Genomic DNA, 57,671 nt, shown 5'->3' on the forward strand with positions numbered 1-57,671 from the left:
GGTTAGAGCGACGGACTGTTAATCCGCAGGTCCCCCGTTCGAGTCGGGGAGGGGGAGCCAACTTAAAGAATCAATTAGACTTTCCTAAACAATTCCACTACTCTACTACAATCAAAATATTTCTTTTTAATACACATTTAATAAGTGTAAAATAATTTGATTAATCAAGGATCTGATTCCTTCCCTTTGATCTACTAAAAAGAATAAGACATGGCTGGTTTCAAAAAACTCATATTTATTCAATTAATATCTTGGCTGTTGTTTGCAAGTATTGGTGGCTATTTTGTTGCGTCAGCGTTTGATAACGCAGTAAGCGATGCGCAGTACAAAACGCAATCAGTGGTGAATAATTATATTAGCAAGCATTCTATTGCTGAAATAGCACCAGATAAACTTCAGCAAGTGCTTGCTGATGGTAATACTTTTTCTTCATTTATTTTGCGTGATCAGCAAGGTAAAGAACTCATAAATATTACATCCCCTACTTCATTACCAGCCATTGCACAATTAGTAGATTCTAGCTTTAACTCTATTCGCCCGCAGTTTGCTGTTAATCAAGCGTCTGATATTAAAGTTGAATTTACTATTAACGCTACTAATCTTGGGTTGATACTCCAACAAGCGTTATTTGTTGTTATTTTAGTGTCAGGTTTAATGGCAATTATCCCCATTGTGTTTATGAAAACCATGTTTAGTAAGTTAAATAGAAATATAAGCATGACAGTGGCTGAAGTAATTGATGTTTATATCAATCAAAATCAAGTCAACAACGGTCTTGAAACAGCAATTAATAGCAGCAAAATAAAACAACTGGGCGTTGACCTAGTGCCTAGCTTTAATCGCCTGTCGCACTTTTTACAAAGTAAGCATGATGATATTCAAAATGCCGCACATTCTATCAAGCAAGAAGCTTATAAAGATGTAGTCACTGAACTTGGCAACCGTAATATGTTTGTTGAATATTATGAGAAGTACATTGAAAGCAGTGAAAAAAGCACCTTTGGCTCTTTGGCAATGGTTCGTTGTAGTGAATTACAAGCAATCAACCAGACTCGTGGTTACCAAAAAGGTGACGAGTATGTCAAAGCTGTGGCTGATATTATTAAACATATCAGCGGCACATATACAGGCAGTAAAGTTTTTCGTTTGAATAGCTCAGATTTCGCGATTGTGCTGCCTAACACTCCTCTAAAGGAATCTGAACGTTTTGGTGATAACTTACAATCTCGATTTACTCAATATCAGCAAAACCAAGAATTAAGCTCAGTAGCAAATACTGGGATCGTCGCTTATGAAAAAGGCAAACCCTTAGGTGAGCTACTTTCGATAGTAGACAATGCTATGAGCATGGCCCAATCAAAACAAGCTAACGCCTGGCATATACAACGCGAAACTGATTTAGTTAATAATGTAAGTGCAGGATTTGGCAATCAAAACTGGCGTAAAGTGATTAATGAAGTCATTGAAGCTGAGCGTGTACATTTGGTAATGCAAAACATTATGCCAATTGGTAAAAGCATGAAGGCCTACGCTGAAATTCAAGTACGCTTTAAAACAACAGAAAACCAAGTATTGCCAACCGCTTCATTTTTAGCCATGGCTGAAAAGCTTGATATGGCGATGGAAATTGATCAGTTAATCATTAATTCATCACTGGAAAAAATTAAGAGCCGTAATTTCTCTGAAAAATTCTTTGGTTTGAATGTTACCGCATCAAGCGCACACAATGATCAGTTCGTAATTTGGCTAGAGCGACGTTTATTAAAAGACACAAATATTGCCTCAAAACTGGTATTCGAAGTGAGTGAATTTGGCTTACAGCAAAATATTAAAGCCAGTAAACGCTTTATAGATATGATCCACCGTGTTGGTGCTCGGATCACGGTAGAACGATTTGGTGTTGGTTTAACCTCGTTTAAGTTTTTCCGCGATTTAAAACCTGACTTTATCAAAATGGATGCAAGCTATACTCGCGGCCTTGAAGAAGATAAAAATAACCAATACTTTATGCGTTTAATGGTCGACCTCGCGCATCGAATTGGTGTTAGTGTTTTTGCTGAGGGTGTTGAAAGCCAAGAAGAAAAACACATTATTGAAACTTTATGTCTTGATGGTGTGCAAGGTTATTACATCGAAAAGCCAAAAGATATTTAATCAATCTAAAAGGTGCTTTGAGCACCTTTTTAGTTTTCTAGTAGTTTATTTCCCCCTCCCCTGATCTGCTTTATCATTCCAAATGTCAGTAACTAGGTTAATGAACAGTTAATCTTTATTTATCATGCTATAAATTTCTAAATGCAATTCACTATCATTATTAAATGAGCCGTTTATTTACCTTCTACGTGTTGTTAAACAGCCAATAAAAAAGGATAATGTCGGCGTTTATTATAGCTTGAGGCGAACATGACAGAATATGTATTGCTGTTGATCGGCACAGTACTGGTTAATAACTTTGTGTTAGTACAATTTTTAGGTCTATGCCCGTTTATGGGTGTATCTGGCAAACTGGATACAGCTATAGGCATGTCACTTGCGACCACTTTTGTGTTAACACTTGCCTCTGTAACAAGCTATCTAGTTAATCAATATATTTTGATCCCACTTGATATCACGTATTTACGTACTCTAAGCTTTATTTTAGTGATTGCGGTGGTGGTTCAGTTTACCGAAATGGTAGTCAGAAAAACCAGCCCAACGCTGTATCGCTTACTCGGTATATTTTTACCTTTGATCACCACAAACTGTGCGGTCTTAGGTGTTGCGTTACTAAATGTCAAAGAGGATCATACGTTTTTACAATCTGCAGTATATGGCTTTGGCGCTGCTGTTGGTTTTTCTATGGTACTGGTTTTATTTGCAGCTCTTCGTGAACGCTTAACCGCTGCTGACGTACCTACCCCCTTTAAAGGCGCATCGATTGCGATGATCACCGCAGGCTTAATGTCGATGGCCTTTATGGGCTTTACAGGATTAGTGAAGTTTTAACATGACCTTGTTTTATGCCTTGATTGCGCTGGGAACCCTAGCACTCATTTTTGGTTTGATCTTAGGATTTGCTGCTGTGCGCTATCGAGTGCAAAGTAATCCGATTGTTGAACAGATCGATACTATATTACCGCAAACACAGTGCGGCCAGTGTGGCTATCCGGGTTGTCGCCCTTATGCAGAAGCCATCGCCAATGGCGATGAAATTAATAAATGCCCACCAGGTGGCGATGCGACAGTAAAAAAATTAGCTGACTTAATGGGTGTTGAAGCTAAACCCCTTGCCGGTGGCGAACAAGCTGAACCGATAAAAACCGTTGCCTATATACGTGAAGATGAATGTATTGGTTGTACCAAATGTATTCAAGCTTGTCCTGTCGATGCCATTGTTGGTGCCACGCGCCAAATGCATACTGTTTTAATTGATGAATGTACGGGTTGTGACTTATGTGTTGAACCTTGTCCTGTTGACTGTATTGATATGCTGCCTGTAGAAACCACTAAGCAAACGTGGAAATGGCAACTAGATGCAATCCCAGTAACACAGATTGATTAAGGGCTCCCTATGGAAAAGCTAATCGCACAGATAAAACAAGGTAAAGTGTGGCCGTTTCCAGGTGGCATTCATCCACCGGGACAAAAAACAATTTCCAACAGTCAAGCAATCGCCCGTTTACCTTTGCCCGACAAACTCGTTGTGCCATTAAAACAACATATTGGTGCTAACGGTCAACTGATCGTCGAAAAAGGCCAACAGGTACTTAAAGGGCAAGCACTTACAAAGCCTGTTGCAAATTGGTCGGTGCCAATACACGCCCCCACTTCTGGTACTATTACTGATATTTGCCAAATGCCGTCTGCGCATCCATCGGCATTGCCTGAATTGTGTGTAATTATTGAGCCCGATGGCCAAGATAGCTGGTGTGCGTTAGCACCGGTGACAACACCAAGCCAGCTTTCTCACGAGCAACTTATCGATATTATTCATGACCGCGGTATTGCCGGTATGGGCGGTGCAGGATTCCCAACTTACATTAAAGCAGATAGTCGCAAAGCAATTGAGTATTTTATTGTTAATGCAGTGGAATGTGAGCCCTATATTACTGCTGATGATGTACTAATGCGTGAGCATGCTGCAGGCATTATTGCTGGCATAGAGATCATGCAGCAATTGCTTACACCAACACTCACTATCGTTGGCATTGAAGATAACAAACCAGAGGCCATCGCAGCCATGCAGGCAGCGGCTGAGTATAATGACAAAATAATCATTCAAACAGTTCCTACTGTTTATCCTTCTGGTGGTGAAAAGCAATTAATTAAGCTACTGACCAATAAAGAAGTCCCTAGTGGGGGAATTCCAGCAGATATCGGTGTGTTAGTACAAAACGTCGGCACTTTATTTGCTGTTCATCAAGCTGTCTATGAAGGTAAGCCACTAATTGAACGTGTTATTACGGTAACAGGTAATACAATTCATAATCCGGGTAATGTATGGGCTTTATTAGGCACTGAAATAAAACATCTACTTGATTGCCAAGGCTTTTCACCAGTGCCACAGCAACGCGTTGTAATGGGCGGCCCTATGATGGGCTTTACTTTGCCAACGGTGCGTATCGGCGTGGTAAAAACCACTAACTGTATTTTAGCCCCAGATCATGATGAGCTGGCAGAGCCCGGCCCTGAAAAAGCCTGTATTCGTTGTAGTGCTTGTGCTGATGCCTGCCCTGCTTCACTGTTGCCTCAGCAATTACAATGGTTTGCTAAATCAAAAGAATACGACAAACTGAAAGAGCATAACCTGTTTGATTGTATTGAATGCGGTGCTTGCGCGTATGTGTGCCCAAGTGAAATTCCGCTGGTGCAGTATTACCGTGTGGCTAAAGTTGAAATAAAAGAACAGCAAGCTGAGCAAGTTAAAGCTGAACGTGCGAAAGAGCGCTTTGAACTTCGAAAACAACGCCTAGAGCGGGAGCAAGAAGCACGACAAAATCGCCATAAACGCAAACCAGCTGCTGAAAAATCGGCTGATGAAAAACAAAAAATTGCCGATGCTCTAGCACGCGTTAAAAACAAACCAGCAAAAGATGACGACAAATCAGCTGTGGCCGCTGCAATTGCTCGCGCCAAAGCTAAAAAACAAAATCAAGAAGCAACGCTTGAACCAGATAACAGTGACGTAGCATTAGAGCGCGCAGCGCGCAAAGAGCAAGCTCGCAAATACAAAGAGCAAAAAGCCGCAAGCAATACAGCCGCTGATCCGGATGATAAAAAGTCAGCCGTGGCCGCTGCAATTGCCCGCGCTAAAGCGAAAAAAGCGGCGGCATCAGAAGATGAAAGCGATAACACGACGGCTGCACCTACTGATGATAAAAAAGCCGCTGTCGCTGCTGCTATTGCTCGTGCAAAAGCGAAAAAGGCAGCACAAGCAGCAAGCGTAGAAAAAGACAACTCTGAAAGTGAAGTCGCTACAGCCTCACCTGCCGATGATAAAAAAGCAGCTGTCGCTGCTGCTATTGCTCGTGCTAAAGCAAAAAAGGCAGCACAGGCTGAACCAGCAACAAGCGTAGAAAACGACAACTCTGAAAGTGAAGTCACTACAGCCTCACCTGCCGATAATAAAAAAGCCGCTGTCGCTGCTGCTATTGCTCGTGCAAAAGCGAAAAAGGCAGCACAAGCAGCAAGCGTAGAAAACGACAATTCTGAAAGTGAAGTCGCTACAGCCTCACCTGCCGATGATAAAAAAGCCGCTGTCGCTGCCGCCATTGCCCGCGCTAAAGCGAAAAAGGCTGCACAAGCGGCTAGCGTAGAAAACGACAACTCTGAAAGTGAAATCACTACAGCCTTACCTGCCGATGATAAAAAAGCCGCTGTCGCTGCCGCCATTGCCCGCGCTAAAGCGAAAAAGGCTGCAAAAGCTGAACAAGCAGCAAGCGTAGAAAACGACGATGCTGAAAATGAAACTTCGGCTACAGCGATAAACGAAGCTGAAATCGCTGAAGATAAACCAGAACAGACCGCACAAGATAAGAAAAAGGCCGCTGTTGCCGCAGCGATTGCCCGTGCAAAGGCTAAAAAATTACAACAAGAAGGAAGTGATAAGTAATGAAGCTAACTATGGCCAGTTCGCCGCATAGCCACAGTCATAAATCACTTAGCAGGTTGATGCAAACAGTGATCTTAGCCTGTATTCCTGGACTTATCGCACAACTGTATTTTTTTGGTACGGGTGTATTGATCCAGCTAATTTTAGCGTTAGTCACGGTTAGTATCAGTGAAGCCATTATTATGCTTATTCGCAAGCGCCCTGTATGGCCTGCGCTTGGAGATGGCAGTGCATGGCTTACTGCGGTCTTATTAGCATTAAGTATTCCGCCACTCGCCCCATGGTGGGTTATTGTGATCGGTAGCTTTTTTGCCATCGTCATTGTTAAACAGCTCTATGGTGGCCTTGGTTTCAATTTATTTAACCCTGCCATGGCTGCATACGTGTTATTGCTTATTTCGTTCCCTGTGCAAATGACCACTTGGATGCCAGTTAGTGACTTACTGGCAAACCCAATTAGTCTTACTCAACAGCTTAGCGTTATTTTTAATGGCTTTACCAGTGCAGGTTTTAGTGTTGATCAACTTAGAGTTGGGGTTGATGGCGTAACAATGGCCACACCTTTGGATACCATCAAGACTGATATCGCTCATGGTTTAACCGTATCTGAAAGCATGCAAGCCGCTATTTTTAATAGTTGGTTAGGACAAGGTTGGGGCTGGGTAAATCTTGGCTTTTTAATCGGTGGCTTATACCTTATTAAAGCCAAAGTTATAAATTGGCATATCCCAGTTGGTGTAATTGCATCAATTGCTGTGTGCAGCGCAATTGGTTATATCGCAGCACCTGGTACTGAGCCTGGTATGGTATTTCATTTATTTAGTGGCGCAACCATGTTAGGGGCCTTTTTCATAGCCACGGATCCGGTTTCGGCAGCTACCACTAATCGCGGCCGGTTAATTTACGGCGCATTGATTGGTTTATTAGTTTATTTGATCCGTACTTTTGGCGGTTACCCAGATGCCATGGCGTTTGCTGTGTTACTACTCAATATGGCCGTGCCACTGATAGACTATTACACTCAACCACGTACTTATGGCCATGGGGTGAATAAATGATTATTTCATCAATGACAAAAAATGGCGCTATTTTAGCCCTGTTTGCCCTGCTCACTACCGGCGCTGTTGGTATTATCCATAACCTCACGGCTGACAGTATTGCAGAGCAAGAGCGCAAACAACTTTCATTACAGCTGCAAGATGTACTCGCCCCTAATTTTTACGATAATACTCTTTATCAAGATTGTGCCATCATTGATGATCCACTACTTGGTAATAAACCACAAACCGTTTATCGTGCTCGCAAGGGTGGCCAACCTGTTGCTTTAGTAATGCGCCACGTGACGCCAAAAGGTTATAGCGGCGATATAAGTTTATTAACTGCCGTATTTGCAAACGGGGACGTTGCCGGAGTACGTGTTACTAAACACGAAGAAACGCCTGGTCTTGGTGATAAAGTAGAAATGAAAAAATCTCTTTGGATCACTTCATTTAAAGATAAAACTGTACTTGATGACGACGATACTCGCTGGGCAGTAAAAAAAGATGGCGGAGACTTTGATCAATTCACTGGCGCTACCATTACACCACGTGCCGTGGTTGGCTCAGTAAAACACGCTGTGTTATTCTCAAAAAACAATTTCGATGCGGTATTTAGTGCTGATAACGCATGCCAAGTAGGTGAGCCATGAGCCAATTAAAAGAACTATTTAACGAAGGAATGTGGAAAAACAACCCTGCCCTCGTGCAATTACTCGGTTTGTGCCCACTACTGGCCGTAACATCAACGATAACCAATGCGATGGGCCTCGGTTTAGCCACTCTGCTGGTATTAGTTGGCTCGAACGTCACAATTTCTGCGGTGCGTAATTTTGTGCCAAAAGATATCCGTATTCCTGTATTTGTGATGTTTATCGCAGGCTTTGTAACCATAGTGCAGCTATTAATGAATGCCTATACGTTTGGCTTATATCAATCGCTGGGAATATTTATTCCACTGATAGTTACTAACTGCGCTATTATCGGCCGCGCTGAAGCGTATGCCTCTAAGAACCCGATTCATTTATCAGCGTTTGACGGTTTAATGATGGGCTCTGGCTTTATGGTAGTACTGGTTGTGCTTGGCGCAATGCGTGAGCTTATTGGCCAAGGTACCTTATTTGATGGCGCCGATTTACTACTGGGCCCATGGGCATCGGTTTTACGCATTGAAGTATTTAGTTTTGATAATCAATTTTTGCTCGCTATTTTACCACCCGGTGCATTTTTAGGTTTGGGCTTACTGATTGCTGCTAAAAATGTCATTGATGCGCAAATAAAAGCAAAACAAGTAGCACCACCAGTGGCCGAAAAAGGCCCACGAGCAAGGGTCACCAGTTTAACTTAAGGGGAAGCGCACAGTATTTACTGTGCGTTTAAGTTGCATGAATAAAGAAAAACGATACGAAATACTCTCTCGCTTGCGCGAGCAAAACCCACATCCAGAAACCGAGCTTGAATATTCAAGCCCGTTTGAACTGTTAGTTGCGGTAACGCTATCAGCACAAGCAACTGACGTTGGGGTAAATAAAGCCACCCGTAAGCTATTTCCCGTCGCCAATACGCCGCAAGCTATTTTAGATTTAGGTCACGATAAACTTCGCGATTACATTAAAACCATCGGTTTGTTTAATTCTAAAGCAGCCAATGTATACAAAATGTGCCAAATTTTAGTTGATAAGCACAACAGCGAAGTGCCTGAGAATCGTGAAGCCCTAGAAGCCCTACCCGGCGTTGGCCGTAAAACTGCCAATGTGGTACTCAACACCGCCTTCGGCTGGCCGACAATCGCGGTAGATACCCACATAGACCGCGTATCAAACCGCACTAAATTTGCTATGGGTAAGAACGTTGTTGAAGTAGAAAAAAAGCTATTAAAAGTTGTACCAGCAGAGTTTAAAGTAGATGTACATCACTGGCTCATTTTACATGGTCGCTATACCTGCGTAGCGCGTAAACCAAAGTGTGGCAGCTGTATAATTGAAGATTTATGTGAGTTTAAAGAAAAGACTGAGTAACTAATTTTTAATTGAAATATTAAGATAATCATACGATATGTGCCCTACGTATGATTATCTTAATTTGAAAACCTCAAATAAACGCTTAACCTTTAAACATTACCGGACATAAACTCTATACTCCCAAGGCGCCAACTTAAGGCTTGCGTCTTCAGTAAGCGTTGCCTTTTGTTTGCTAAATAGCTCTGTATATACTCCAGCTGTTTGTGGACCCATAAATTGAATATCTTGCTCTTTATCAGAAAAATTAATCACAACAAACACTTTATCTTTGGTATTTTCGCGGATAAAACTAAACACCTCTGTCGGATTAGTATTATAAATACGCTCCATTGTCGCGCCATATTTACCATGCCACAACGCACTATTTTGTTTCTGCAAAGCTAAGAGCTTCTGAATCAATGGCTTAAATTTATGTTCTTTCCATTCGATAGGATCTTTTTCAAAAAACTCAAGCCGCTTAATATTCCCAGCTTCAAGTCCATTATAAATTAATGGCATACCTTCACCGACAATAGACAATACGATTGCTGTCGCTACTTTTTCTTCGCTACCATAACGCTCAAACACGGTTCCTTCCCATGAATTAGCATCGTGATTTGAAACATACGTCATCCGATAGCTATTTTTCGGATACGCTCCCTCATTCCATGAATAGTATACAAACAATCTATTTAAATCAGCGTGACCACTTAAAATATCATGAATAGCTTCCTGCCAAGACCATGCATAAGTAGCATCAAAAGCTTTAGCATGTAAATCACGCATTTCCCATTCAGCTAACATAAAAACGGGCTTGATCGCGTCTAGCTCCGCCCTAACGTTTTCCCAAAAATCGAGAGGAACAAAACCAGCTACATCACATCGATAACCATCAATATTTACTTCTTTGACCCAATACTTCATTGCATCAGTCATGTATTCACGCATTTCTGGTACGTTATAATCAAAGTCGATTATGTCTGACCAATCCCACCACGGCGTAGGTTGAAAATTACCTTGCGAATTTTTTGTATACCAATTTGGATGCTTATGTCTTAATTCATTATCCCAAGCACTATGATTTGCTACCCAATCTAGAATAACGTACATACCTAATTCGTGAGCAGCGTTAACAAAGCTTTTTAAGTCATCTAAGGTACCAAACTCAGGATTAACACCGTAGTAATCTTTTACTGAATAAGGGCTACCCAGCGACCCTTTTCTGTTTTCTTCGCCAATCGGATGAATCGGCATTAACCAAAGAATATCGACGCCAAGTTCTTTTAATCGTGGTAGTTGATGCTCAGCGGCTGCAAATGTTCCTTCAGGTGTGAACTGTCGCGTATTAATTTGATAAAAACTTGCGTTCTTACTCCACTGAGGATGCGTTAACTTCACATATTCTTGTGGAACATAATTAGAGGAAATATTTGTTGTCTTAGTTTTTTTACTTATATTAGTGCAGGCACACAGCCCTAAAAATAGTAATATTATTGAAAGGTTTTTCATTTATAAAGCCCCTTAAACGATTAAGTTTTAACAATATGCGATGTAGTGAAATTATTTTCAACAAACTATTAACATGAATACGTATGTAAGTCTTAATGCCTATCTACGATAATTATCATTCGGTTGGCCTACCATCGCTGTAGATACGCATATATTCCGTGTATCAAACCGTACTAAGCTTGCCATGGATAAAGACGTGGTAGCCGTTGAGCAAAAACTCGAAAAAGTGATCCCCAAAGAATTTAAAGTAGACGTACAACATTGGCTCATACTGCACGGGCGTTATACCTGTGTTGCCCGTAAACCAAAATGTGGCAGTTGTATTATTGAAGATTTATGTGAGTTTAAAGACAAGACTGAATAATGTTTATTCTTTTTTGAGCCAATAAGTAAACTTTAAGTTTTTATCTTTGCTGCTGTTTGCATGCATTATTTAACTGCTAACGACTAACTAATTACATTAAAATGACGGTATTCTTATTCAATTTTTAGTACTTCGATTTTAAGTAAAGAAAACAATAAATTTCCTAAAAAATGCTTGTACATAGCTTCTATTTCTTCTTGAGATATAGTTCCACCACGTATAAGGACTTCTTGCCGCTCAGCTGGCTCTTTTATGATAAACCCGGTAGAACTGAACCCATTTTTTTCATAAAACGCTTTGCGCTTAACTCTTTGTTGATAGTTTTCTGTCTTTTCATCAAGCTCCTCAATAGTGAGTACTATTCTTTTATTTGAATGCTTTTCATTCATAGCATCCATTACTTTGCTTCCGTAACCTGTTGAGCGGAGCAATTCAGATATAGCAAAAAACTTTACACAGATAATTTGTTTATATTCTTTAGTGTAGAGAAAACCAACCCATTTATTATGATCATAAATAACATCAAAGCCATTTTTTCCATTCCTCATTCTGTATTTAACAAGCCATTCTGGTAGTCTGTGAACTTTTGGAAAAGCTTCGAAAAAAAGGTCTATAACTTTTGAATAGTTAAAATCATGTTTGTTAAGTGGGCGAAAAGTGATCATCATATTAACCCTGCAAGCCAATCAACAGTTAAGATAGTAGTAAAAACCTTTAATCCAATCAAACCGAAAAATATGAATATAAATGTAACTTTAATTTTTTTACTTTTTATATTATTCCAAGATAGAAGTTTTGCTTGAAATTCACTTTTTAGCTCATCAATATCCTCTTTCATACATAATTCCCTATCTCGTGCTGTAATTATATCAACTACAACACAGTTAATATGAGTTACCAAATTAACTTTGTAACTAAAAGTTCCGATGATGCCTAATGCAAACACATGATCTTTGCTCTTTAGGATTTCAACTACCAGCATTTTGAAAGCTAGTTACATCTTCCTTCCTTATATTTAAGTTGGCCAACCATTGCTGTAGATACGCATATATTCCGTGTATCAAACCGTACTAAGCTTGCCATGGGTAAAGGTGTTGTTGCGGTTGAACAAAAACTTTTTAAAGTTGTACCAACAGAGTTTAAAGTTGATGTACATCACTGGCTTATTTTACATGGTCGTTATATTTGTACAGCCCGCAAACCAAAATGTGGCAGTTGTATTATTGAAGACTTGTGTGAGTTTAAAGATAAAACTGAGTAGATATAGACCCAAACCTGTAGATAAAACACCTTCATTTTAAACGATTATTAATTTTAAACCTCAATTATCAGGCTTATAAGAATAAGCTCAGTGATTAATTCGCATTCCCGTCTTTTTTCTGTTTATTAAAGTAGGTGCCTAACTTTGGCACCTTTCATTTTCCATACCTTGTAAATCAATTTAAATAAAATCTGTTTATTCGTGATTTGGCGTAATTATTAGAATATTTTCAAAGTATTAATTTCACAAGCGTCAATCCTTTAGTTATGCTGTTGAGCATTATGAAATTTTATTGCGAGAATTCCTATGTTACCTATACTTCGTATCTTGTTAATTGAGCAAGACCCCGCCACCTTGCAAGAGCTTTCTACTAATCTGTCGAAAACCATCCCAAATTTTGAGCGAGATGATATTCATATCGATATTATTGAGCGTCTTGAGCTAAAACAAGCATTGGACATTGTAGAGGAAGATGGCGATATTCAGGCCGTAGTGCTTAGCTGGGATTTGCAAAATAAGGTTGGCGAGCGAACTTATAGTCGCTTTATCGAGCAGTTAAAGGGGATCCGCCTTGAGTTGCCCGTTTATGTTATTGGCGATGATACGAAAGGACTAGAAATCGTTAATGAGTCGGAGGAGATTGAGTCTTTTTTCTTTAAAGATGAGGTAATTTCTGATCCTGAAGCAATTTTAGGCTATATGATTAATGATTTCGATGACCGCTCAGAAACCCCATTTTGGACGGCGTATCGCCGTTATGTTGGCGAAGCGAACGACTCTTGGCATACACCAGGACACAGTGGCGGCTCTAGCTTTAGAAATTCCCCTTATATCAAAGATTTTTATCAGTTTTATGGTCGTAATGTGTTCGTTGGCGACCTGTCGGTTTCAGTGGACTCGTTAGGTTCATTGTCAGATAGCACTAATACCATTGGCCGTGCGCAAGAGTCAGCAGCGGCGACGTTTGAGGTTAAGCATACCTATTTCGTTACCAATGGGTCGTCTACCTCAAATAAAATCATCTTGCAGACATTGCTGCGCAAGGGCGATAAAGTGATTATCGACCGCAATTGCCATAAGTCTGTGCACTATGGCATTTTACAATCAGCTAGTTTACCTGTTTATTTGTCGAGTATTTTAAATCCAAAATATGGCATCTTCGCGCCGCCGTCGTTGGCCGACATTAAACAGGCGATAGAACAAAATACCGATGCGAAATTGCTAGTCCTCACGGGTTGTACTTACGATGGCCTACTGAGCGATCTGAAACAGGTGGTAGAGTTTGCCCATCAACATGGTATTAAAGTATTTATTGACGAAGCGTGGTTTGCTTACTCCCTGTTTCATCCAAGCCTACGATACTATTCCGCCATTCATGCTGGCGCTGACTACGTCACCCATTCAGCACATAAAGTGGTATCGGCGTTTTCTCAGGCGTCTTATATTCATGTTAACGATCCCGATTTCGATGCTGATTTCTTTCGCGAGATTTACAGTATTTACGCCAGTACATCGCCAAAATATCAGCTTATCGCATCGCTTGACGTGTGCCAAAAGCAGTTAGAGATGGAAGGCTATAAGTTACTCAATGCTTTGTTGAACCATGTGGAAGAATTTAAACAACAGATGGCTTCACTCAAGCAAATTAAAGTGCTAGGTAAACAAGACTTTATGGAAATATTTCCGCACTTTAGTGGTGATAACATGGGTCACGATCCGCTAAAAATTCTCATCGATATTAGCGAATTACCTTATTCATTAAAGGATATTCATAAATACCTGCTGGATGAAATTGGCCTAGAAATAGAGAAGTACACTCACAGCACCATCTTAGTATTACTGACGCTTGGCGGCACACGCTCAAAAATAATTCGTCTTTACAATGCGCTCAAAAAACTCGACAGCGGTAAAGTGAAGTTGTCAAAATCGACGCGACGATCTCGCTTGCCTGAGAATCTACCAGCCATAGACTTAGCGTGTATTCCAAGCGATGCCTTTTATGGCGAGCGCGAATCTGTGCCTATCGGTAAAAGTAACAACCGTATTTGTGCCGGTTTAGTCACCCCCTATCCGCCAGGCATTCCTCTTTTGGTGCCGGGACAGCATATTACAGAGGAACATATAGAGTACCTTAAAGAGTTAGCAGGACAAGGTTTGACGATTCAAGGGAGTTTTGATGGTGAAATCTATGTTCTTAAGGGCAAAGTTAAACAGTAAAGGCTGTCGTTTAACCCCCAGTTTAGAGTTTAAAAAAGCCGCGATCATTCTATGAATGTCCGCGGCTTATATTTAGACTAATTTAAGGTATTAATTACGCAGTTCAAAGCGACTCAAACGATCTTTCAAGCCATGTGCTAAGTTGCTAATTTCACTACATGCTATTGCTGTTTGAGAAGTCCCCTCTGCCATTTCTGTTGATGAGTTATTAATATGTTCAACACTGCGGTTCAAGTCTTCTGATACCGCAGTTTGCTCACTACAAGCCGTGGCTATTTGCGTGCTCATATCAGCAATTTGATTAACTGATTCTTCGATTTCGTCAATTTGTGTGCCGGCATTTTTTGCTTGCTCAACACATGAAACAATTCCTTCGTGGCATTGTCTACTTGATACTTCCATCGCTTTTGACTTTTTCTGTAATTGCTCAACAATATCAACAATTTCTCTTGTTGAGTCTTGTGTTCTTTTTGCAAGTGAACGCACTTCGTCAGCGACAACGGCAAACCCTCTGCCTTGCTCCCCCGCCCTAGCAGCTTCAATTGCAGCATTAAGGGCTAGCAAATTCGTTTGTTCTGCGATTGCGCCAATTACATCTACAACAACATTAATATTATTTGAGCTGGTTTCTAAATCGTTTGCTAGGCGCCCTGATTCATCAATGGTGACTGATACTTTTGATATTTCAGTCACCATTTGCTCTAGTAATAAGCTGCCATTTTTAGCCATATTTGCAGAATCGTTAGCTGAGCCTGCGGCTTGTTCTGTGTTTTGTGCAACTTCTGATACAGCGGCTTGCATTTGTGTCATGGCTGAAGCAACAGAATGCAGTTCAAGTTGTTGGTTTTGCATTCCTGATGCTGTCTGAGACGAAATTGCGCTCACCTCTTCAACCGCAGATGTCAGCTGAATTGTTGCATCGAATACTTCAGTAACAAGGTCATTCAAATTATCTTGCATTAAATTAATTTGCAACAACAAGTTGCCTAGCTCGTCTTTGCTAAGATTTTTTTCATCTAGCACATTATTAAGCTTACCCTTAGCAATTGCCGAAGCTAATGTAAGCGCATGCTGAACGGGTTTACGTACCGATTTAATAAGCCAGATAGAAGCTGCGATTATTACGGCAATAACACACAAGGCTCCAACAATAGAGACCCATAAGGTAAAATCTAATCGTTCTTGGACAGTCTGAGATATTCTATCTACGTTTTGTTCATTTATTTTTACAGCTACATCTAGGCTAGTGATAGCATTTTTATAAGCGTCGAAACTGTCTAGCACAACCTTATTAGCTTTTTCTAATTGTCCTGTAGAAAGAAACTGACCATATCCTTGCGTTTCATCACTATAATCACTCCAAGCACCTTTAAACTGGTTTAGAGCAGCCACTTCTTCAGATGAAAGAGAAAGCGCTTCGTATTTTCTTAACGTCTCATTTAATAACTCACGTTTTTGATCAAGCTCACCAAGCCAAGTAGATAATTTAGGATTATTTGCATTAGGTATTAAAGAAAACTCATCTTTACGGATATCAGTTAAAATAACTTGAATTGATTTTAATTCGCTGATTGATGGCAGGCTATCTTGAATTATCGTATCAACATTATCATCGAGTTCAGATAAGCTTTTATTCATGATAAGGCTTAGAATGAAAAAGATAATAAATACCAGAGCAAAGCTCCCCCAAATTTTCTTTCCTACACTTAAATCTTTCAGTTTCATATATTTTCTCAATATTCAAATAGTCAACATGAACTATATAATCAATGGGGTAGCCAAAATTTATTAATCTTAGTTGGATTCTCTTCCACTCATAATCATAGATGTTATCGACCGTTTTACGAAAAAGTTTATAAAAAGTTTTGCCTATGTATTTGTATAAAATTAGCAATCTAACGAAGATTTTTTTACACCAAAGAGTGATAGAATGAATCCCTGCACTATTTTCATATCATCTAAAAATTAAGGGTGATTTTACTTGCCATGAGGACTATAAATGCGTTTATTACACACCATGTTACGGGTTACTGATCTAGAAAAGTCGATTGAGTTTTACACCCAAGTACTCGGTATGAAAGAGTTACGCCGTGCTGATAACGAAGAGTACCGCTATACCCTAGCCTTCGTAGGCTATGGCGATGAAAAAGACACAGCAGTACTAGAGCTGACCTATAACTGGGATACCGACAGCTATGATTTAGGCAATGCCTATGGTCATATCGCGATTGAGTTTGATGATATCTATAAAGCCTGTGCTGATATCAAGGCCGCTGGCGGCAATGTTAGCCGTGAGCCAGGACCTGTTAAAGGCGGCACAACAGAAATTGCTTTTGTAAAAGATCCAGATGGCTACTCAATTGAATTAATTCAGAAAAAATAAAATATGAGTAAATTTTAGCAAATATATGTAATAGGTTTGCTAATCCGTTTTTTATTTAAGCTCAACTCTGATACGATAAAAAAGGTGCTGTATGCACCTTTTTTTATCGTAATTGACTGTCTTTACTGCCACGTCGGTTAAACCCTTTAGAAAGCGTGCCTTTACCTTCTAGTTCAGCTTGGCAGCTTACACAATACTTAACACCAGGTAACGCAAGTCTTCGTGCTTGTAGTATTGGTTCATCACATTCTTCACATAGCTCGGCACTAGCTCCAGAAACTAAATTACTTCTAGCATATTGCACAGCATCATTAACGCTGGCATCAATTTGATCTTGAATTGCACCATCTCGTGCCCATCCACTTGCCATATAACCTCCTATTCATTTGGACGTTTATATGTACGCTAACATAGGTGAAGTTTATTTAAGCTGAATATAAGGAAAGAAAAGAAACTAATAAAATTTAGGAGTTATTATATAAAATATTTAATATTGATATTTTAACTTCAATGAATAATTCTGAATTAATGATAGAAATGGAGGTAAATTGATTTTAGATACTTTTTATTAAAAGCTATCTTACTAATAAATAGTAAGTAGCGTCCCCAAGAGATTAGTATTCTTGTTAACGTTGTGTATAGAGAGTGCAGTGTCACACTGCTTTATACATTACTTAAAATAAGCAAGTGGCGTCCCCAAGGGGATTCGAACCCCTGTTACCGCCGTGAAAGGGCGGTGTCCTAGGCCTCTAGACGATGGGGACGCAGAAATTAGTTTGCAAATCACTGATTTGCTATTTCTGCGTAAGATGAGCCGAGCCTGCGAGGCGAATGGCATTATCTTCTCAGAAACATTTTCTGTGTCACTAGGACAACTGAATGGTTTAACTCGTTTCAGGCGAGCTGCTTAATAACACTGCACTGACTATGAAAATAGTAAGTGGCGTCCCCAAGGGGATTCGAACCCCTGTTACCGCCGTGAAAGGGCGGTGTCCTAGGCCTCTAGACGATGGGGACACAGAATATGTGTCACTAGGACAACTGAATGGTTTAACTCGTTTCAGGCGAGCTGTTCATAACACTGCACTGACTATGAAAATAGCAAGTGGCGTCCCCAAGGGGATTCGAACCCCTGTTACCGCCGTGAAAGGGCGGTGTCCTAGGCCTCTAGACGATGGGGACACAGAATATGTGTCACTAGGACAACTGAATGGTTTGACTCGTTTCAGGCGAGCTGCTTAATAACACTGCACTTCCTTATTTAACATAAGTAAGTGGCGTCCCCAAGAGATTAGTACTCTTGTTAACGTCGTGCATAGAGAGTGCGGTGTCACACTGCTTTATACATTACTTAAAATAAGTAAGTGGCGTCCCCAAGGGGATTCGAACCCCTGTTACCGCCGTGAAAGGGCGGTGTCCTAGGCCTCTAGACGATGGGGACACATAAATGTGTCACTAGGACAACTGAATGGTTAAACTCGTTTCAGACGAGCTGTTTAATAACACTACACTTCCTTATTTAACATAAGTAAGTGTCGCCTCCAAGAGATTAGCACTCTTGTTAACGTCGTGCATAGAGAGTGCGGTGTCACACTGCTTTATACATTACTTAAAATAAGTAAGTGGCGTCCCCAAGGGGATTCGAACCCCTGTTACCGCCGTGAAAGGGCGGTGTCCTAGGCCTCTAGACGATGGGGACACATAAATGTATCACTAGGACAATTGATTAGTTATGCTCACATCCTGAGCTGATTAAGGTAATTGCGATTAAGTACAAATTAAGACTCGAGCTTAACTTGTTCGCTATTTTCTCGGCTTACCCGCCCTTAACTAACTAAAGTTAAGTGGCGTCCCCAAGGGGATTCGAACCCCTGTTACCGCCGTGAAAGGGCGGTGTCCTAGGCCTCTAGACGATGGGGACACAGAAAACTGTTACCCTAGGACAAACACTTTAATAAATTGGTGGAGCTATGCGGGATCGAACCGCAGACCTCTTCACTGCCAGCGAAGCGCTCTCCCAGCTGAGCTATAGCCCCAACTTATTTTGCTAAACACTTGCGCAGTTAAACCGTGCTGTGTATCGCTGAGTGCGGGGCGCATTCTATGCAGCCACCAAAATAATGTCAACATTTTTTTCAGTAACTTTCTTTAAACGGTTTAATTTTCAACAAACTGAATAATGAATAAACCGTGACGCTCAAAATACATGCAAGGGAGCTGTTTCAAAACAAAAATTAGGATTGAGAGGCGCACAATATAGATTAACTAAGGTGAAATATACTCTAAAACATCAAAACAATAAGGTATACATTTATATGCAAAATAAAGTCGGAGTGTTTTCTTGTTTTTCATAACAACGTTTTCATCACCAAGTAAAACGAATTTAAGATGAACATACGAGCAATTAACTGTAACGCCCCCACTCTATTGTCAGTTATTTATATGATCACAGAGGCTCCATTAGTTAGAGTCGGTGTTTTATATCAATCGTATTTAACTAGCGGTATTTGGATTTTGCAATGCGATTGACTGTAACCTCCTCCTTCATGATTAAAAAACAAATCCGCTTTTGACTAACAGGCACCACTAGCTATTGAAGTGTTGCATTAAACAATGAGTAAATTGATTGCACATATAGATTGAATGTAAGTAAATTGGCTATAAAACAATCTCAATCTTACTGCATTGATTATAAAACCTGCATCTAAAACATTTTTCCTCATTCAAGTGTTGACACATTTACAACTCTATCTATAATAGCGCCCCACAACAACGCAGCAATGAGTTGTTGTTTAGATGTGAGTGATTAGCTCAGTTCTAAGAAAAGAGAGCATCACCGCTATTTACAAGTAACGGCGAGGTTCACTGGTTAAAGTCCAGTACTATTTATTTTAATAGTAGCGTTTTAATTTATATGTGGGTGATTAGCTCAGTTGGGAGAGCATCGCCCTTACAAGGCGAGGGTCACTGGTTCAAGTCCAGTATCACCCACCACATATAAAACCTGTTATTATATTAATAGTCATTTGTATTAAAATTGTAATATGGGTCGTTAGCTCAGTTACAAGAAAAGAGAGCATCACCGCTATTTACAACTAACGGCGAGGTTCACTGGTTAAAGTCCAGTACTATTTATTTTAATAGTAGCGTTTTAATTTATATGTGGGTGATTAGCTCAGTTGGGAGAGCATCGCCCTTACAAGGCGAGGGTCACTGGTTCAAGTCCAGTATCACCCACCACATATAAAACCTGTTATTATATTAGTAGTTGCATGTTTTAAATTTGTAATATGGGTCACAAGCTCAGTTACAAGAAAAGAGAGCATCACCGCTATTTACAACTAACGGCGAGGTTCACTGGTTAAAATCCAGTACTATTTATTTTAATAGTAGCGTTTTAAATTTGTAATATGGGTCGTTAGCTCAGTTGGGAGAGCATCGCCCTTACAAGGCGAGGGTCACTGGTTCAAGTCCAGTACGACCCACCATTCTTAGAATGGTGCATATTACATGATATCTAAATGGGTGATTAGCTCAGTTGGGAGAGCATCGCCCTTACAAGGCGAGGGTCACTGGTTCAAGTCCAGTATCACCCACCATTTAGATATAAAACTTTACGGGTCGTTAGCTCAGTTGGGAGAGCATCGCCCTTACAAGGCGAGGGTCACTGGTTCAAGTCCAGTACGACCCACCATTTATAAAATGGTTATCGTAAAGTTTAGTAATTGATTATTTGGGGTCGTTAGCTCAGTTGGGAGAGCATCGCCCTTACAAGGCGAGGGTCACTGGTTCAAGTCCAGTACGACCCACCATTTAATCAAAATTATATGTGGGTGATTAGCTCAGTTGGGAGAGCATCGCCCTTACAAGGCGAGGGTCACTGGTTCAAGTCCAGTATCACCCACCACATATAAAACCTCACATTAAATCGATAATTAGCTCAGCTGAAAAGAAAGAGCATCGCCACCCTTCACAAATAATGGCGAGGGTCACTGGTACAAGTCCAGTATCACCCACCACATATAAAACCTCTTAATACCCTCAATCAAACCTTACGTTATATTCTTTAATCGATAATTAGCTCAGTTGAAAAAAAAGAGCATCGCCACCCTTTACAAATAATGGCGAGGGTCACTGGTTCAAGTCCAGTATCACCCACCACATATAAAACCTCACGTTAAATCGATAATTAGCTCAGCTGAAAAGAAAGAGCATCGCCACCCTTCACAAATAATGGCGAGGGTCACAGGTTCAAGTCCAGTATCACCCACCACATATAAAACCTCACGTTAAATCGATAATTATCTCAGTTGAAAAAAGAAGCATCGCCCCCCTTCACAAATAATGGCGAGGATCACTGGTTCAAGTCCAGTATCACCCACCACATATAAAATCTTTTAATACCCTCAATCAAACCTTACGTTATATTCTTTAATCGATAATTAGCTCAGCTGAAAAGAAAGAGCATCGCCACCCTTCACAAATAATGGCGAGGATCACTGGTTCAAGTCCAGTATCACCCACCACATATAAAACCTCTTAGTAATTCTGTTAAAAATAAAATTCAAAAAGCCTCTAAATACGCTAATTCTTTTCCAAACCTGAAACTCTTTTAATACCAATCGACTTAAATATTTAACCATTCTAACGATCTAAATAAAGCGCTAACTGCGTTATAAATTTTTCATGTAGAACAACTACATGTCAAAATTTATGCCTTGTTATCACTCCATTTATCTGTCGCTATAAATGGTCAGTAACTTAACACGATTGGTATAATATGTTCCTTGATGGATAATCAAGCTGCTTAAAAACTCATAACTGATCAAATAAACGAAGTCTGCGGTATTAAATTTTAAATTCCCTTGTCAGCGACTAGACTGTTTATTATAGTCTCTGATACGTTCATGTGGTCACAAGTCTAATGCCAGCAAAGATTTTTTCTAATGCAAAAATACTTATAGTTGAAGAGCAACCTCTTGCTCAAAGCTATATGAAACAGTCGCTCGAAAAACTTGGCTTTCGACAGCTGCGCTTTGCTGAACATGCAAATTCGGCTAAAGAGCAGTGCACCAGTGAACAGTTTGATCTGATTGTTTGCTCTTTTAATTTAAGTAAGCAGCAAGACGGCTATCAGCTATATGAAGAGTTACGCGTTAAGCGTTTAATAAAAAACTCTACTGGGTTCATTTTTATTTCAGCTGAAACCAGTGGTTCTTTGGTACACAGCGTGCTTGAACTGCAACCCGATGACTTTTTAGTCAAGCCATTCACCATATATGATCTTAAAACACGTATAGAACGAATTTTGCTGCGTAAAAATCATTTACAAGCAATATATAATTTCATTGACGATGGGAATGACTCTAAAGCGCTAAAAGCAATCAATACTGCGCTTGATGAAAAAGGCAATGCTTATAGTGCAATATTATTGCGTTTAAAAGGTGACGCCCTACTTCGCTTAAAACGAGCAGATACCGCAAAAGCTTTCTTTAAATCAGTTCTTGATATTCAAAAATTTACATGGGCAAAGGTAGGTTTAGTTGAAGCATTAATTGCGAATAACGAGCATATTCTTGCGCAAAGAATGCTAAAAACGATGCTGCTCCGTCATGAAACACGATTAGTCGCACTCGATTTACTTGGTAAGCTGGAGATTAAATTAAACCAATTTGAATTAGCGCAAGATTTTTTAAGCCAAGCCGTTGATATAGCTCCACGCAATATCGAGCGCCAAAAATCACTTAGCCATGTATCGCTGGTAAATCATGATTATGAAAAGAATTACCTTACACAAAAAGACATCGCCAACTTTGCCAAACATTCGATTCACGATCACCCTGACGTATATTTAAATGCAGCACGGGCGGGTATTGATTTTGCATTAACAACAGATCAAAGCGATCAAATTCAACGTATTTCAAGACAAACCAATAAATACTTAGCTGATTTAAAAAGCCAATTTCCAAATAGTCACAATCAGGCGCAAATAGATGTTTTAAATGCCCGTTTACACTATTTGAAAGATGAGCATCAAAAAGCGAAAATGTTGATTGAACAGCTCGACGATGACGATAGCCACATTCGCTCTGTAGACGGCGCACTTGATAAAGCAAAGGCATTTCATGAACTGGGTTTTCACCACAAAGCACAGTCATTATTTAACCAAATTATTAGTCATTGTGAACGTCATCCAACAGTGAGTGATGCTGTTTATTTACGTTATATTCAACAACAACAAAGTGAACGCCGTGATATAAAAATGGGCCCTAAAGAGCTGAATAACCATGCAGTTACACAGTTTAACCGTGGTCAATTAAATACCGCTCTTGAAGCATTCACACAAGCATTTAGAGTAATGCCTCGTAATCCAAGTATTGCTTTAAATTTATTGCAGTGTCTATTTGATAGTTCCAAGCAAAATGGCCAAACGTTAAACCTAATGATGGCAAAAAAATGCTATGCGTTACTCAATACGACACCATTAGACAACGAGCAGCAACAACGCTTTAATAAAATAGTACAACAAGCAACGAGTATGGGGTTAACACTTGCTAATCTAGAAGAGCCAGGCAAAACCAAATAGAATAATAAATAGTTTAGATAAGGTGTTGTTTATAAGAATGAGGAATTCAAAATATCGCTGATAAGCGGTGATATGACTTTTAAAATCCAGCCTTACTGGAATCGGATCATGTAAATTCAGTAAGGCATTGGTTATTGTCAATTACGAGCTAATAAATTACACCTTCTTCAATGAGACCGCATTTATACAATAACGCAGACCACTTGGCATTGGTCCATCTGGGAATACATGACCTAAGTGCGCATCACATACATTACATACAGTTTCTATTCTTTGCATACCATGGGTCTTGTCACCATTGTAAGCAATCGAGTTTAGTTGCGCGGGTTGAGTAAATGATGGCCAGCCAGTGCCGCTATCAAATTTTTCATCACCATCAAATAATAAGTTATCACAACATACACAGGCGTACTTACCAGGTTCAAACAAGGTGCAGCTATCTGAGCTGTGTGGGCGCTCTGTGCCTTTATTACGAGTCACATAAAAGGCTTCTTCGGTTAATTGTTCACGCCATTGCTGCTCGGTTTTTACTACTTTACGGCTCGGCTCTGGATTGCCTTTATTGGCAAAGTTTAGAATATCATTCCAATTCAACATAACTGACCTCATTGAGTAAGATGGGTTAATTTACTGCTATCCACATTATCATGGTATCGCGCTAATAACATTGTCAGCTTGGATTTATCCGCACTGCACAAAATGGTTTTGTAGGGGGTGAAAAATAATCATTTTGATACTGGCTACGGGAATGTTTAAACTCACTAGCTACGTTTATCTGCACTGTTAAACCAGCCATCTCAATAGACTCAACGCCTATTAGTGAGCTAAATAGCTTCAGTACACCAATGACAGCTTCTTACTAAGCCTATTTGCTGTTACATACTATATATACCCTGTTGATCACTATTTAGTTTCATACAATGGTAATTAATTTTTTTTCATTTTCAGTCAATAGTGTATTAAAGTATTGTGTTAGCTCTGCTTTAGTTGCCGGTAAGCCTATTGAGCATTGACGCTGTTCGCTGGAGAGAATTAAGAATTGGTCATCATGGCACTGTATTTCCTTGATACTATCAATAAGCAGCCATTGTGGGCCGTGAGTACGGTCAAAAAAACCTGAAAGGGTAAAGACCAAAAGGTGCTGTTGTTCGCGTCGAATAAACTTATCTAGGCTATTACGTGCTTTAAATAGTGGTGTTAGCCGATAACAGCATGAGCTAAATACAAATAGCCATACAGCTATTAACAATACAAACCACGCTTGCTGAAATAACATGGTAAATACACTCAACAATAATAACACGATACCGAAACAGCCGACGATCAGCGCCAGTAATTGATTAATTTTACGCATCAAAGACTCCTTGCAACGTTAACCTAAATTACTTACTTGCACTTTTTTCATCGGTTTCAGGATCGGGCCAATCATTAAAAAACACCGTTAAATAACGACTTTTTGCTAAATATAATAATACCCACAATACCGTCACCATTTGCAGCGCTAAAAACATCGAAAACTGATAATAACTATGAGCGGCTTGAATAATCAGCCAGCTTAAATCTATCGCTGCACATGCTAATAATGGCCACCGCATAAAACGCCACACTCGCGCTAACCATGCTGCACTGTCTGCGCTTTTTTGTGGCCTGCGCAAACAAAAAATTACGGCAGGAATAATGGCTATTGCACCAATAGCCAATGCACTGAAAAAGTCAGCTTTAGATCTAAACACTAATGACATTAAATCAAGCTCAGGACGCCTGCTCAGTGCCGCAATGATCCAAATAAAGTAGGCACGAAGTAATACCAGTAAACTCAAATGAAACGCGATTGGAGTGCGATAGGTGCCATATTTGTCCCAATACTCTGGTCCATAACGCTTCATAACTGGTTTTTCCTCTCGGCTACTACGCCAAGTAATATGAATGCTGCCACGGCTGTAACACCTAACCAGCGCACACCAAAGAACATCAGTAACTGGCTTAGTAATGGAGTGACAAATACTACTAACAAGCCAAAACCAAACCCGGTTACCAGTACAAATGCACATACTCTGAGTATAAAGTGGCGCCTTGCTACAAAGCGTTTCGTGGTTTTGATAATCTCATTTGCATACAAAGACACCAAACACACCACCAGTAACAATGCGATATTATATAAGTAAGGCTTTAGCCACTGACCAAAGGTCAGTGCTAAATCCTGAAAAAGCGTAATAATGCTATCCATTATGTTGCGCCAGTAATGCAATTAAATCATCTTCGGTCAGTATTTCAATGCCTAAATCTTGTGCTTTCGTGAGCTTAGAACCGGCTTTTTCACCCGCTATTAACGCATCGGTTTTAGCTGATACACTACCTGAAACTTTCGCCCCTAACTGCTGCAAGCGTGCTTTTGCATCATTTCGATTAAGCTCGTTCAAAGTACCCGTTAACACATAGGTTAAGCCTGCTAACGGTTGTGAGTCTTCACTTGGCGGCGTGAGTTCTGGCCAATGAATACCCTGCTCCAGCAAGGCAGTTACGACATCTAAATTATGTTGCTCAGCAAAAAAACCACGCACATGCTTGGCTACAATTTCCCCAACATCACTAACTTCGACTAACGCTTCAGTTGTTGCCGCAGTTACTTTATCTAGCGTTAAAAAGTGATTAGCTAAATTTTGCGCCGTCGCTTCACCGACTTCACGAATACCTAATGAGTATAAAAACTTAGCCAACGTCGTTTGTTTTGCATCATCAAGTGCTGCTACTAGGTTTTTCGCCGATTTTGGCCCCATGCGCTCAAGCGATTCAAAATGTCCTTGTTTAAGTATGAATAAGTCTGCTGGCGTTTTAATGAGCTCTCTGTCCACCAGCTGTTCAACAATTTTATCGCCAAGGCCATCGATATCGAGTGCTTTGCGTGAAGCAAAGTGTTTGATCGCTTCTTTACGCTGTGCTTGGCACACCAGGCCTCCTGTACAGCGCGCTACGGCTTCGCCTTCAATGCGTTCAACATGGGAGTCACAAATTGGACAAGTAGCCGGAAACTCAATCTCTTTGGCATCTGTTGGACGGCGCTCTAATACCACTTGAGTAATTTGTGGGATCACATCACCAGCACGGCGAATGATCACAGTATCGCCAATTTTTACACCCAAACGCTCTATTTCATCACGATTGTGTAACGTTGCATTTGAAACCGTGACACCACCAACAAATACCGGCTCTAAACGAGCCACAGGGGTAATTGCGCCAGTGCGCCCTACCTGAAATTCAACATCCAGTAGCTGAGTGATTTCTTCTTGCGCAGGAAACTTATACGCAATCGCCCAACGCGGAGCTCGCGCTACAAAACCTAACCGCTCTTGTAGTGCTTTGTTATTTATTTTGATCACCACACCATCAATTTCATACTTTAAGCTGCTGCGGCGCTCAAGTATATCTTGATAGTAATCCAAAGCAGCTTGCTGGCCTTCGACTAATTTTGTTTCCGGGCAAAGTGGTAACCCCCAGTCAGTTAGCTTAGCCAATTGCTGGTAATGATCACTTGGTAATTCACCATTTGTTACTACGCCAATACTGTAGGCATAAAACATCAAAGGTCGCTTGGCGGTGATCTTTGAATCGAGTTGACGCAAGCTGCCTGCGGCTGCATTACGTGGATTAACAAATACTTTGTCGCCACGCTTTTCGGCTTCAGCATTAAGTTTGTCAAATCCGGCGCTATCCATGAACACTTCACCACGAATTTCAATTTCCTCGGGAAAGTCATCACCACGTAATTTTAGCGGTACATTACGAATCGTTTTAACGTTAGTGGTAATATTTTCGCCGGTGTGCCCGTCGCCACGCGTTGCCGCCTGCACTAACACACCATTACGGTATAAAATCGACACCGCTAAACCGTCAAGTTTTGGTTCACAGCAAAAGGTCAGCTCATTGTTATCCATCAAACGTTCTTTAATGCGGCGATTAAAAGCGCTGAACTCTTCTTCACTAAAAGCGTTATCAAGTGACAACATCGGCACTTGATGAGTGACTTGCTCAAACTTAGCAAGCGCCGCACCGCCTACTTTCTGGGTCGGTGAATCAGTACTCAAGTACTCAGGATTTGCTACCTCAAGCGCACTTAATTGTTGTAATAAACGATCATACTCTGCATCAGGAATACTTGGGTTATCAAGTACATAATAATTATGATTGTGATCTTCTAACTGCTGACGAAGTTGCGTTATTTGCGCTAACACTAAAGTGGACATACTGACCTCAAAAAACATAAAAAAGCCACTTAAACGAGTTATCGCCAAGTGGCTTATAAAATTCTTAATTAATTAACTGTATATTGCAGGTGATTAAGCTGAAAAGCGTCTCACTTTTTCAACATAATTGCGCACACTATCAACGGTCATTTCTTCTCGTTGTGAGTCTAAAATAACGGCGCCAAATTCATCTGCTAACTTTTTAGCCGCACTGTGCAACATATTAAATGCAGCAAGCCCGTCACCATCACACGGTAAGGTCATAAACAAGCTAATTCCAGCGGTGCTAAATTGTTCCATATTATCTATATCAAAAGTACCAGGGTTGTACATGTTCACTAACCGAAACAGCACTGGACCATGACCAGCAGGATCTAAATGGCGATTAAAAAAGCCTTCTTCAGAGTACTTAAAGCCAAGTGTGTTTACTGCTGGCAATAGTTTGCTGCCTTCCATACTCAAGCCTTCAGGCATTTGAATATGCACAATGATAAAATCACTTGCAGCTGGTTGCTCAGCTTCATCCTCTACGCTTGCATCTGTTGCAGTAGTCACATCATCAACCTCAGCGGCAGGTTCGTCATCTGACGCTGCAAAAGAGTGTGGTTGCTTTTCATCAGCACTGAAACTTAAATCCCCAAACTGCGGTTCATCACGCTCAGTATGAGATGCTGGCTCAGCTACGCTTTGACGCTCAGTAGGCGCTTGATCTGCAGGCTCAACCCGCTCATCATTAGTCGCAACGGGTGCATCTTTTTTACGAACTGACCATAGGCCATGTATTAATAATCCACCAATGACAATTACACTGATAATGATTAAAACCCATCTTAATTGTTCGGCCATCCCCTCACCTTTTATTATTTATCTACTCAAATATTAATATTTATGCATGTGCCATTTGCACCGCTTGTTCAATATCTACAGCGACCACACGCGAAACGCCCGGTTCAGCCATTGTTACACCCGTCAACCTGCCAGCCATTTCCATGGCAATTTTATTATGACTGATATAAATAAATTGCACCGATTGTGACATTTCTTCCACTAATCGGCAAAATCGCCCAACATTCGCATCATCCAATGGTGCATCAACTTCATCCAGCATACAGAACGGAGCTGGATTGAGCCTGAATATTGAAAATACCAATGATAATGCGGTCAGCGCTTTTTCTCCACCACTTAAAAGGTGAATTGTTGAATTTTTCTTGCCCGGTGGGCGTGCCATTATACTAACACCACTTTCCAGTAAGTCATCACTGGTTAATTCAAGATATGCACTGCCGCCGCCAAATACTTTAGGAAATAACTGACCAAAATCGTGATTTACTTGATCAAAAGTCATTTTAAAACGCGTTTTGGTTTCGCGATCAATTTTTCCAATTGCACCTTCAAGTGTCGTCAATGCTTTGCTTAAATCCTCGACTTGACGATCTAAATACTGGCTACGCTGCTGCGCTTGTTCAAACTCATCAATCGCCGCTAAGTTCACCGCGCCCAAGTCACTTAAACTTTGTCCTACTTTATTAAGCTGTCCTTGATAAGTGTTTATATTGGCGTTTTCAGGGAGCTGTGCCAATACTTCTTTCAAGTTTTGCTGTAACTCACCCAGTGGTTCAAGAGCTGCCTGTGCTTTAATTAATAAGCTCTGCTCTTCGAGGGCAAGTTGTTGTAATTGTTCTTGTAAAAGTACCAGCTCCCCCTGCGACGCTTTAAGCGTTGTTTGTTTATCTACAAGAGCTGTTTTAGCTTGCGTCAATGCACTTTGCAAATTTTTGAGTTCAATGTCACTTTGTTGATGTTGCTCCAACAATAATAATATTTGCTCTGCGACCTCTTCTATTGGGATCACCAACTCTTCAATTTGCGCGGTTAACTCACTGACAGCTTCACTGGCGGTTTCGCTGGCGGTCGTTGCATGCTGTAATTTAGTGTCACTGAGTTGGCATTCACTGCGCGCTTTTTGCTCACTTAGCGTCGCCTGATGGGCAAGCGTTTTATAGTGTTCAAGCTGAGCGTTTGCCTGTTTATATTGCTCATCAGTGTGTTGCTGCTGCACTTGAGCATCATTAAGCGCAACACTTATTTCATCACGCTGTTTTGCCACACTTGCTATATGTTGCTGTTGTTCAGCCACTTTATTCTCTATGCTCGTGTGTTCAACGTTTAACTGCTGTAGCTTTGCTTGTAATTTATGTTGTTGATTCTGAAACTGCTGTAATTGCTCTTTGAGCATATCGCGACGAGTGCTTCCTGAGGCCACTTGTTGAGCAAGCTGATGTACCGCTGCTTTTAACTCTTCGCTTTGTGCCTTCAATTGCTCACAGACTTGCTGTTGTTCTGTAAGCTTCTTGCTTTGTATAGCTAGTTCGTCAATGAGTTGAGATGCTAACTGCGTTGCTTCGGCCAACTGTTTATGTTTGATCAGCAACGAATTTTCCGCACTTTTACTGGCTTGTTGATACCAATTGCGGCCCTGAATATTACCTTGGCGATCAATCACTGCAAGCCAATACTCATCCGCTAAATCATTATATTCAAAATCATTTTTATATTTAATGCGATGTAATAAATCAGGGTAAACCCCTTGCTCTATAAACACCGCTAATGAGCTTTGCGGTGCGGTGTCGGTAGTTGGCCATACTCCGTTAGATGTTGCTATAGATGTCACATTCAATTGTTCAAGCCCTTGTAATGCTTGTTCAACCACATGTTCAAATCCAGTACGTACAACTAACTGTGCCAAAACATCGCCACTACCTTGCGCTGGAGTATCTGCGAGTATTGTATTCAAGCCTGCTATTTTGGCTTTATTCTCGTTTTGTTGTTGTGCTAGTGTTTGATGTGCATCTTGGCAGGTGCGTAACACGCTTTGAGCTTGTTGATGATTACTATTTACTTTGTTTAAGGCTGTTTGTTTTGCTGCTAACTCTTGCGTTAGTGACTGCATTAACTGCTGCTGCTGCACTACTTGTTCAGCAATTGGGTTTTCTGCCAGCTCTATTAATTCGCTTTCTAATGCCGTTTGCTGGTTTTTAATATAGTGCAAATTTTGCAGCTGTTGATCGGCTATATTTTGTTGCTTGCTATATTGCGTATTAATAGCCTGAAACTGTTCATTAACTCGTTGCCAATCAGTAGCACTGCGCTGCTTGGCATTTTGCAACTGTGCCACCGCGTCGGCCATCTCAGTGACTTGCTCTGTACATATTAAAGTATGTTCAATTGCCTCTTGTAACGCATTTTGTAGCTCATCAGTATGGTCTTTTTGTTGTTGTTGCAGCTGCTGATTTTGTAACTGCAACTGTTGCTGTTTGATCAGATTGTGACTAAACGCTTGTTGTTGTTGTTTTAAGTTTATTTGCTGTTGCTCAGCACGAGTCAATTCAGTGTGCGTTTGGTGCTGGGCTTGCTGCGCATCATTGAGTTTTTCAAGTTGCAATTGCACTTGGTTTTCAAGGCTTGCTAGTACATCGTCATGACCTGAATGAGCAGTTTTAAAAAAGCTAATTTGCTCATTCAGCTTGGCCATTGTGTCGGCTTTAGTCACTTGTTGCTGATGTAGCTTTTGCCATTTTAAGACCGCTAGTTGCCCTTTTAAAGTGCGCTCTTGGGTTTTTAACTCGCGGTATTTTTTTGCTTCAACTGACTGTACTGCCAGTTTATCAACTTGTGCTTGCAGCTCTTGGCGAACATCGAGTAAGCGTTCAAGGTTTTCGCGGGTACTTTTGATCCGGGTTTGCGTTTCACGACGGCGCTCTTTGTATTTTGAAACGCCTGCTGCTTCTTCTAAAAACACCCGTAAATCTGCCGGTTTACTCTCAATTAAACGCGAGATCATGCCCTGCTCGATAATCGCATAACTACGCGGACCAAGACCTGTGCCTAAAAATATATCGGTAATATCTCGTTTGCGGCATTTACTGCCATTGAGAAAATACAGCGATTGCCCGTCGCGTGTTACCAAACGTTTAATCGCCACTTGATTTCGATCGGCAAAAGTATTCGGTAAGTGCCCTTGGGTATTATCAAAAATCAACTCAACCGACGCTTGAGAAATAGGTTTGCGATTGGTTGAGCCATTAAAAATAACATCGGTCATGGCATCGCCACGCAGATTTTTAGCAGAGCTTTCGCCAAGCACCCAACGCACAGCATCGATGACATTAGACTTGCCGCAGCCGTTTGGGCCAACGACACAGGTCATTTGATCTGGGAATGGAATTTTAGTGGGCTCTACAAAAGATTTAAAACCCGCTAATTTTATGGTGCTCAAACGCATCTAATTGGTTTACCGATTGTTATTGTTATAGCTTGAGTATTTAATTTAACCGTTCTTGACGATAAAAGTAAGTACAGGGATTAAGCTTGGCGTTTAAAATTATCTAAAATAATACCCGTTGCCATGGCTACATTGAGAGATTCTGCACCACCAAAAGCGGGGATGGTTATTTTATCTGTTACCAATGCTGCGCAAGCTTGACGTATTCCATGAGACTCACTACCCATTAACAAAACACCTTGGCCTGTAAATTGAGTTTTATGCACGCTTTTTCCATCTAAAAAAGCGCCATAAATAGGTAAGTTTAAACCACTTAAGTACGCAGGCAACTCAACTTGACTCACTGAGACTCTAACAAACGAGCCCATAGTGGCGCTAATAGTTTTAGGGTTATAAGCATCGGCACTATCTGTGCTGGTGACAATATGCTTGATCCCATACCAATCAGCTACTCTGATAATGGTACCTAAGTTGCCTGGATCAGATACGCCATCAAGGGCTAAGATTAAACCGCTTGCCTGCGGTGCACTCGCTGTTGGCATGTCAACTATCGCAATAGCTGCATTATTACTCACTAAAGTACTTGCTTTAGTTAACACATCTTCATCGGCTTCAATCATGTTTACGTGAGTAAACTGCTGCTGGAACTGCGCAATAAAGGCTGCTGTCGCAAATATATCAATAATTGTTAAACCACTTGCCAATAACTCAAGTACGTTTTTTTCACCTTGCACAAGGTATTGATTATGTTGCTTTCGGTACTTTTTTTGACCTAATGCACGAATTAACTTGAGTTGGTTTTTTGAAATCATAACAGCCCCATAAAATGATGGGCACAGTATAGCAGATTTAACATCGAGTTCTGAACTTGAAAAAACCTCACAGGATCAATTAATGCTGTTTGCGCTGCGTTCAAAAGTCATATTAATACGGATAAACATACCTTTAATGGCTTCAAGCTGATATGTATCACTCACATGTATCATCAGTTCGTTGTAAAGCTCATCACAAGCCATTGTAAACGTATCATCGCACTGGCCTTTTGTAGCCAGCAAAAAGGCTCTAGCCAGTGAGCTTTGCCACCTTTGTAAATATTTAAGCTGATTATCACCCACTGCCTGTTGGCAAATTGAGTGTAAACGCACCGACGCATGACCTAGATTAAGCCCAGTTAAAGCAAGATCGGTAATAGCACGTGATTCTGAGCCTTGATCATAATTGGTTAAACGCAGTAACCGATCAGCCATACGTCGGTTATACCAAAGAGCGGGTGAGCTATGTTGATGAATTTCTGATAAATCTTTATAGGTTGCTTTAAACACGCGATGCACTAACAACTGCACACTCGGACCTGTAAATAGTTGGAAAATCCAAAATAAAATACATACTCCAAGAAAAATAGCCAAAGCTGAGCTGAGCGTATAATTGATTGAAAACGCAAGGCTCATGTCAGTGCTGGGCTTAACTAAAATCGTAAATGGAATACAGAACCCTAGCCCGTAAGGTAACGTTTGCTGATCGCCTAGTAGCAATAAGCCAATAAAATATGGCCCAGCTAACACCAACAATAATATTTCAAGTTGCCCACCACTTTGTGATAATAAGTTTAAAGCATAAAAAATAGCCACAAACGAGGCTACCACAACACCAACTAACAATCGCTTCATAACTATTTGTAAAATTGCCAGCGGGATACGAGCCAACATAATCGAAAAAATAACGGGTAAAATCATGATCAATAATGCAGCGGATGATCCAGTATTAACCCAAATAAATGCCCCGATTGAAAATACCAAGCTGGTTCGAAAACCAACAATAATACCTGCTAATGGATCTCGGTATGTCAACATGCTCGGAGCATTAAGCAGTGTTTTATCTCGTTGCTCTAATGCTTTATATGCCCGCAATAAAATTGTTAATTCATTCGCGATATCTAAACTGACATTTAAAATATGTGATTCAAATGGCAGCTCACAGGTTTGTTGCGCCCGGTGATCAGTTAATGCGCGCCGCAACTGTTTTACTTCTTTAGCACAGTATTCAAAACAGTCTGATTTTTCTATTAGCGTAAACATATCTTTTAATTGCTTGATTAACTGAGTAATCTTTGGTGTGATTTGCTCAGGATGATTACGCTGTAAGCGCCCCATTATTTGTACTAAGGCAAGAAGAGATAAAACTTTTTGTGCGATTTGATTGGCAGCCCTTGAACGCCCTGGACCTTTTGGCCCTTCGTAGCGAACTGCACTTGAGTCTTCACTAATACTGCCAAGCGTTGCCATTATGCGATCTATTTGCTGATGACGGTTTTCAGAAGAGCCCGCTTTATCAAGCTCAGTTACCAAATAATGTAACGTTTGATTAATGACAGACTTTGCCTGCGTTTGTAAGAGCTGCTTGACCTTAACAGGCCATAATAGATGGCTCACTAACCCTGCGCATACTGAACCGACTATAATTTCACTTACTCGTGATTGCGCCACCGAGAAGATACTTTCACTACTGACTGTTGCAGGATTTACCATCACTAACAAAATAATGATAGCAGCCGTTACGCCGGCCATAGCAAATGCGTAAACAAAATTTGCTTGGCGCACCATAGCTGACAATGCAGAGTTTAAACCGAGCCAAAAAGCCAATCCACCCAGCGCTAAATAAGGGTAAGCACTGAGCTGAGTGAGCACTAAAATACCAAATAGGCCACCCACCAAAGTGCCTACAATCTGACAAAGCGCTTTTTCAATAACGAGGCCACTTTCAGGGCGGATCTGTAAAAACACCGCAGAAACAAGTGCCCAATAAGGTCGATCTAGATTTAAATAAATGGCAATTGTCAACGACATTGCCATGGCAATCACCCCTTTTAATGCAAACTTGATAGCCTGTTCTTTGGGGCATAGAAGGTTATTTAAAACAAGATGCAAAACTAATACCTATTCCGTAGCAAGGTGAATAGTCGCTGTCATACCTGCGCTTAGCTGGATCCCTTCTGGCAAAGCATCTAGCTTAATATCAACTGGAATACGCTGCGATAAACGTACCCAATTAAATGTCTGCTGCACTTGAGGTAAAAGTTGGTTATTACTTTGCGTATTGATATTCGCGATTGCTTTGCCAATACTCACTACCTGACCGGTTAATGGCTTTGTATCGCTCAGTAATTCTATTGTCGCTTTTTGATTGGTGTGGATCAGTGGGATTTTGGTTTCCTCAAAATAGCCTGTTACATAAAATGAATCTGATTGAACAATAGCAAACACAGGCGTGCCCTGTGCAACATAATTGCCTTGGCGTAGATTTAAATTAATAATTTGCCCGGCAACTGGAGCCGTAACTTGCGTGCGAGATAAATTTAATTGCGCCACCGTTTGATCCGCTTTCGCTAAGTCGTAATTTGCTTTGGCAATTTCAGTACTAATGCGGGTCGCTTCTAAGCTTTCCTCACTGATAGCTTGTTGAGTATTTAATGCTTTACGTCGTTCATACTTATGTTTAGCCAGTTCCCAGCTATATAAACTATTGTTAGTATTTGCTTTACTTTTATCATAAGCCGCCTGATAACGTTGTTGGTCAACACTAAAAAGCAGTTCACCTTTTGCAACTTGCTGCCCATCTTTGACATTTAATTTTGTTACCCAGCCTGATACATCTGGCACAATAGTAACAATATCAGCTCGAATGCGACCATCGCGAGTCCAAGGCGTGTGCATATAATCAGTCCATACCCAACGGCCTGCAAAAATAGCCGCGATAATAACGACGATAGTAAGCATAATACGTAAATATCTAACCATTCTATTTATCTTCCACTTAATAAAAAGACACTCAAGGCGAGAAAACACATAAATAAAGACACTTCAAACCAGGCGACTTTCCAGATGCGATCATGCCAATCCAAACGATGTAAAATAAAGCGAGTCAAAGCGGTTAAAATAAATGCCATTGGGAAATAAATCACTAACGGGCTAAATTCTAAGCCGCCAATAACTACAGCGTGGTGCATAATCAATCCCCTGTTATATGTACTTTGACAACAAACTAAAAAGCATCACAAGTAAAATTTTTGCGACAGTGTCTATCAATATAGTAGCAGCTAATTATCACATTATCTTACTTAACATGCTGTTAATAGCGGTAATCGTTACACCATACTCAGCAAGTTAATCAGTCGCGTTATATTATAAGTTAAGCTTTAAGCAAAATATTGAGGATAATAAGGATCTGGTAAATAAAAAACGTGCCTAAAGCACGTTTTGAGGGATTACTACTGGAGCTATTGCTCAGTATTTATTTTTATAGGTCCACAAATGCAGTAGCTCACTGGCAATGGTGGCTGCGGCAATCGCAGTAAGCTCACTTTGGTCGTACGAAGGTGATACTTCAACAACATCCATACCAATCATATTAATGCCTTTAAGGGCACGTAATATCTTAAGTACTTTATCTGATGTTAATCCACCACATACCGGTGTTCCAGTACCAGGGGCAAACGCCGGATCTAAGCAATCAATGTCAAAAGTGATATACACTGGTAAATCACCTACTCTCGCTTTAATCTGCTCAGCAATCGTTTGCGCCGATAAATCATTGGCCGCCATCCCATCAATCACTGCAAACTCGTGTTTGCTTTGATCAAAATCAGTACGAATACCAATTTGGATACTATGATCAACATCAATCAGCCCTTCTATCGGCGCATGGTAAAACATGGTGCCGTGGTCGTAGCGTGAGCCATTGCTATAAGTATCAGTATGGGCATCAAAATGCACCAACGCCATTTTACCAAAGCGCTTAGCGTGCGCACGTAACAACGGTAAAGTTACAAAGTGATCGCCCCCTAAACCTAAAATTGCTTTACCTTGGCTTAAAATACCCGCAGCAGCTTGTTCAAGCTTAGCGGTAAAGTATTCAGCGTCACCGACAGGGTAAGTAAAATCTCCAGCATCAGCCAGTTTTAGGCGTTCGAACAATTTGAACGTCCATGGGTATTTTGTTTCTTCCCATGCTAAATGCACTGATGCACGACGAATCGCATCAGGGCCTAAACGCGCACCTGGACGTCCTGAGGTTGCCATATCAAATGGCAAACCTAACACCACAACATCAGCATTGATGTCAGTAATATTTTGTACCATTGGCTGACGTAAAAACGTCATGCCATTGGAATACAATGAGTGATCTGGATGATCAAACAAAGTGGTCATATTAAAGCTCTTCTAAATAAGTATAACCGTCTAAACCTGCTTGCAATTCATCAAGTACACTTTGCTGCTCGTCTGCTGGTAATTTTGCAGCCACCAGCTGTGCGTACGATGATTGAAAACCTTCTACATCAAGGTGAACATAGCGCATCATGTCAGCTACAGTGTCACCTTGGTTTATTTCTACAATGCTTGCGTCGCCTTGCTCATCCATGTGTACCATTGCACTGTGGGTGTCGCCAAATAGGTTATGCATGTCACCTAAAATTTCTTGGTATGCACCCACTAAGAAAAAGCCCATTAAATAGGGTTTTTCAGCACTAAATGCCGGCACAGGTAAGGTGCTCTCAATGCCTTGCCCATCTACATAGTGATCTAGTGCACCGTCAGAGTCACAGGTAATATCTAACAATACTGCGCGTCTTTGTGGTGCCTCAGTTAAGCCACTTAATGGCAGTACCGGAAACACTTGGTCGATCCCCCACGCATCAGGCAATGACTGAAACAATGAGAAATTAACAAAAAACTTATCCGCCAAACGGGCATTAAGTTCATCTATTATCGGGCGATGAAAACGGTTTTTGTTATCCATGTGTTTATTAAGCTCATAACACACACGTAAATTTATTTGCTCAGCCCAGGCGCGTTGAGTTAAATCTAATAATCCCATCGCAAACTGGTTATGTGCTTCAGCTAAATCACCTTGGCTATCATGATATATCTCAATTAATGCACGGTCGTCTGTCAGCACATGTAATTGTTGCCATGATGTCCACATATTGTTTAATAATAATGGCGCGTCATCTGTTGGCGCCTGAATTTCTTCCGGCTCATAGCTTTCAGTGCCAATTACATTGGAGATAAGCACAGCATGATGCGCTGTTAATGCACGTCCAGACTCAGAAATAATAGTCGGGAATGGTTGCTCGTACTGCTTACAAATATCACCAATGGTGTAGACAATATTATTTGCATACTCAGCTAAGCTATAGTTCATCGAGTTGTGAGACTGGCTCCGAGTGCCGTCGTAATCAACCGCTAAACCACCACCGACATCTAAACATTCAATTTGTGCACCGAGTTTGCGTAGTTCACAATAAAAACGCGCCGCTTCGCTAACACCTAAACGCACATCGCGAATGTTCGCCATTTGCGAGCCTAAGTGAAAATGTACCAACTGAACTAAATCAAGTTGATCAGTCTCTTTTAAACGATTAACAACATGTAATACTTGTGAAGCGGATAAACCAAATTTTGATTTTTCACCGCCGCTAGCTTGCCATTTTCCTTTACCCTGCGACGCTAAGCGCACGCGAATACCAATACGCGGTTTTACGTTCAGCTCTTTAGCTTGGCTAAGTACCATGTCCAGCTCAGAGAGTTTCTCAAGTACGATGTACACTTTATGGCCTAACTTTTCGCCAATTAATGCTAAGCGAACATATTCTTTGTCTTTGTAGCCATTACAGACAATCACTGCACTGGTTTTTTCAGCTAATGCCAATACTGTTAATAGCTCAGGCTTGCTGCCCGCCTCTAAACCAAGTTGTTTCTTTTCTACGTTCGCTTGGCTTGCCACAATTTCTTCGACCACTTCGCGCTGTTGGTTTACTTTAATTGGATAAACAAGCAAGTAATCTTTTGGATAACCATAGCTTTCAATCGCAGTATTAAATGCAGCACATAAGCTGTGCACGCGGTGATGCAAAATTTGTGGAAAACGAACCAACGCAGGTAAACTCAAGCCTTTATCTTCAAGTTGTTTTGCAATATCAATAAGTGCGATGGTTTGCTCTGGGGCATCAGCCTTGGGCGCAACATACACATCACCTTGATCATTAATACCAAAAAAACCTTGGCTCCAATGACGAACATTGTAACTCGTGCGAGCTTGTTCTAGTGATGTTGTCTCTTTCATTTATCTTTCTCTTTTATTTGATGAATGCCTTGCGGCTGTTGCGCGCATTAAAAGAAAAATAGCTTATCAAGTCCAACAAGTATTTTTGCTCGTAACGAGTGAGTTTTAGTGTCGATAACAACGGCCCTTTTATTTGTTGGGCACTGGCGTATTTAGTATAAAAAATAGAAGGCTTAAAAGGGAATATATATAAAAAAGTTAGCCGAAAACGTGACTCTCAATGATAAAAGTGGCGCTGACCAAGGCCATTTACGACTTATATCCGTGTATAAGCCGTAGTTGTGTAGGAGATTAAATCGATGAAGTACGCAAAAACTAAAACACAAAGCGTAGGCAGTTTCTAGCCACTAATTAGCCTTATTGACTGAGCCCTAACTCCATAAACAAGCTATGTGGATTATCGGTATAATTACCAAAACTTGTACAGCGTTGAAAACCTAAATTTTCATACAGACTAATCGATTCAGCCTGTTTCGGGCCTGTTTCTAACCGGATCAAAGGGATCTCTTCTTCGCCAGCATGATGCAATAAAATTTGCATTATACGCCGAGACAAGCCTTTACCACGATGACTTGGTTTGACATACAGACGGCGAATTTCACCATAAGGTACTGTGTCAAACTGTCTGACAATCGCACCACATGCAACAATACCCTCCTCGCTTTTTAAGCCAATGGCGTAAACATTAGCTTGACCAAGCTCACTCACCGACAGCGATTGTGCCGTGGCTACTGGGTACAGAGAATTTATAAGCCTATCGATATCAGAAAAAACATTAATCACATCCGGATCATCAGGGGTTAAGTCGACTAACTGCATAAAAGCTCTAATTATATTTATTGTTTGATAACAAACTATACCGAATTGTTGCAAATGAACAACCCAGAACTTTGGATTTTTCATTTATTTGCTATCTTATTAGTCACAACTTTGTCGTATGTCAAAATAACAACACTTAGCTATTTTCTAAAAAGTAGCAAGCACGTCAAAATAATAGTTTGCTGTGGTGTTAAACGTTAGCGCCTTTTATAAAAGTACGGGTTAAAAAATAGATTAACGACTAAAGTTTTAACGCCCTGCGTCGATAAATAACTAAGTTAACGTTAAAGGAATAACAATGAAACTCCCCAATCTTGGTCAAGCGCAGCAAATAGCTTTGCAAACGGTGTCGGCTAATCGCGCCACGGAGTTTAAAGCCGCCGCTTCTCTTGTCGAACCACAAGATCACCTTTCAACACTCGAAGACGCAGCAAGTACACCCCTTGATAATCCATTTAAAGGCCGCCAACTTAATCAAGATTACACCCCCTCTTCTTACATTGGTATGAACCGTTATAGAGTCACCTCTAGCACCAACATTAACATAGGTGAACCGATTAAAGAGCCGACCTATCGCTATGGTGACTTTACAGATCCCGATGATATAAATGCTTTTTTAAATCAAGTAGACCGGCTTGAAGGTGAACATAAATTTATGTTCCAACACCTAAAACCAACACAAGAACTACTTGATTTGGTGCAAAAAATGAGTGATGAAGAGCTTGCTGTATTTAGTCAATTTGTTGTTACAACATCTAGTTATCACTTTGGCACAGAAAACAACAACAGCAGTGCACAGTTAATTTCATCTTTAAGCAAACTGTCAGATGATGCCTTGAGCAGTACTCTTGCAACAATGGATAAATTATTACAACAAGGGAATGATTATAAGAAGCCGATGTCACCATTAGGTGAAAATGAGCATGGTAATGAAAGAGTCGAAATGATCAGTATGCCTGAAACCATAAACTGGTTTAAATCAAACTATAAGGCTAACAGTGCAAAATATGAATTGGCAAATGATTACACCAATTTATTAATAGAAAAAAACCTCAGCGAAGATCAACTTATGCAGTTAAATGACCACTTATCTGACAGTACACTTACACAAAGCAGTGGTATCATCGACATGATGAGCTTAGTTAAAAACCATCAAACGGATGATGTATTGGCAATGCTCAATGAAGTTGATAAAGACCAAGAACCTAACTTATTTAGTTACCTTGCACAGCAAACTAATTATCAAGCCAATAAGCAGTATTACCAAATGGATAATGGTAAGTTTGTTGCACAGCAAGATAATATTAGCTCTGACTCTAATAGACGTGAGCTTTATAACAATATCCTAAACGCCTATAACGACATTGGCATGGGCTGGATAAACGATGCGCTAGAGCAATTCACAGGGAGTCCCGCACAGATCCAAAACGAATTATGGCAAACACTACTTGATGATAAAGAAAAAATGCCCGAGCAGTTTACTCGCTCAGATTCAGTTGAGGCATGGGCAATAAATAATATTGCTCGGATAGAAGGCGCATTTCACGTAACACAAATGAATAAAATTTATGATTATAATAGCGAGCGACTAGTTCCTGAATTAATCGGTGATCTTACCTTTTACAGCAGTGGCAACATTCGTAGTTCAGTAGATAGTGAAGAGCCACAATCAGCTGAAAATCAACCGTAATTAAAGAACTTACGGTGCTCTGCTCCGGCTAAGTTGGCATTCACCTTATTAGGGTGTTTATACTCACGCCAGTTTGCCACATTACGGCCAACATTTAATTTCGCAAAGTCAGTATCGCCCTCTGGCGACATTCCCAAAAACTGTTTTAGCTTCAACAGGCCGCCAGGTTCGCTCACATCAAGCGATAAAAAATCATCACGATCTTTAAAATACTTAAATACCGCCTGCTGATGTTTAGTATAACAATCGGCTAACTCGCGCTCACTCAACGGGTAAATAGAGGGAAACGTTTGATGAAAGCTGCGCTTTAGAACCGGGCTAAAGTGCCCTGTTTTAAGATCAAGATGTGGCGCCATTTTTTCAAGCAGCATCGTGATGGATGGCAACCATGCTTTTAGGTCTCGGTTTAAATAAATAAACTTAGCACCAGGAAATAACCCGTCTAAATGCATATAGTCACTAAAACACGGTGCGTCAGATATAGCATCAGCTATTTCAAACGCTTTTTTAGTAAACGCGGTATGCGCAACCAACAAGCCCATTTCTAACAACGCAACACTGATGCTCGTGGTGCCGGTTCGAGGCAGACCGATAATAAATATCTTAGACATCTAACGTCACTCATTTTTAAAAGGCCGTTAGTATATACCTAAATGACAGCATCACCCACAGAGCAACAACAAAGTTAAGCGGTAGTTTAACCGCAAGCTCCCTTATTTATTATCCATATTACTACGGTGCCCATAACTCAATACTCGAGTAATTTCTAATTTGTCGCCTAAGTCATGCCAAAGCATCACAAAATCAGCTTTACCGTCACATTTATTGCCGCCATTTTGACAAAATATGTGAGTTCCTTTGGTCATCACACCAAAATCTTTAATGGTAAACACTTCAAACGTGCCGCTGACCAACTCCCGCGTATACTTGCCACATGCATATTGTTTAGTATTAGCTATCATGGAATTGCGATCCCAGGTAACTCCACCGTTATCATGATAAAACTCAACACCTTCCGCGAAGTAGCTCGCGTGCTTAGCAAGTTGTACTGGGTTATTACAATGATTAAAAGAATCAAAAAGTCCTGTATCTAAACGCATCATTTTACTTTGCAAATCAGTAACATCAGCCTGACTTACCAGCGGCATTAGTAACAATGCAAACAGATATAACTTTTTCATAGTCATTTAAAGCTTCCTGCGTAATAAACGAGCCGATAACATCTCTCGTTTAATTTATTATTGTTGATATATAAACCATATCCCAGTGTTTGTTGCGATTCAATCAGTAACTCCGATTTTTCTATCAATATAAAGATAATGCTTTTTAGACCATACACTCTATTGCTCATTAGATATTAAACACTTTGTTACGCAAAAATACTGTTCAAAATATCTGAGCAATTTATACTGAGGGCAATGTCGATATGATCAGAGGTTTTAGCGTGCAGTTTACACAAGGTATGGAATATTTTTTTTCGGGCTTCAAATTAATTACCCAAAAAGGCTTGAAGCGATTTGTATTTATTCCTTTATTAATCAATATCGTGCTTTTTGGTAGCTCATTATTCTTTTTATATGGCTGGCTTACCGATGGGTTTGCTTATTTAAATGATCTATTACCAACGTGGTTAAGTTGGCTGGAGTGGCTGATGTGGCCTATTGCAGTATTAGTGATTTTATTTAGCTACAGTATGCTGTTTTCGGTGATCACTAATTTCATTGCCGCGCCCTTTAACGGCTTACTCAGTGAAAAAGTAGAGCTGTATTTAACCGGTCAAAAAATTAATGATGATGGCTTAGCGGAGATAGTGAAAGATGTGCCACGAATGCTTGGCCGTGAGTGGACCAAGTTGTGCTATTACCTACCACGTGCCATTGGCTTTTTTATCTTACTATGGATATTACCTGTTATCGGCCAAGTGTTATGGGTGATGTTTACCTGTTGGATGTATGCCGTGCAATACAAAGATTATCCGTTTGATAATCACAAAATTTGCTTTAAAGAAATGAAAGAAGACTTAAAACAAAAACAAACTCTCTCGTATGGATTCGGCTTAGCAGTATTGTTGCTTACAGCCATTCCTATCGTGAATTTAATTGTTATGCCTGTCGCTGTGTGCGGCGCAACTCGCTTATGGGTTGATCAATACCGCCCTAACTACCGCGAATAAAACGCTCAGAGGGGACGACAATATAAGCCATTATTAAGTCCCCTATTTGCAGCACTATTTACACTAAAACTTGCCGTGTATTAGCAATGAAATGATGCACTTCGCGCTCAATTTTAGGATCAACTGGCTGCTCTGGAGCGCGATCATTTGGGCATGGCATCCTTGGAGTTGTGCCAAACAAACGACAAATTAATGGCCGTTCATCATATACAGTGCATCCCTTTGGACCTAAGTGTACACAATTAAATTCATTTAATGCCGCTTCGTGCTCTGCATCGCTTTTTACCGGTAATCGCGACATTTCTTCAGATGATGTTGTCACTGGACCGCAGCAATCATGGCAACCTTCAACACATTCAAACGATGGAATGTTAGCGCGTAATCGCAAGATTACTTTTTGGTTTTTGTACATTTATATTTACCTTTTATAATGCAGTGCACTCATGCCGCAACTTAACTAATTCTCCATAACCCCTATATTACGCGTTATATGCTGTAACTTGCAATGCTATGTTAGTGCAGACTTACGCCATAACGTAAAAGCACAGCTAATGCTGTGCTTTTATATATCTAAACTTTGCAAGCTTATTAACTATATAGACTTTGTGGCACTTTAGTGACGTTCAAATGAACAGTTACTTCTTCCCTATCGTGATAAAGATGCTTAGCTTGTAATTCATAGCTTATACCGTATTTATTAAGCTCTTCTTTGATCATCGTTAAGCACTCATACACACTGTCAAAGCGCTTTTTCATTGGCAGCTTTAAGTTAAAGATAAGTTCTTTCGCGTATGCGTTGACCGCCCAATCAATCATAAGACTGGTTACTTTGGTTGGTTTTTCTACCATATCGCATACTAACCAAGTAATATTTCTTTTCTCAGGGCGGTATTTAAAACCATCAACACGGAAGTGCTTAACTTGACCTGTTTGCATTAAATCATCATTCATTGGGCCGTTATCAATGGCGCTAACAAACATACCGCGACGCACTAGTTGATACGTCCAACCACCTGGGCAGGCACCTAAGTCAACACTGCGCATACCGGCTTGAACTCGCGCTTCACGATCTTTTTCCGCAATAAACACATTAAACGCTTCATCCAGTTTTAAGGTCGAGCGACTCGGTGCATCACTTGGCATTCTTAGTCGTAATATTCCCATAAAAAATGGGGAATTATTATAACTATATGAATGACCAACAAACGCGGTGTTATTAGTTAAAAACATGATGTGCATTACGGGGCGATTGGCTTTAGGTTCGCGTAACACGGTGTTTTGTTTCTCTAAAGCCTTTTTAAGTGGGGTAGAGATTTTTTTGCAGAAAGTTAACAGCTCCTTGCCTTCATTGGTATCGGGTGTTTCTACCCGTAGCTCTGAGCAAAGTGGAAAATCGACCGCTGCTTTTACTATTTCGCCAACACGGTCTTCGACGGGCATGTTTTCAAGTAAAGTGCCGGCAAACCACTGACGGGCAAATACCATATTTTTGAAATCAACCTTTTTGATGATTTCATCACTATGCTGCGCTTCAAAACATTCGTAAATAACATAGCCGGTATTTGGCTTTGCTTTTACATACCCAGCAAAACCTTGCTCTGCGGCATGAAATGTTATTTCTGCAGCGGCATCATTTTCAAAACCACTACGGCAGTAAATCACTACACTTGACATAAAAACCCTTTAATTGCTCTTTTGAGCGATATTCTCTATTAAAATTTAAACCGTGCTACTTGCACTAATAAAATAGTCCAACCAATAATAAAACATAAACCACCAACGGGTGTGATGGGGCCAAGCCACTTATAACCGGTGATTGCTAATAAATATAAACTGCCACTAAACAACAAAATACCAGCAATAATAAACCAACCAGCCGATGTGAGATTAATTCCCCATTTTATTAAAATGGCAATCGCAATTAACGCAAGGCCATGCACCATCTGATACTCTGCCGCAGTTTTAAATACGCCAATAGCATATTCAGAAACACGGCTTTTTAAACCATGAGCCGCAAAGGCGCCCAACACCACTGATAGCATGCAAAATAAACTGCCAGTCATTAAAAATAGTTTAATCATGATTTTTTTCCTGCTAAAGATGCCTTTAAATATGCTGTTTAATAAAACTAGCCGCGTGCTCAGCGGCAGTTTGCACATTACCTAACTCTGTAAAGCCACTGCGTTTGCGTGGTTTTAAGGAATGATCGCCATCAGCTAGCCACACAAACTCTGGGCGTTTATCCAGTTGTAGCTGTGTTAATTCGTCACGGGTACCAAATGTATCGCGCTCGCCTTGGAGCACCATAAACGGGCATGGTATTTTACCAAAATGATCAATGCGTAATTTATCAGGCTTGCCTGGTGGATGAAATGGATAGCCAAATGCCAATACGCCTGAAATTGTTGGCATTGTTACTCGCTCTTCACTGACAAGCATTGATGCCATCCGCCCGCCCATTGACTTGCCACCAATAAATAACGGTAAGCTTGGCTGTACAAAGGTTAATATATGCTCAAAGTATTGCAGTAATTTAGGCGCACGATCTGGCGGGCGACGCTTATTGGTTTGCTTGGCTATTTGCATATATTCAAAGTCAAATAAGCCAACATCAATACCTTGCTCTGCCAGCAAGCTTGCCATTTTCTGCATAAATCCTGAATCACTAGCGGCTCCAGCACCATGGGCAAAAATAAATTGTGCCAAAGCGGGTTGTTGGTCACTTTTAATCCATTCGATAGTCATATTAATACTCTTGCTCTTGTTCGACTAAACTCAGCATCCACTGCTTAAACGATACTATTTTGCCTAATTCAGATTGCGTTTCACGACTTACTAAATAGTACGCATTTTTACTTTCTAAACTGTGGTTAAACGGAATAACTAAACGTCCTGCATCAATATCAGGTTTAGCAAGCACACTGTTACCAATAGCAACACCTTGACCATGCACTGCTGCTTGCAACACCATTGATGAGTGGCTAAATATAGGTCCTTGGTTTACTTGCACATTACGAACACCGGCGGTTTTCATCCACGTTTTCCAGTTCTTACGGGTGGTATCGTGTAATAAAGTATGGTTTGCCAAATCACTTGGCTGATCCAGCGGCTTTGGCCCTGTTAATAGCATAGGACTACACAAAGGCACTAAGTATTCGGTATGCAGTTTATGCGTTTGCACGCCACTCCAATGACCACGGCCATAATAAATAGCCACATCAACATCATCGGTGAGTGAGTTTTCGTCTTGATCTTGGGCTTTTATTCGTACATCTATCTCAGGGTGCAGTTCGTTAAATAAGCTCAAGCGTGGCACTAACCATTGAATAGCAAAGCTGGGCGTTAAACTCACGGTTAATGAGCCTTTTGCACCACGGGCTAATAGCTTTTCGGTAGCATCAATTAGCTGAGTAAATATTTCTTTAATATCTAAAAAGTAACCTTGGCCTTCTTCGGTGAGTAATAAAGAACGGTTTTTTCGCAAAAATAGTTTTAAGCCAAGATGCTCTTCTAAAGTTTTTATTTGATGACTTACCGCCGCCTGTGTGACGTATAACTCTTCAGCCGCTTTAGTAAAACTCAAATGGCGAGCAGCAGCTTCAAATGCTTTTAATGCGTTTAGTGGCGGAACACGTCGAGACATAGTGATCAAACTTAGAATTAGTTTTTCTTATGGATAAGATTATATACACATGCCAAGGAAGTGTATATTCAAGACATAAAAAAAGCGACTTTCGTCGCTTTTCTTATCACGCTTTGCGATTACAAGTCGCTGGCGCTGGTATCCAATGGGCCAAAGCTTTTAACTAAATCATCCACGGCTTTCATTTGACTTAAATAACCTTCCAACTTACTTAATGCAAGTGCACATGGGCCATCACATTTCGCTTCATTAGGATTAGGGTGCGCTTCAATAAATAAACCCGCTAACCCTAATGCCATGCCACTGCGAGCAAGCTCTGCCGCTTGTGCACGACGACCATCGGCAGAATCACTGCGCCCACCTGGACGTTGTAAAGCATGAGTGGCATCAAAAATAACCGGAGCCATTGGTTTCATGTCATCCATACCCAGCATATCAACGACTAAGTTGTTATAACCAAAGCTTGAGCCACGCTCGCACAATACAACATTGTTATTACCCGCTTCATTAAATTTAGTAATGATGTGGCGCATTTCGTGCGGGGCTAAAAATTGTGGCTTTTTAACATTAATAATTGCGCCCGTTTTCGCCATTGCGACTACTAAATCTGTTTGGCGCGCCAAAAATGCTGGTAATTGGATCACATCAACCACTTCTGCCACAGGCGCTGCTTGATGCGGCTCATGGACGTCAGTGATCAAAGGAACATTAAACGTTTTTTTGATTTCTTCAAAAATCCTTAAGCCTTCTTCCATGCCTGGACCACGGTATGAATTAATTGATGAACGGTTTGCTTTATCGAATGACGCTTTAAACACATAAGGAATATTAAGCTTAGTGGTCACTTCTACATAATGCTCGGCGATACGCATTGCTAAATCACGGGACTCAAGTACATTCATGCCACCGAACAATACAAACGGTTTTTCGTTTGCCAGTTCAATATCATTAATTTTAATTAAATGGTTGTTCATTTTTATTCCTTAAGGTGCAACTGCTTGCATCATTAAACCACAAATATATGCCATATACGTGCCTACGCCATAGCCCAGAACGGCTAATAATACCCCAACTGGCGCAAGCGATGGGTGAAATGCCGAAGCAACCACTGGTGCCGATGCCGCACCGCCCACATTCGCTTGTGAGCCAACGGCCATATAAAATAGCGGCGCTTTAATTATTTTTGCCACAATTAACATTAAACTGGCATGGGTAAGCATCCAAATTAAGCCAATAACGAAATACATAGGTGATTCAAATATAGCCGTAATATTCATATGAAGGCCAATTGATGCCACTAAAATATATAAAAAGCTGGAGGCTACTTTAGATGCGCCAAAGGCTTCAATATGACGTACTTTAGTAAACGACAATGCAATACCTATGGTCGTCGAAATAACAATTAACCAAAAGAACTTACTGTTTAAGCTATATTCTTGTGCCCATGGAAAGTTAGCGCCAAAGTAAGGTCCTAAAAAGTCTGCACAAAAATGCGCCAGACCGGTAATACCAAATGCAATTGCAATGATCAGCATATAATCATTGAGTGTTGGCAGACGTGCGTGCTCGGCTTGGTATTTTTCAACGCGATTTTTTAACTCTTCAATCGCGCTAGTATCCGCGCCTGTTTTCGCATCAATGGCTTTATGGTTGGCAGCCATTAACAGTAATACTGCCATCCATAAATTGGCGACAATCACATCTACCGTAACCATTGCTGAGAATATATCTCCGCCAACTTCAAACATTTCTTTCATCGATGCTTGGTTTGCACCACCACCAATCCAGCTTCCAGCAATCGTGGTCATGCCACGCCATACTGCATCGGGGCCATGACCACCGACTGCTTCTGGATACACTGCGCTCATGATCAAAATGGCCAACGGGCCGCCGATCACAATACCTGCAGTACCGGTTAAAAACATAATTAATGCTTTCGGGCCAAGATTAATAATGGCACGTAAATCAATACTAATGGTCAGTAAAATTAAGCACGCAGGAAGCAAGTAACGTGATGCTACAAAGTACACATTAGATGAATGACCATCAACAATGCCAAAAGTATTCAATAGTGAAGGTAAAAAATAGCACAGTAATAATGCTGGGACATATTTGTAAAACTTTTTCAGTGCGCTATTTTGACTGTTCGATGTTTTAAAAATAAAGCCTAATATTACTGCTAATAAACCAAAGACAACCGCGTCATTGGTGATCAGGGCAGTATGGGCGTCAGCCATGTAAATTCCTTAAAAGTTAATGGTGAGTTTTGTGATTATCTTCGAGTTCTTCAAGTTGATGCTGAATAATATCAATTGCAGGATCATCTGGACACTCATCGATAAAAAATTGTAAGTCGTCACGTGCCATTTTCGGACAATCAAGCTGGTTAAGTAAATAGCCTCTGTCCCGTCTTTCGTACGGATCATCGCCTATTAGCTCCATCAGCATCTCAACACAGCTCAAAGCATGACCAAATTTATTACTGCTAATAAAGGCCCACTTTTGTTGTGCTAGATAAAGCTTATACACTTCTTCGTCAAAAATGAGCTCAAGCGGCTCTTGCTCATCACCATTTTCTTCACTGGCGTTTTCAGGAATAATATACCAACTTTGTTGACCTGAACTCGGCTCAAGTAAATAACCTTCCTCATCGCTAATAGCGACATGGACATTTATTTCACTATTATTAATCGTTACATTTGCATCAAAACCAGCATGGTTCAGCAAATGGCATAATAAAATACCCAGTGTTGTTTCAGAACCACTGCGCATACTCAGCATATAGCTAAAGCTATTTAAGGTGTATTCTGGGACTTTTAAACTGGATACGCTAAATAACCACTGAGTAAAAAACATATCAACTAACGCATCAAACCGTTCGTGAATATCAGGGTATTGTTGGCATAGTTCGGTGACTTGATTTTCAAAGTCGCTCAGTGTGGCAAAGCTATCACTTAAATCAGCTTGAGGATCCCACTTCGCTTCAGCGCTTATACAACGATACAACGCTTGGGGAACGAATGTGTCAAAAGCCTCATCTTGATAGGATTCATTTTGATCTTCAAACCAAGGGGTGGTCATTAATACGGCAACATCTTTAATAGAAAATGAATGACTAGTTTACCTATTTTTTTACACAGATACCAACGTAGCACGTTAGATTAACGTTCAAAGACTGTTTAGTGCAGCCTTTGAACACCTTTAGTTACAAAATAAACGCTGTTTTGGCAACCGCTAGCTTACCAATGAAGGCAATGACCACAGTCGTAACAACTAAAAACACAATTTTTATACTGGTTTTTTGCTGTTTACTGGCAATAATACCCAGTGCAATATACGCCACTACAAGAATAATCTTTTCAAGCAGCCAGGTTTGTTCTAGTGGATTAATTTTTGCAATAGCCATCAGCGCGAAGGCTGAAATAAGTAAAAACGTATCGGTTGCGTGACTACCAATAAATACCAATTTATTTTTAGCGATTGCACCACTGCCGAGGCGAGAAAATGAACGTACATAAAATAGAACAATGCTTAAAACTGCAATTGCCATGTGTGTGTGTTTGACTGCTAAATAATCCATATGCCCCTAACTACTCATTAATGTTAAAAAAGAAATTGTACCAATGTTGTTAAACATGCCTATTCTAATGCGTTAAATAACTCACCAGTTCAATGCACTGGGTATTATTTTTTAATCTGGAAAACGCATTAAAATTTCTTCAAGCTCCGCTAGGTTGTCGTTAAATGCATCGACCAGTTTAGGCTCAAAGTGTTTGCCTTTTTGCTGATTGATTTCATTAACGACATCATCAAGCGTCCACGCTTCTTTGTAACAGCGTTTATGGCGCAGCGCATCATACACATCGGCAATCGCCACTATACGGCCAAAAATATGAATGTCTTCTCCTTGGATCCCTTGTGGGTAACCTGAACCATCCCATTTTTCATGGTGATCACGTGCAATTTGAGCACCTGCATTAACGATTTCACGACGAGAATCTTGTAAGATGAGGTAACCTTTTTGAGTGTGCGTTTTCATGATGTCCCACTCTTCGGAGGTCAATTTACCCGGCTTATTTAAAATAGCATCAGGAATACCCACTTTTCCAACATCATGAAGTGGCGACGCTAAACGAACTAAGTCAGCCTCACGTTTCGATAAACCATACGCCAGTGCTAAAGTATGACATATATGCGAAACCCGCTTAACATGATTGCCCGTTTCGGTTGAACGCTGCTCCAGAGCTTCGCTTAAACGAAGCACTAATTCTTGCTGAGTTGCTTCGACCTCGGATTGTAATTGCACATTCTCATACGCTAACTGTACATTTTGCGAAAATATTTCAATCAAATGGCGCTGTGTATCCGATAAGTCGTGTGGAATACCGGATATAAAAAGCATTGAATTATGATTATGTTCGCTGCAACAGTATGCAAACAAATAATTGTCTTTATAAACAATGTTTTTATCTCTAAATGCTTGTTTACATGCTGATAGCTGCTCGGTATTTAATACCTCTTCAATTGCTTTACCTTCGCTGCGTTCAAAATCGCCTCGCCCAGAAAATACCACTAATTTATGCTGATTATCTTGTGGGTTACCTGCCACTAAACTGGTGGCGTACATTGCTTGATCAACAGTGCCGAGCAACGATGTTAATTGTTGCATCACCCCTTCAATGAAATGATCAAGTGAGTGCGCTGAAAAAATATCTCGAGATGCTTTAATGATTTTTTCAAGCCCTTGACGAGATTGTTCAATCGATAAAATATCGCGATAAGAACGTAAGCTCGACATCACTACAGTAAATAGTTTTTGTGCGGTAAGTTCAGTTTTTGATTTGTAGTCATTGATATCATAATTAACAATAACTTGGCGCTCTGGCGCTTGGCCGGGTTGACCAGTACGAAGGATAATACGGATATGATTATTTTTAGCGACTTCACGAATATATTGTGCGACTTTCAAACCTGCATCGTCGGTTTCCATCACCACATCAAGCAGTACAATTGCAGCATCGGGATTATTATCTATTTGTACTTTAGCCTCAGCCCCTGAGTATGCACTAATAAACTCTAAACGCTTGTCTTGAAACTCAAAATCACTCAATGCCAGTTTCGTGACAGCATGAACTTCAGGCTCATCATCAACAATGATGACTTTCCATGTCCCCTTAACTACTTCACTTTCTACATCTTGTGGTTCATCCGAAAACAAAAAATCATCCATCATACTGAGTCCTCAAAGGCGTTTATTTTGCTCTCGCACTGTAATTGTTATAATTATCCCGGCCACTGTGCGAGCGTTACACGATCGTTATTTGCTAAATCTTTAACTGTAAGTATATTTGTATACGCCATTTGTGCAAAAAAACTATGCACTTTAGTACTTTGTTGATATCCATGCTCAATAACAAGGTAACCATTTGACGTTAAAAAATTGCGTGCTTGAGTAATAATATACTTTATATCAGCCATACCGTCATCATCGGCAACTAACGCAGAAAGAGGTTCAAAACGAACGTCACCTTGATTTAAGTGAATATCATCATATTCAATATACGGCGGATTACTAACTATTAGATCAAACTGTTGTGCTGTAACTTGGCTAAACCAATCACTTTGCACAAAGTCTACATTAATAAAGCCTAACCGCTGCTTATTTGTATTCGCAAGCGCTACAGCATCAGCAACCCTATCAACCCCTGTGATTTGCCAAAGTGGCATTTCGCTGGCAAGTGCAAGCGCAATTGCACCAGTCCCAGTGCCTAAATCAAGCACTTTAGCGGCCACAGGTAAAGGCAAACTGAGCGTATATTCAACCAGTGTTTCGGTATCTGGGCGAGGGATCAGCGTAGTGGGATTAACCTGCAGTGGCAAACTCCAAAATTCACGCGTGCCCGTTATATGAGCAACTGGCTCACCTGTTAAGCGACGTTGACAATAACTTTCAAATAGCTGTTGTTGTTGCGGTGTTAACTTTTGTTCTGGCCAGCTAAATAAGTAGCTACGTGGTTTTTGTAATACGTCGAGCAATAATACTTGAGCGTCTAATTTAGCACTATCGCTGCTACTTTGCAGCAGCAAAGTAGCACGCGAAACAGCACTTTCAATCGTGTCGGTCACGATTACTCATCACCCATAGCGGCTAGTAAATCAGCCTGATGCTCTTGCATTAGCGGCTCAATCACACAACCTAAGTCGCCGGCAACTACCTCATTTAAACGGTATAAAGTGAGATTGATACGGTGATCTGTAATACGTCCTTGCGGATAGTTATAAGTACGAATACGTTCCGAACGGTCACCGCTACCGACTAAGTTACGACGCTCTGATGCTTCAGCCGCGTGGCGTTTTTCATCTTCCGCTTGTTGTAGACGTGCAGCAAGCACTGACATCGCTTTCGCGCGATTTTTATGCTGTGAACGTTCATCTTGACACTCAACCACGACACCTGTTGGTAAGTGGGTAATACGAATTGCCGAGTCAGTTTTATTAACGTGCTGACCACCGGCACCTGAGGCACGGAACGTATCAACTTTAATATCAGCGGTATTAATTTGAATCGCTTCAGCTTCTGGCACTTCAGCCATTACCGCAACAGTACACGCAGAGGTATGTACTCGTCCTTGCGATTCAGTTTCTGGCACACGTTGTACCCGGTGAGCACCAGATTCAAACTTCAATTGCCCGTACACGCCTTCACCACTAATGTTAGCAATGACTTCTTTGTAACCACCGTGCTCACCTTCATTGGTGCTCACAATCTCTACTTTCCACTTTTTAGTTTCAGCATAACGGGTATACATACGGAATAAATCACCAGCAAAAATGGCTGCTTCATCGCCCCCCGTGCCGGCACGTACTTCTAAAAACACATTATTATTGTCGCGCGGATCTTTTGGTAGCATCAACACTTGTATTTGATCTTCGATAGCAAGGATTTGCGCTTTGGCTTCTTTGTATTCTTCTTGCGCCATCTCACGCATATCAGGATCCGAATCCTTTAGCATTTCTTCTGCTGTAGCAACATCATCTTGTGTTTGCTGATAGCCTAAAAATGCTTTAACAATTTCTTCCAACTCAGAATATTCTTTTGAAAGCGCACGAAAACGATTTTGGTCGCTAATAACTGACGGATCACTTAGCAGCGCTTGTACTTCTTCATAACGCTCTACTAAGGTTTCTAACTTACGATAAACGGACTCTTTCATGTAACTGCTATTCCTGCTCAATACCTAACATTTTCTTTAATTGGCTTAACTGAGCAACTTCACCTTTTTTAGCCGCATCTTGAATTGCACGGGTAGGCGCGTGCATTAGGCGGTTGGTTAACTTGTTGGCCAGCTCTAAAATAATTTTTTCTGCGTCTTTACCGGTGTTTAATTGGCTTATTGCCTTATCAACCAGCTCAGACTTAATATCGTGTACATCTTGGCGATAAGAGCGGATCAGATCGACAGAGTCGAGTGAACGCATCCACATCACAAATTCCGCACAGCGCTGGGTAATAATCACTTGCGCTTCATCGGCGGCTTGTTCTCTTGAAGCGATATTTTCGCTTACTATTGCCTGTAAGTCATCAACCGAATACAAATAGGCCGCATCTAATTCACCAACTTGGCTTTCAATATCGCGCGGTACTGCAATATCAATAAATAACATTGGCTTATTACGACGTTGTTTTAGCGCTTGTTCAACTACCCCTTTACCAATAATTGGCAAAGTACTTGCTGTCGAACTGATCACTATATCCGCCTGATGTAAGCGTTCAGGTAACTGCGCTAACGCAATAACGTCGGCATTAACATCTTCTGCCAGTAGGCGTGCACGCTCTATGGTGCGATTCGCCACGGTGATCTGCTGTGGTTCATTTTGATATAGATGTTTCGCTACCAGCTCAATTGTTTCCCCGGCACCAATTAATAGCACTTTGGTTTTATCTAACTTGCCATATATATGTTTAGCTAAATTAACCGCAGCATAAGCAACAGACACCGCACTGGCGCCTATATCGGTTTCCGTTCTTACTTGTTTTGCTACCGAAAAGGTTTTTTGAAATAACCGGTCAAATACCACACTCACCGAATTGTGATTTTTGGCGCTATTATAAGCTTGCTTTATTTGACCAAGAATTTGCGGTTCACCTAGCACCAAAGAATCTAGGCCACATGACACACGCATTAAATGATTGATAGCATCATTATCTTGATGACAATATACATTACTGCTCAGTTCGTATTCATCCAAACCGTGGAAACTAGCTAACCATTGCAACAGTATTTGGGAATTTTGCTGAGCGAGGCTACAATAGATTTCTGTTCGGTTACATGTGGACACAATAACCGCTTCATTAAACTGATCGTGATCGCTCAGTTGCTGTAATGCTTCTGACAATTGCTCAGGCGAAAAGGCAACCTTTTCGCGTAATTCTACAGATGCGGTTTTATGATTAATACCAAGTGCTACTATGGTCATATGTGCCAAATATTGCTAAGCCGTGCTCGAAAGACGATAATTTTACCAAAAATCAGCGGAATATGGAAAGTAAGGAACGACATTTGATTCGACTATATTTGATTTTACTCATATTTTTTTTATTTTTAAGTGGTTGTGCGCAGCAAATTAGCCCTCAAACAGCTCTTTATGACGATTGGAAGTCGCAATTATCACAACAAACCAATTGGCAAGTTGAAGGAAAACTGGCTTTTATTAGTCCAGATGAACGCCAATCAGCAAACTTAAATTGGCAACAACAAGAACAGTTAAACCAACTTATTTTAACTAGTTTTATCGGTACCCGTGTTTTAGCATTAACACAAAATACTAACGGCGCTGAACTTGAATACGATGATCACATTTACCATGACATTAATGCATCGCGCCTGCTTGCTAGGCTCACTGGTTTTAATATACCGATGGACAGCGCCGATAATTGGTTAAAAGGCACTGTTGACGATCCAAGTTTGCAAGTTGATGAACTAGGCCGAGCAAAAAATGTAACTTGGCACGCACCCGATGGCGATCAATGGCAAATAAGCTACGCTGATTACCAACAATACGCCGGATTTTGGTTACCTAAAAAGCTCACGTTAAAACACCAAGATATTAAAATAAAAATTCAACTTTACGAGTGGCACTTTAACTAACATGACTACGCGCACTATGACTTCATTTTCGTTATTGGCTCCTGCCAAGCTCAATTTATTTTTACACATTAATGGCCGTCGTGAAGATGGCTATCATGAACTGGAAACCTTATTTACTTTTTTAAATTATGGCGATCAACTCACATTTACTTTGACTGAAACAACTGAAATTGAAGTCACTGGTGACACCACCGATATCCCCCTAAAAGATAATTTGATCTATAAAGCAGCCGTTTTATTACAAAAACACACAAATTCCCTTTTTGGCGCAAAAATAAATTTAACTAAAATATTACCCATGGGAGGCGGCGTTGGTGGTGGTTCTTCAGATGCGGCCAGCACACTTTTAGCGCTTAATAAATTATGGCAATGCCAGTTATCACTGTCTGAATTAGCAGCGCTTGGCGTGCAGTTAGGCGCAGATGTGCCGGTGTTCATTAACGGCAAAAGCGCCCTAGCTCAAGGCATTGGCGAGAAGTTAGTAAATGTAGAGCTGCCATCAAAATGGTATTGTGTAGTGCATCCAAGTGAACATGTCAGCACCGCGAAAATTTTTACTCACCCAGATTTAAAACGCAATACACCGAAGCTAAAAGGCCACTGGCAGCAACAAACATTAGCCAACGATTGCGAGCCTTTAGTTAAAAAGCTCTGCCCTGAGGTTGAAAAGACCCTCCAGTGGTTGCTAAAATACGCTCCGTCGAAGATGACTGGCACAGGTTCATGCTGTTTTGTTGAATTTGCCACGCAAAAAGAAGCGCAACATGTTCTTGAAAATCTCCCCCATAACTGGGACGGTTTTATTGCCAGCAGCGTTAATATCTCTCCTGCTCATACGCAGTTGGACGCTATACATTGAAGCAATGAAGTAACGTACAAGTAAATAAAGTTTAAGTTAATAAGCTATACTTTTTTATCGCTTATTAGTCCAAAAATTCAGTGCCTGAGGAACCCTACCGTGCCTGACATGAAGCTCTTCGCTGGTAACGCAACACCTGAGTTAGCTCAAAAAGTTGCAAAACGTTTATATATTGAAGTTGGCGATGCTGTTGTTGGCCGTTTTAGCGACGGTGAGATCAGTGTTCAAATTAACGAAAATGTTCGTGG

Annotated in this window: 50 protein-coding genes, 14 tRNA genes and 2 pseudogenes (1 of these 66 running past the window's edge); 25 read left to right on the top strand and 41 right to left on the bottom strand. The window is 40.6% G+C overall.

The annotated features are described in order from the left end of the window. Positions 1-210 precede the first annotated feature (210 nt). The 8 genes from PSR9079_RS05210 (at position 211) to nth (ending at position 9,146) form a co-directional block, all read left to right on the top strand. Positions 211-2,154, top strand: a complete 1,944-nt coding sequence (locus tag PSR9079_RS05210) for an EAL domain-containing protein (RefSeq protein WP_149980688.1) — start codon at positions 211-213, stop codon at positions 2,152-2,154. A 249-nt stretch (positions 2,155-2,403) separates the two neighbouring features. Beyond that, positions 2,404-2,985 (top strand): electron transport complex subunit RsxA, encoded by a 582-nt coding sequence (gene rsxA / locus PSR9079_RS05215; protein ID WP_145240727.1) that lies wholly within the window; start codon positions 2,404-2,406, stop codon positions 2,983-2,985. 1 nt (position 2,986) lies between these two features. Then, on the top strand, positions 2,987-3,541 hold the full coding sequence (rsxB, locus tag PSR9079_RS05220; RefSeq protein ID WP_145240725.1) for an electron transport complex subunit RsxB: 555 nt from the start codon (positions 2,987-2,989) through the stop codon (positions 3,539-3,541). A gap of 9 nt (positions 3,542-3,550) precedes the next feature. Next, a complete protein-coding gene (rsxC, locus tag PSR9079_RS05225; protein ID WP_149980689.1) occupies positions 3,551-6,091 on the top strand; it encodes an electron transport complex subunit RsxC in 2,541 nt (846 codons plus the stop codon). Beyond that, positions 6,091-7,149 carry an electron transport complex subunit RsxD gene (gene rsxD / locus PSR9079_RS05230; RefSeq protein WP_145240721.1) on the top strand — a complete coding sequence of 353 codons (1,059 nt, stop codon included), beginning with the start codon at positions 6,091-6,093 and terminating at the stop codon, positions 7,147-7,149. Before rsxC ends, rsxD begins: the two co-directional genes overlap by 1 nt. Further along, positions 7,146-7,781, top strand: coding sequence for an electron transport complex subunit RsxG (gene rsxG / locus PSR9079_RS05235; RefSeq protein ID WP_145240719.1), 636 nt, complete (start codon positions 7,146-7,148; stop codon positions 7,779-7,781). The genes rsxD and rsxG overlap by 4 nt, the downstream gene beginning before the upstream one ends. Further along, positions 7,778-8,476, top strand: coding sequence for an electron transport complex subunit E (locus PSR9079_RS05240; RefSeq protein ID WP_145240717.1), 699 nt, complete (start codon positions 7,778-7,780; stop codon positions 8,474-8,476). The genes rsxG and PSR9079_RS05240 overlap by 4 nt, the downstream gene beginning before the upstream one ends. A gap of 37 nt (positions 8,477-8,513) precedes the next feature. After that, the gene (nth, locus tag PSR9079_RS05245; protein WP_145240715.1) at positions 8,514-9,146 is read left to right on the top strand and encodes an endonuclease III; all 633 of its coding nucleotides are present in this window, start codon (positions 8,514-8,516) and stop codon (positions 9,144-9,146) included. Positions 9,147-9,245: 99 nt separating this feature from the next. Here the strand turns inward: nth and PSR9079_RS05250 are convergent, their stop codons facing one another. Continuing rightward, positions 9,246-10,637 (bottom strand): alpha-amylase family glycosyl hydrolase, encoded by a 1,392-nt coding sequence (locus PSR9079_RS05250; RefSeq protein WP_145240713.1) that lies wholly within the window; start codon positions 10,635-10,637, stop codon positions 9,246-9,248. A gap of 115 nt (positions 10,638-10,752) precedes the next feature. On the opposite strand from PSR9079_RS05250, the pseudogene PSR9079_RS05255 reads away from it, so the two are divergent. Beyond that, positions 10,753-11,001, top strand: a pseudogene (locus PSR9079_RS05255) (endonuclease III); the annotation flags it as partial. Between the two features lie 113 nt (positions 11,002-11,114). Here the strand turns inward: PSR9079_RS05255 and PSR9079_RS05260 are convergent. Beyond that, complete coding sequence (locus PSR9079_RS05260; RefSeq protein WP_149980690.1) at positions 11,115-11,669, bottom strand: GNAT family N-acetyltransferase; 555 nt, start codon at positions 11,667-11,669, stop codon at positions 11,115-11,117. Beyond that, positions 11,666-11,983 (bottom strand): hypothetical protein, encoded by a 318-nt coding sequence (locus PSR9079_RS05265; protein ID WP_149980691.1) that lies wholly within the window; start codon positions 11,981-11,983, stop codon positions 11,666-11,668. The genes PSR9079_RS05260 and PSR9079_RS05265 overlap by 4 nt, the downstream gene beginning before the upstream one ends. A 39-nt stretch (positions 11,984-12,022) precedes the next feature. On the opposite strand from PSR9079_RS05265, the pseudogene PSR9079_RS05270 reads away from it, so the two are divergent. Both PSR9079_RS05270 and PSR9079_RS05275 read left to right on the top strand, forming a co-directional pair. Next, a pseudogene (locus tag PSR9079_RS05270) lies at positions 12,023-12,262 on the top strand (endonuclease III); the annotation flags it as partial. A 306-nt stretch (positions 12,263-12,568) separates the two neighbouring features. After that, a complete protein-coding gene (locus PSR9079_RS05275; protein WP_149980692.1) occupies positions 12,569-14,479 on the top strand; it encodes an aminotransferase class V-fold PLP-dependent enzyme in 1,911 nt (636 codons plus the stop codon). Positions 14,480-14,569: 90 nt separating this feature from the next. On the opposite strand, the gene PSR9079_RS05280 is transcribed toward PSR9079_RS05275, so the two are convergent. Next, positions 14,570-16,204 carry a methyl-accepting chemotaxis protein gene (locus tag PSR9079_RS05280; RefSeq protein WP_149980693.1) on the bottom strand — a complete coding sequence of 545 codons (1,635 nt, stop codon included), beginning with the start codon at positions 16,202-16,204 and terminating at the stop codon, positions 14,570-14,572. A gap of 274 nt (positions 16,205-16,478) precedes the next feature. Here PSR9079_RS05280 and gloA point away from each other — a divergent pair, with 274 nt between their 5' ends. Continuing rightward, positions 16,479-16,862 carry a lactoylglutathione lyase gene (gene gloA, locus PSR9079_RS05285; protein ID WP_149980694.1) on the top strand — a complete coding sequence of 128 codons (384 nt, stop codon included), beginning with the start codon at positions 16,479-16,481 and terminating at the stop codon, positions 16,860-16,862. A gap of 103 nt (positions 16,863-16,965) precedes the next feature. Here the strand turns inward: gloA and PSR9079_RS05290 are convergent, their stop codons facing one another. The 8 genes from PSR9079_RS05290 to PSR9079_RS05325 form a co-directional block, all read right to left on the bottom strand. Then, positions 16,966-17,232, bottom strand: a complete 267-nt coding sequence (locus PSR9079_RS05290; protein ID WP_149980695.1) for a DksA/TraR family C4-type zinc finger protein — start codon at positions 17,230-17,232, stop codon at positions 16,966-16,968. A 318-nt stretch (positions 17,233-17,550) separates the two neighbouring features. After that, positions 17,551-17,626: transfer RNA gene (locus PSR9079_RS05295), tRNA-Glu, on the bottom strand. A gap of 177 nt (positions 17,627-17,803) precedes the next feature. Further along, a tRNA-Glu gene (locus PSR9079_RS05300) sits at positions 17,804-17,879 on the bottom strand. Positions 17,880-17,968: 89 nt separating this feature from the next. Then, positions 17,969-18,044: transfer RNA gene (locus PSR9079_RS05305), tRNA-Glu, on the bottom strand. A gap of 183 nt (positions 18,045-18,227) precedes the next feature. Continuing rightward, a tRNA-Glu gene (locus PSR9079_RS05310) sits at positions 18,228-18,303 on the bottom strand. A 182-nt stretch (positions 18,304-18,485) separates the two neighbouring features. Then, positions 18,486-18,561, bottom strand: a tRNA-Glu gene (locus PSR9079_RS05315). Between the two features lie 146 nt (positions 18,562-18,707). Then, positions 18,708-18,783, bottom strand: a tRNA-Glu gene (locus tag PSR9079_RS05320). A gap of 39 nt (positions 18,784-18,822) precedes the next feature. After that, positions 18,823-18,898, bottom strand: a tRNA-Ala gene (locus PSR9079_RS05325). Positions 18,899-19,780: 882 nt separating this feature from the next. Between PSR9079_RS05325 and PSR9079_RS05330 the strand changes: the two genes are divergently transcribed. From PSR9079_RS05330 to PSR9079_RS05365, 8 genes are all read left to right on the top strand, one after another. Beyond that, a tRNA-Val gene (locus PSR9079_RS05330) sits at positions 19,781-19,856 on the top strand. Positions 19,857-20,026: 170 nt separating this feature from the next. Continuing rightward, positions 20,027-20,102: transfer RNA gene (locus PSR9079_RS05335), tRNA-Val, on the top strand. A 172-nt stretch (positions 20,103-20,274) separates the two neighbouring features. Further along, positions 20,275-20,350, top strand: a tRNA-Val gene (locus PSR9079_RS05340). Between the two features lie 35 nt (positions 20,351-20,385). After that, positions 20,386-20,461: transfer RNA gene (locus PSR9079_RS05345), tRNA-Val, on the top strand. A gap of 19 nt (positions 20,462-20,480) precedes the next feature. Beyond that, positions 20,481-20,556: transfer RNA gene (locus PSR9079_RS05350), tRNA-Val, on the top strand. A gap of 42 nt (positions 20,557-20,598) precedes the next feature. Further along, positions 20,599-20,674: transfer RNA gene (locus PSR9079_RS05355), tRNA-Val, on the top strand. Positions 20,675-20,693: 19 nt separating this feature from the next. Then, positions 20,694-20,769: transfer RNA gene (locus tag PSR9079_RS05360), tRNA-Val, on the top strand. Positions 20,770-21,786: 1,017 nt separating this feature from the next. Further along, the gene (locus PSR9079_RS05365) at positions 21,787-23,448 is read left to right on the top strand and encodes a tetratricopeptide repeat-containing response regulator (protein ID WP_149980696.1); all 1,662 of its coding nucleotides are present in this window, start codon (positions 21,787-21,789) and stop codon (positions 23,446-23,448) included. A 156-nt stretch (positions 23,449-23,604) separates the two neighbouring features. Here PSR9079_RS05365 and msrB read toward each other — a convergent pair whose 3' ends face one another. From msrB to PSR9079_RS05435, 14 genes are all read right to left on the bottom strand, one after another. After that, a complete protein-coding gene (gene msrB / locus PSR9079_RS05370; protein WP_145240697.1) occupies positions 23,605-24,045 on the bottom strand; it encodes a peptide-methionine (R)-S-oxide reductase MsrB in 441 nt (146 codons plus the stop codon). Between the two features lie 316 nt (positions 24,046-24,361). Beyond that, positions 24,362-24,802 (bottom strand): hypothetical protein, encoded by a 441-nt coding sequence (locus PSR9079_RS05375; protein WP_149980697.1) that lies wholly within the window; start codon positions 24,800-24,802, stop codon positions 24,362-24,364. 28 nt (positions 24,803-24,830) lie between these two features. After that, on the bottom strand, positions 24,831-25,334 hold the full coding sequence (locus PSR9079_RS05380; protein WP_149980698.1) for a DUF2919 domain-containing protein: 504 nt from the start codon (positions 25,332-25,334) through the stop codon (positions 24,831-24,833). After that, positions 25,331-25,675, bottom strand: a complete 345-nt coding sequence (locus tag PSR9079_RS05385) for a DUF3392 family protein (protein WP_145240691.1) — start codon at positions 25,673-25,675, stop codon at positions 25,331-25,333. The genes PSR9079_RS05380 and PSR9079_RS05385 overlap by 4 nt, the downstream gene beginning before the upstream one ends. Further along, positions 25,668-27,689 (bottom strand): NAD-dependent DNA ligase LigA, encoded by a 2,022-nt coding sequence (gene ligA, locus PSR9079_RS05390; protein ID WP_149980699.1) that lies wholly within the window; start codon positions 27,687-27,689, stop codon positions 25,668-25,670. The genes PSR9079_RS05385 and ligA overlap by 8 nt, the downstream gene beginning before the upstream one ends. A 93-nt stretch (positions 27,690-27,782) precedes the next feature. Further along, the gene (gene zipA / locus PSR9079_RS05395; RefSeq protein WP_149980700.1) at positions 27,783-28,535 is read right to left on the bottom strand and encodes a cell division protein ZipA; all 753 of its coding nucleotides are present in this window, start codon (positions 28,533-28,535) and stop codon (positions 27,783-27,785) included. A 40-nt stretch (positions 28,536-28,575) separates the two neighbouring features. Next, the gene (locus PSR9079_RS05400; RefSeq protein WP_149980701.1) at positions 28,576-31,971 is read right to left on the bottom strand and encodes a chromosome segregation SMC family protein; all 3,396 of its coding nucleotides are present in this window, start codon (positions 31,969-31,971) and stop codon (positions 28,576-28,578) included. Between the two features lie 80 nt (positions 31,972-32,051). After that, positions 32,052-32,783, bottom strand: coding sequence for an RNA methyltransferase (locus PSR9079_RS05405; protein WP_149980702.1), 732 nt, complete (start codon positions 32,781-32,783; stop codon positions 32,052-32,054). Positions 32,784-32,858: 75 nt separating this feature from the next. Next, positions 32,859-34,895 (bottom strand): FUSC family protein, encoded by a 2,037-nt coding sequence (locus PSR9079_RS05410; protein WP_149980703.1) that lies wholly within the window; start codon positions 34,893-34,895, stop codon positions 32,859-32,861. 9 nt (positions 34,896-34,904) lie between these two features. Continuing rightward, positions 34,905-35,765 (bottom strand): efflux RND transporter periplasmic adaptor subunit, encoded by an 861-nt coding sequence (locus tag PSR9079_RS05415; protein ID WP_149980704.1) that lies wholly within the window; start codon positions 35,763-35,765, stop codon positions 34,905-34,907. Between the two features lie 5 nt (positions 35,766-35,770). Then, positions 35,771-35,974: a DUF1656 domain-containing protein gene (locus PSR9079_RS05420; protein WP_149980705.1), complete on the bottom strand. Its 204-nt coding sequence runs from the start codon at positions 35,972-35,974 to the stop codon at positions 35,771-35,773. Between the two features lie 277 nt (positions 35,975-36,251). Continuing rightward, positions 36,252-37,175 (bottom strand): agmatinase, encoded by a 924-nt coding sequence (gene speB, locus PSR9079_RS05425; RefSeq protein ID WP_149980706.1) that lies wholly within the window; start codon positions 37,173-37,175, stop codon positions 36,252-36,254. 1 nt (position 37,176) lies between these two features. Beyond that, complete coding sequence (speA, locus tag PSR9079_RS05430) at positions 37,177-39,090, bottom strand: biosynthetic arginine decarboxylase (protein ID WP_149980707.1); 1,914 nt, start codon at positions 39,088-39,090, stop codon at positions 37,177-37,179. 357 nt (positions 39,091-39,447) lie between these two features. Further along, positions 39,448-39,909, bottom strand: coding sequence for a GNAT family N-acetyltransferase (locus PSR9079_RS05435; protein WP_149980708.1), 462 nt, complete (start codon positions 39,907-39,909; stop codon positions 39,448-39,450). 298 nt (positions 39,910-40,207) lie between these two features. Between PSR9079_RS05435 and PSR9079_RS05440 the strand changes: the two genes are divergently transcribed. Beyond that, a complete protein-coding gene (locus tag PSR9079_RS05440; RefSeq protein ID WP_149980709.1) occupies positions 40,208-41,599 on the top strand; it encodes a hypothetical protein in 1,392 nt (463 codons plus the stop codon). Here PSR9079_RS05440 and PSR9079_RS05445 read toward each other — a convergent pair. Both PSR9079_RS05445 and PSR9079_RS05450 read right to left on the bottom strand, forming a co-directional pair. Continuing rightward, positions 41,590-42,210: a sulfotransferase gene (locus PSR9079_RS05445; RefSeq protein WP_179959143.1), complete on the bottom strand. Its 621-nt coding sequence runs from the start codon at positions 42,208-42,210 to the stop codon at positions 41,590-41,592. The two genes, PSR9079_RS05440 and PSR9079_RS05445, sit on opposite strands and share 10 nt — an antisense overlap. A gap of 102 nt (positions 42,211-42,312) precedes the next feature. Then, complete coding sequence (locus PSR9079_RS05450; RefSeq protein ID WP_246175491.1) at positions 42,313-42,786, bottom strand: nuclear transport factor 2 family protein; 474 nt, start codon at positions 42,784-42,786, stop codon at positions 42,313-42,315. A 275-nt stretch (positions 42,787-43,061) separates the two neighbouring features. Between PSR9079_RS05450 and cysZ the strand changes: the two genes are divergently transcribed. Then, on the top strand, positions 43,062-43,772 hold the full coding sequence (cysZ, locus tag PSR9079_RS05455; RefSeq protein WP_220493073.1) for a sulfate transporter CysZ: 711 nt from the start codon (positions 43,062-43,064) through the stop codon (positions 43,770-43,772). A gap of 58 nt (positions 43,773-43,830) precedes the next feature. On the opposite strand, the gene PSR9079_RS05460 is transcribed toward cysZ, so the two are convergent. The 13 genes from PSR9079_RS05460 to hemA all read right to left on the bottom strand — a co-directional run bounded on the left by PSR9079_RS05460 (position 43,831) and on the right by hemA (position 55,893). Beyond that, positions 43,831-44,184 (bottom strand): YkgJ family cysteine cluster protein, encoded by a 354-nt coding sequence (locus tag PSR9079_RS05460; RefSeq protein WP_145240659.1) that lies wholly within the window; start codon positions 44,182-44,184, stop codon positions 43,831-43,833. A gap of 176 nt (positions 44,185-44,360) precedes the next feature. Next, positions 44,361-45,446 carry a 23S rRNA (cytidine(2498)-2'-O)-methyltransferase RlmM gene (gene rlmM, locus PSR9079_RS05465; protein WP_145240657.1) on the bottom strand — a complete coding sequence of 362 codons (1,086 nt, stop codon included), beginning with the start codon at positions 45,444-45,446 and terminating at the stop codon, positions 44,361-44,363. 38 nt (positions 45,447-45,484) lie between these two features. Continuing rightward, positions 45,485-45,853, bottom strand: a complete 369-nt coding sequence (locus tag PSR9079_RS05470) for a DUF423 domain-containing protein (protein ID WP_179959144.1) — start codon at positions 45,851-45,853, stop codon at positions 45,485-45,487. A 25-nt stretch (positions 45,854-45,878) separates the two neighbouring features. Then, positions 45,879-46,517 (bottom strand): alpha/beta family hydrolase, encoded by a 639-nt coding sequence (locus PSR9079_RS05475; RefSeq protein WP_149980710.1) that lies wholly within the window; start codon positions 46,515-46,517, stop codon positions 45,879-45,881. Between the two features lies 1 nt (position 46,518). Beyond that, complete coding sequence (locus tag PSR9079_RS05480; protein ID WP_145240653.1) at positions 46,519-47,415, bottom strand: transcriptional regulator GcvA; 897 nt, start codon at positions 47,413-47,415, stop codon at positions 46,519-46,521. 119 nt (positions 47,416-47,534) lie between these two features. Then, positions 47,535-48,389, bottom strand: a complete 855-nt coding sequence (gene kdsA, locus PSR9079_RS05485; protein WP_145240651.1) for a 3-deoxy-8-phosphooctulonate synthase — start codon at positions 48,387-48,389, stop codon at positions 47,535-47,537. A 9-nt stretch (positions 48,390-48,398) separates the two neighbouring features. Then, the gene (locus PSR9079_RS05490; RefSeq protein ID WP_145240649.1) at positions 48,399-49,652 is read right to left on the bottom strand and encodes a DUF819 family protein; all 1,254 of its coding nucleotides are present in this window, start codon (positions 49,650-49,652) and stop codon (positions 48,399-48,401) included. Positions 49,653-49,668: 16 nt separating this feature from the next. Next, positions 49,669-50,496, bottom strand: a complete 828-nt coding sequence (locus PSR9079_RS05495) for a tetratricopeptide repeat protein (RefSeq protein ID WP_145240647.1) — start codon at positions 50,494-50,496, stop codon at positions 49,669-49,671. A gap of 124 nt (positions 50,497-50,620) precedes the next feature. Then, positions 50,621-50,995, bottom strand: coding sequence for a SirB2 family protein (locus PSR9079_RS05500; protein ID WP_149980711.1), 375 nt, complete (start codon positions 50,993-50,995; stop codon positions 50,621-50,623). Positions 50,996-51,106: 111 nt separating this feature from the next. Then, positions 51,107-52,648: a response regulator gene (locus tag PSR9079_RS05505; protein WP_179959145.1), complete on the bottom strand. Its 1,542-nt coding sequence runs from the start codon at positions 52,646-52,648 to the stop codon at positions 51,107-51,109. A gap of 50 nt (positions 52,649-52,698) precedes the next feature. Beyond that, positions 52,699-53,541, bottom strand: a complete 843-nt coding sequence (gene prmC / locus PSR9079_RS05510) for a peptide chain release factor N(5)-glutamine methyltransferase (RefSeq protein ID WP_149980712.1) — start codon at positions 53,539-53,541, stop codon at positions 52,699-52,701. Positions 53,542-53,543: 2 nt separating this feature from the next. Further along, complete coding sequence (prfA, locus tag PSR9079_RS05515) at positions 53,544-54,629, bottom strand: peptide chain release factor 1 (RefSeq protein ID WP_145240641.1); 1,086 nt, start codon at positions 54,627-54,629, stop codon at positions 53,544-53,546. 7 nt (positions 54,630-54,636) lie between these two features. Then, positions 54,637-55,893 (bottom strand): glutamyl-tRNA reductase, encoded by a 1,257-nt coding sequence (gene hemA, locus PSR9079_RS05520; protein WP_179959146.1) that lies wholly within the window; start codon positions 55,891-55,893, stop codon positions 54,637-54,639. Between the two features lie 83 nt (positions 55,894-55,976). Between hemA and lolB the strand changes: the two genes are divergently transcribed. The 3 genes from lolB to PSR9079_RS05535 form a co-directional block, all read left to right on the top strand. Next, the gene (lolB, locus tag PSR9079_RS05525) at positions 55,977-56,564 is read left to right on the top strand and encodes a lipoprotein insertase outer membrane protein LolB (RefSeq protein WP_149980714.1); all 588 of its coding nucleotides are present in this window, start codon (positions 55,977-55,979) and stop codon (positions 56,562-56,564) included. A 16-nt stretch (positions 56,565-56,580) separates the two neighbouring features. Next, entirely contained in the window at positions 56,581-57,423 is an 843-nt protein-coding gene (ispE, locus tag PSR9079_RS05530; protein WP_145240762.1) for a 4-(cytidine 5'-diphospho)-2-C-methyl-D-erythritol kinase, read from the top strand. Between the two features lie 99 nt (positions 57,424-57,522). Beyond that, positions 57,523-57,671, top strand: partial view of a ribose-phosphate pyrophosphokinase gene (locus PSR9079_RS05535; RefSeq protein WP_149980715.1) — the 5' portion only. The gene runs 799 nt beyond the window's last position; the window shows 149 of its 948 coding nt (coding positions 1-149); its start codon is at positions 57,523-57,525; its stop codon lies off the right edge, out of view.

This window comes from Pseudoalteromonas rhizosphaerae (assembly GCF_902498845.1).
GTDB classification, from domain to species: Bacteria; Pseudomonadota; Gammaproteobacteria; order Enterobacterales; family Alteromonadaceae; genus Pseudoalteromonas; species Pseudoalteromonas rhizosphaerae.

Excerpts from the sequence above, each read along its gene's own strand:
- ligA (WP_149980699.1), bottom strand. The coding sequence starts at position 27,689 with ATGTCCACTTTAGTGTTAGCGCAAATAACGCAACTTCGTCAGCAGTTA.
- PSR9079_RS05450 (WP_246175491.1), bottom strand. The coding sequence starts at position 42,786 with ATGACTATGAAAAAGTTATATCTGTTTGCATTGTTACTAATGCCGCTG.
- rsxB (WP_145240725.1), top strand. The coding sequence starts at position 2,987 with ATGACCTTGTTTTATGCCTTGATTGCGCTGGGAACCCTAGCACTCATT.
- PSR9079_RS05415 (WP_149980704.1), bottom strand. The coding sequence starts at position 35,765 with ATGGTTAGATATTTACGTATTATGCTTACTATCGTCGTTATTATCGCG.
- zipA (WP_149980700.1), bottom strand. The coding sequence starts at position 28,535 with ATGGCCGAACAATTAAGATGGGTTTTAATCATTATCAGTGTAATTGTC.
- rsxD (WP_145240721.1), top strand. The coding sequence starts at position 6,091 with ATGAAGCTAACTATGGCCAGTTCGCCGCATAGCCACAGTCATAAATCA.
- PSR9079_RS05405 (WP_149980702.1), bottom strand. The coding sequence starts at position 32,783 with ATGATTTCAAAAAACCAACTCAAGTTAATTCGTGCATTAGGTCAAAAA.
- cysZ (WP_220493073.1), top strand. The coding sequence starts at position 43,062 with ATGGAATATTTTTTTTCGGGCTTCAAATTAATTACCCAAAAAGGCTTG.
- PSR9079_RS05495 (WP_145240647.1), bottom strand. The coding sequence starts at position 50,496 with ATGACCACCCCTTGGTTTGAAGATCAAAATGAATCCTATCAAGATGAG.
- PSR9079_RS05445 (WP_179959143.1), bottom strand. The coding sequence starts at position 42,210 with ATGTCTAAGATATTTATTATCGGTCTGCCTCGAACCGGCACCACGAGC.
- rlmM (WP_145240657.1), bottom strand. The coding sequence starts at position 45,446 with ATGTCAAGTGTAGTGATTTACTGCCGTAGTGGTTTTGAAAATGATGCC.
- nth (WP_145240715.1), top strand. The coding sequence starts at position 8,514 with ATGAATAAAGAAAAACGATACGAAATACTCTCTCGCTTGCGCGAGCAA.
- rsxG (WP_145240719.1), top strand. The coding sequence starts at position 7,146 with ATGATTATTTCATCAATGACAAAAAATGGCGCTATTTTAGCCCTGTTT.
- PSR9079_RS05365 (WP_149980696.1), top strand. The coding sequence starts at position 21,787 with ATGCCAGCAAAGATTTTTTCTAATGCAAAAATACTTATAGTTGAAGAG.
- PSR9079_RS05435 (WP_149980708.1), bottom strand. The coding sequence starts at position 39,909 with ATGCAGTTAGTCGACTTAACCCCTGATGATCCGGATGTGATTAATGTT.
- PSR9079_RS05290 (WP_149980695.1), bottom strand. The coding sequence starts at position 17,232 with ATGGCAAGTGGATGGGCACGAGATGGTGCAATTCAAGATCAAATTGAT.
- PSR9079_RS05440 (WP_149980709.1), top strand. The coding sequence starts at position 40,208 with ATGAAACTCCCCAATCTTGGTCAAGCGCAGCAAATAGCTTTGCAAACG.
- speB (WP_149980706.1), bottom strand. The coding sequence starts at position 37,175 with ATGACCACTTTGTTTGATCATCCAGATCACTCATTGTATTCCAATGGC.
- PSR9079_RS05470 (WP_179959144.1), bottom strand. The coding sequence starts at position 45,853 with ATGATTAAACTATTTTTAATGACTGGCAGTTTATTTTGCATGCTATCA.
- PSR9079_RS05490 (WP_145240649.1), bottom strand. The coding sequence starts at position 49,652 with ATGGCTGACGCCCATACTGCCCTGATCACCAATGACGCGGTTGTCTTT.
- PSR9079_RS05210 (WP_149980688.1), top strand. The coding sequence starts at position 211 with ATGGCTGGTTTCAAAAAACTCATATTTATTCAATTAATATCTTGGCTG.
- hemA (WP_179959146.1), bottom strand. The coding sequence starts at position 55,893 with ATGACCATAGTAGCACTTGGTATTAATCATAAAACCGCATCTGTAGAA.
- PSR9079_RS05480 (WP_145240653.1), bottom strand. The coding sequence starts at position 47,415 with ATGTCTCGACGTGTTCCGCCACTAAACGCATTAAAAGCATTTGAAGCT.
- PSR9079_RS05475 (WP_149980710.1), bottom strand. The coding sequence starts at position 46,517 with ATGACTATCGAATGGATTAAAAGTGACCAACAACCCGCTTTGGCACAA.
- ispE (WP_145240762.1), top strand. The coding sequence starts at position 56,581 with ATGACTTCATTTTCGTTATTGGCTCCTGCCAAGCTCAATTTATTTTTA.
- PSR9079_RS05385 (WP_145240691.1), bottom strand. The coding sequence starts at position 25,675 with ATGGATAGCATTATTACGCTTTTTCAGGATTTAGCACTGACCTTTGGT.
- PSR9079_RS05375 (WP_149980697.1), bottom strand. The coding sequence starts at position 24,802 with ATGCGTAAAATTAATCAATTACTGGCGCTGATCGTCGGCTGTTTCGGT.
- msrB (WP_145240697.1), bottom strand. The coding sequence starts at position 24,045 with ATGTTGAATTGGAATGATATTCTAAACTTTGCCAATAAAGGCAATCCA.
- PSR9079_RS05400 (WP_149980701.1), bottom strand. The coding sequence starts at position 31,971 with ATGCGTTTGAGCACCATAAAATTAGCGGGTTTTAAATCTTTTGTAGAG.
- speA (WP_149980707.1), bottom strand. The coding sequence starts at position 39,090 with ATGAAAGAGACAACATCACTAGAACAAGCTCGCACGAGTTACAATGTT.
- PSR9079_RS05275 (WP_149980692.1), top strand. The coding sequence starts at position 12,569 with ATGTTACCTATACTTCGTATCTTGTTAATTGAGCAAGACCCCGCCACC.
- PSR9079_RS05240 (WP_145240717.1), top strand. The coding sequence starts at position 7,778 with ATGAGCCAATTAAAAGAACTATTTAACGAAGGAATGTGGAAAAACAAC.
- PSR9079_RS05505 (WP_179959145.1), bottom strand. The coding sequence starts at position 52,648 with ATGATGGATGATTTTTTGTTTTCGGATGAACCACAAGATGTAGAAAGT.
- kdsA (WP_145240651.1), bottom strand. The coding sequence starts at position 48,389 with ATGAACAACCATTTAATTAAAATTAATGATATTGAACTGGCAAACGAA.
- PSR9079_RS05265 (WP_149980691.1), bottom strand. The coding sequence starts at position 11,983 with ATGCTGGTAGTTGAAATCCTAAAGAGCAAAGATCATGTGTTTGCATTA.
- prfA (WP_145240641.1), bottom strand. The coding sequence starts at position 54,629 with ATGAAAGAGTCCGTTTATCGTAAGTTAGAAACCTTAGTAGAGCGTTAT.
- PSR9079_RS05380 (WP_149980698.1), bottom strand. The coding sequence starts at position 25,334 with ATGAAGCGTTATGGACCAGAGTATTGGGACAAATATGGCACCTATCGC.
- gloA (WP_149980694.1), top strand. The coding sequence starts at position 16,479 with ATGCGTTTATTACACACCATGTTACGGGTTACTGATCTAGAAAAGTCG.
- rsxA (WP_145240727.1), top strand. The coding sequence starts at position 2,404 with ATGACAGAATATGTATTGCTGTTGATCGGCACAGTACTGGTTAATAAC.
- rsxC (WP_149980689.1), top strand. The coding sequence starts at position 3,551 with ATGGAAAAGCTAATCGCACAGATAAAACAAGGTAAAGTGTGGCCGTTT.
- PSR9079_RS05280 (WP_149980693.1), bottom strand. The coding sequence starts at position 16,204 with ATGAAACTGAAAGATTTAAGTGTAGGAAAGAAAATTTGGGGGAGCTTT.
- PSR9079_RS05420 (WP_149980705.1), bottom strand. The coding sequence starts at position 35,974 with ATGCACCACGCTGTAGTTATTGGCGGCTTAGAATTTAGCCCGTTAGTG.
- PSR9079_RS05460 (WP_145240659.1), bottom strand. The coding sequence starts at position 44,184 with ATGTACAAAAACCAAAAAGTAATCTTGCGATTACGCGCTAACATTCCA.
- PSR9079_RS05260 (WP_149980690.1), bottom strand. The coding sequence starts at position 11,669 with ATGATGATCACTTTTCGCCCACTTAACAAACATGATTTTAACTATTCA.
- PSR9079_RS05250 (WP_145240713.1), bottom strand. The coding sequence starts at position 10,637 with ATGAAAAACCTTTCAATAATATTACTATTTTTAGGGCTGTGTGCCTGC.
- PSR9079_RS05500 (WP_149980711.1), bottom strand. The coding sequence starts at position 50,995 with ATGGATTATTTAGCAGTCAAACACACACACATGGCAATTGCAGTTTTA.